This window comes from Rhizobium sp. Root1220 (assembly GCF_001426265.1).
In the GTDB taxonomy this organism is placed as follows: Bacteria; Pseudomonadota; Alphaproteobacteria; order Rhizobiales; family Rhizobiaceae; genus Rhizobium.
Map to the genome: position 1 here is coordinate 224,271 of NZ_LMDG01000037.1, position 41,935 is coordinate 266,205.

42 protein-coding genes and 3 tRNA genes (1 of these 45 running past the window's edge) are annotated in these 41,935 nt (G+C 58.5%); 18 read left to right on the forward strand and 27 right to left on the reverse strand.

The annotated features are described in order from the left end of the window. The 3 genes from rpsF to ASC90_RS27355 form a co-directional block, all read right to left on the reverse strand. Positions 1-327, reverse strand: partial view of a 30S ribosomal protein S6 gene (rpsF, locus tag ASC90_RS27345; protein ID WP_056547856.1) — the 5' portion only. The gene continues 144 nt to the left of window position 1, outside the view; only the first 327 of its 471 coding nucleotides appear in the window; the start codon lies at positions 325-327; its stop codon lies off the left edge, out of view. Positions 328-595: 268 nt separating this feature from the next. After that, on the reverse strand, positions 596-2,353 hold the full coding sequence (locus ASC90_RS27350) for an adenylate/guanylate cyclase domain-containing protein (RefSeq protein ID WP_056547859.1): 1,758 nt from the start codon (positions 2,351-2,353) through the stop codon (positions 596-598). Positions 2,354-2,532: 179 nt separating this feature from the next. Beyond that, positions 2,533-3,576, reverse strand: a complete 1,044-nt coding sequence (locus ASC90_RS27355) for an aldo/keto reductase (protein ID WP_056547861.1) — start codon at positions 3,574-3,576, stop codon at positions 2,533-2,535. Between the two features lie 205 nt (positions 3,577-3,781). Between ASC90_RS27355 and fabD the strand changes: the two genes are divergently transcribed. From fabD to gmk, 7 genes are all read left to right on the forward strand, one after another. Continuing rightward, positions 3,782-4,726, forward strand: a complete 945-nt coding sequence (gene fabD / locus ASC90_RS27360; protein ID WP_056547864.1) for an ACP S-malonyltransferase — start codon at positions 3,782-3,784, stop codon at positions 4,724-4,726. 28 nt (positions 4,727-4,754) lie between these two features. Beyond that, positions 4,755-5,492, forward strand: coding sequence for a 3-oxoacyl-[acyl-carrier-protein] reductase (gene fabG / locus ASC90_RS27365; protein WP_056547867.1), 738 nt, complete (start codon positions 4,755-4,757; stop codon positions 5,490-5,492). A 286-nt stretch (positions 5,493-5,778) separates the two neighbouring features. Continuing rightward, entirely contained in the window at positions 5,779-6,015 is a 237-nt protein-coding gene (locus ASC90_RS27370; protein WP_047464729.1) for an acyl carrier protein, read from the forward strand. Positions 6,016-6,110: 95 nt separating this feature from the next. Then, the gene (gene fabF / locus ASC90_RS27375) at positions 6,111-7,373 is read left to right on the forward strand and encodes a beta-ketoacyl-ACP synthase II (protein WP_056547869.1); all 1,263 of its coding nucleotides are present in this window, start codon (positions 6,111-6,113) and stop codon (positions 7,371-7,373) included. Between the two features lie 115 nt (positions 7,374-7,488). Beyond that, positions 7,489-8,724, forward strand: a complete 1,236-nt coding sequence (gene mltG / locus ASC90_RS27380; RefSeq protein WP_056548031.1) for an endolytic transglycosylase MltG — start codon at positions 7,489-7,491, stop codon at positions 8,722-8,724. A gap of 14 nt (positions 8,725-8,738) precedes the next feature. Beyond that, positions 8,739-9,626: a YicC/YloC family endoribonuclease gene (locus ASC90_RS27385; protein WP_056547872.1), complete on the forward strand. Its 888-nt coding sequence runs from the start codon at positions 8,739-8,741 to the stop codon at positions 9,624-9,626. Between the two features lie 4 nt (positions 9,627-9,630). Next, positions 9,631-10,293 carry a guanylate kinase gene (gene gmk, locus ASC90_RS27390; protein WP_056547876.1) on the forward strand — a complete coding sequence of 221 codons (663 nt, stop codon included), beginning with the start codon at positions 9,631-9,633 and terminating at the stop codon, positions 10,291-10,293. Here gmk and rsmA read toward each other — a convergent pair. From rsmA to lptF, 6 genes are all read right to left on the reverse strand, one after another. Next, complete coding sequence (rsmA, locus tag ASC90_RS27395; RefSeq protein WP_056547879.1) at positions 10,290-11,117, reverse strand: 16S rRNA (adenine(1518)-N(6)/adenine(1519)-N(6))-dimethyltransferase RsmA; 828 nt, start codon at positions 11,115-11,117, stop codon at positions 10,290-10,292. The genes gmk and rsmA overlap by 4 nt on opposite strands. After that, positions 11,117-12,142: a 4-hydroxythreonine-4-phosphate dehydrogenase PdxA gene (pdxA, locus tag ASC90_RS27400; protein WP_056547881.1), complete on the reverse strand. Its 1,026-nt coding sequence runs from the start codon at positions 12,140-12,142 to the stop codon at positions 11,117-11,119. Before pdxA ends, rsmA begins: the two co-directional genes overlap by 1 nt. A gap of 5 nt (positions 12,143-12,147) precedes the next feature. Further along, the gene (locus tag ASC90_RS27405) at positions 12,148-13,101 is read right to left on the reverse strand and encodes a peptidylprolyl isomerase (RefSeq protein ID WP_056547884.1); all 954 of its coding nucleotides are present in this window, start codon (positions 13,099-13,101) and stop codon (positions 12,148-12,150) included. Between the two features lie 184 nt (positions 13,102-13,285). Continuing rightward, entirely contained in the window at positions 13,286-15,649 is a 2,364-nt protein-coding gene (locus ASC90_RS27410; protein ID WP_056547887.1) for an LPS-assembly protein LptD, read from the reverse strand. Then, the gene (lptG, locus tag ASC90_RS27415; protein WP_056547891.1) at positions 15,649-16,737 is read right to left on the reverse strand and encodes an LPS export ABC transporter permease LptG; all 1,089 of its coding nucleotides are present in this window, start codon (positions 16,735-16,737) and stop codon (positions 15,649-15,651) included. Before lptG ends, ASC90_RS27410 begins: the two co-directional genes overlap by 1 nt. Next, positions 16,734-17,912: an LPS export ABC transporter permease LptF gene (gene lptF / locus ASC90_RS27420; RefSeq protein WP_056547894.1), complete on the reverse strand. Its 1,179-nt coding sequence runs from the start codon at positions 17,910-17,912 to the stop codon at positions 16,734-16,736. The genes lptG and lptF overlap by 4 nt, the downstream gene beginning before the upstream one ends. Before the next feature lie 444 nt (positions 17,913-18,356). Here lptF and ASC90_RS27425 point away from each other — a divergent pair, with 444 nt between their 5' ends. Both ASC90_RS27425 and ASC90_RS27430 read left to right on the forward strand, forming a co-directional pair. Further along, positions 18,357-19,850 carry a leucyl aminopeptidase gene (locus tag ASC90_RS27425; protein WP_056548033.1) on the forward strand — a complete coding sequence of 498 codons (1,494 nt, stop codon included), beginning with the start codon at positions 18,357-18,359 and terminating at the stop codon, positions 19,848-19,850. Then, positions 19,847-20,296 (forward strand): DNA polymerase III subunit chi, encoded by a 450-nt coding sequence (locus tag ASC90_RS27430; RefSeq protein WP_056547895.1) that lies wholly within the window; start codon positions 19,847-19,849, stop codon positions 20,294-20,296. Before ASC90_RS27425 ends, ASC90_RS27430 begins: the two co-directional genes overlap by 4 nt. A 6-nt stretch (positions 20,297-20,302) precedes the next feature. Here the strand turns inward: ASC90_RS27430 and ASC90_RS27435 are convergent, their stop codons facing one another. The 6 genes from ASC90_RS27435 to ASC90_RS27460 form a co-directional block, all read right to left on the reverse strand. Beyond that, positions 20,303-20,848, reverse strand: coding sequence for a GrpB family protein (locus ASC90_RS27435; RefSeq protein WP_056547899.1), 546 nt, complete (start codon positions 20,846-20,848; stop codon positions 20,303-20,305). A gap of 61 nt (positions 20,849-20,909) precedes the next feature. Beyond that, positions 20,910-21,836, reverse strand: a complete 927-nt coding sequence (locus ASC90_RS27440) for a Gfo/Idh/MocA family oxidoreductase (protein ID WP_056547901.1) — start codon at positions 21,834-21,836, stop codon at positions 20,910-20,912. 93 nt (positions 21,837-21,929) lie between these two features. Next, positions 21,930-22,760, reverse strand: coding sequence for a polysaccharide deacetylase family protein (locus tag ASC90_RS27445; RefSeq protein WP_056547904.1), 831 nt, complete (start codon positions 22,758-22,760; stop codon positions 21,930-21,932). Positions 22,761-22,888: 128 nt separating this feature from the next. Beyond that, positions 22,889-24,772 (reverse strand): ABC-F family ATP-binding cassette domain-containing protein, encoded by a 1,884-nt coding sequence (locus ASC90_RS27450; protein WP_056547906.1) that lies wholly within the window; start codon positions 24,770-24,772, stop codon positions 22,889-22,891. A 47-nt stretch (positions 24,773-24,819) separates the two neighbouring features. Further along, the gene (locus ASC90_RS27455) at positions 24,820-25,875 is read right to left on the reverse strand and encodes a GGDEF domain-containing protein (RefSeq protein ID WP_056547909.1); all 1,056 of its coding nucleotides are present in this window, start codon (positions 25,873-25,875) and stop codon (positions 24,820-24,822) included. Positions 25,876-26,000: 125 nt separating this feature from the next. After that, positions 26,001-26,525: a DinB family protein gene (locus ASC90_RS27460; protein WP_056547912.1), complete on the reverse strand. Its 525-nt coding sequence runs from the start codon at positions 26,523-26,525 to the stop codon at positions 26,001-26,003. 247 nt (positions 26,526-26,772) lie between these two features. Here ASC90_RS27460 and ndk point away from each other — a divergent pair, with 247 nt between their 5' ends. Next, on the forward strand, positions 26,773-27,195 hold the full coding sequence (ndk, locus tag ASC90_RS27465; protein ID WP_056547914.1) for a nucleoside-diphosphate kinase: 423 nt from the start codon (positions 26,773-26,775) through the stop codon (positions 27,193-27,195). 62 nt (positions 27,196-27,257) lie between these two features. Here ndk and ASC90_RS27470 read toward each other — a convergent pair whose 3' ends face one another. Both ASC90_RS27470 and ASC90_RS27475 read right to left on the reverse strand, forming a co-directional pair. After that, positions 27,258-27,761, reverse strand: a complete 504-nt coding sequence (locus ASC90_RS27470; RefSeq protein WP_056547917.1) for a hypothetical protein — start codon at positions 27,759-27,761, stop codon at positions 27,258-27,260. Then, positions 27,758-28,309, reverse strand: a complete 552-nt coding sequence (locus ASC90_RS27475) for a CGNR zinc finger domain-containing protein (protein WP_056547920.1) — start codon at positions 28,307-28,309, stop codon at positions 27,758-27,760. The genes ASC90_RS27470 and ASC90_RS27475 overlap by 4 nt, the downstream gene beginning before the upstream one ends. Positions 28,310-28,370: 61 nt before the next feature. Here ASC90_RS27475 and ASC90_RS27480 point away from each other — a divergent pair, with 61 nt between their 5' ends. Beyond that, positions 28,371-29,267 (forward strand): branched-chain amino acid ABC transporter permease, encoded by an 897-nt coding sequence (locus tag ASC90_RS27480; protein WP_056547923.1) that lies wholly within the window; start codon positions 28,371-28,373, stop codon positions 29,265-29,267. Here the strand turns inward: ASC90_RS27480 and ASC90_RS27485 are convergent, their stop codons facing one another. The 5 genes from ASC90_RS27485 to ASC90_RS27505 all read right to left on the reverse strand — a co-directional run bounded on the left by ASC90_RS27485 (position 29,268) and on the right by ASC90_RS27505 (position 33,491). Beyond that, positions 29,268-29,735 carry a molybdenum cofactor biosynthesis protein MoaE gene (locus ASC90_RS27485; RefSeq protein WP_056547926.1) on the reverse strand — a complete coding sequence of 156 codons (468 nt, stop codon included), beginning with the start codon at positions 29,733-29,735 and terminating at the stop codon, positions 29,268-29,270. It abuts the gene before it with no gap. 1 nt (position 29,736) lies between these two features. Further along, entirely contained in the window at positions 29,737-29,991 is a 255-nt protein-coding gene (moaD, locus tag ASC90_RS27490; RefSeq protein WP_056547929.1) for a molybdopterin converting factor subunit 1, read from the reverse strand. After that, the gene (gene pgsA / locus ASC90_RS27495) at positions 29,988-30,578 is read right to left on the reverse strand and encodes a CDP-diacylglycerol--glycerol-3-phosphate 3-phosphatidyltransferase (protein ID WP_056547932.1); all 591 of its coding nucleotides are present in this window, start codon (positions 30,576-30,578) and stop codon (positions 29,988-29,990) included. The genes moaD and pgsA overlap by 4 nt, the downstream gene beginning before the upstream one ends. A gap of 109 nt (positions 30,579-30,687) precedes the next feature. Next, entirely contained in the window at positions 30,688-32,727 is a 2,040-nt protein-coding gene (uvrC, locus tag ASC90_RS27500; protein ID WP_056547934.1) for an excinuclease ABC subunit UvrC, read from the reverse strand. Beyond that, the gene (locus ASC90_RS27505) at positions 32,724-33,491 is read right to left on the reverse strand and encodes an SDR family oxidoreductase (RefSeq protein ID WP_056547937.1); all 768 of its coding nucleotides are present in this window, start codon (positions 33,489-33,491) and stop codon (positions 32,724-32,726) included. Before ASC90_RS27505 ends, uvrC begins: the two co-directional genes overlap by 4 nt. Positions 33,492-33,854: 363 nt before the next feature. Between ASC90_RS27505 and ASC90_RS27510 the strand changes: the two genes are divergently transcribed. Then, entirely contained in the window at positions 33,855-34,487 is a 633-nt protein-coding gene (locus ASC90_RS27510; RefSeq protein WP_056547938.1) for an outer membrane protein, read from the forward strand. A gap of 55 nt (positions 34,488-34,542) precedes the next feature. Here the strand turns inward: ASC90_RS27510 and ASC90_RS27515 are convergent, their stop codons facing one another. Beyond that, positions 34,543-35,064 (reverse strand): hypothetical protein, encoded by a 522-nt coding sequence (locus tag ASC90_RS27515; protein WP_056547940.1) that lies wholly within the window; start codon positions 35,062-35,064, stop codon positions 34,543-34,545. A 4-nt stretch (positions 35,065-35,068) separates the two neighbouring features. Next, positions 35,069-35,842, reverse strand: coding sequence for an NAD kinase (locus ASC90_RS27520; protein ID WP_056547942.1), 774 nt, complete (start codon positions 35,840-35,842; stop codon positions 35,069-35,071). A 319-nt stretch (positions 35,843-36,161) separates the two neighbouring features. Between ASC90_RS27520 and ASC90_RS27525 the strand changes: the two genes are divergently transcribed. Then, positions 36,162-36,413, forward strand: coding sequence for a hypothetical protein (locus tag ASC90_RS27525; protein WP_056547944.1), 252 nt, complete (start codon positions 36,162-36,164; stop codon positions 36,411-36,413). A gap of 676 nt (positions 36,414-37,089) precedes the next feature. Then, positions 37,090-37,386: a DUF982 domain-containing protein gene (locus ASC90_RS27535; protein WP_056547951.1), complete on the forward strand. Its 297-nt coding sequence runs from the start codon at positions 37,090-37,092 to the stop codon at positions 37,384-37,386. 862 nt (positions 37,387-38,248) lie between these two features. Here the strand turns inward: ASC90_RS27535 and ASC90_RS27540 are convergent. Both ASC90_RS27540 and rlmB read right to left on the reverse strand, forming a co-directional pair. Continuing rightward, positions 38,249-38,324 (reverse strand) — tRNA-Thr (locus ASC90_RS27540). A gap of 171 nt (positions 38,325-38,495) precedes the next feature. Next, positions 38,496-39,386, reverse strand: coding sequence for a 23S rRNA (guanosine(2251)-2'-O)-methyltransferase RlmB (gene rlmB / locus ASC90_RS27545; protein WP_056547955.1), 891 nt, complete (start codon positions 39,384-39,386; stop codon positions 38,496-38,498). A 205-nt stretch (positions 39,387-39,591) separates the two neighbouring features. On the opposite strand from rlmB, the gene ASC90_RS27550 reads away from it, so the two are divergent. Together ASC90_RS27550 and ASC90_RS27555 are read left to right on the forward strand one after the other, a co-directional pair. Continuing rightward, positions 39,592-39,676: transfer RNA gene (locus ASC90_RS27550), tRNA-Tyr, on the forward strand. A gap of 26 nt (positions 39,677-39,702) precedes the next feature. Then, a tRNA-Gly gene (locus ASC90_RS27555) sits at positions 39,703-39,776 on the forward strand. Between the two features lie 71 nt (positions 39,777-39,847). On the opposite strand, the gene ASC90_RS27560 is transcribed toward ASC90_RS27555, so the two are convergent. Then, positions 39,848-40,357, reverse strand: coding sequence for a hypothetical protein (locus ASC90_RS27560; protein WP_056547958.1), 510 nt, complete (start codon positions 40,355-40,357; stop codon positions 39,848-39,850). A gap of 263 nt (positions 40,358-40,620) precedes the next feature. On the opposite strand from ASC90_RS27560, the gene ASC90_RS28590 reads away from it, so the two are divergent. Beyond that, the gene (locus tag ASC90_RS28590; RefSeq protein ID WP_082520064.1) at positions 40,621-40,725 is read left to right on the forward strand and encodes a GTP-binding protein; all 105 of its coding nucleotides are present in this window, start codon (positions 40,621-40,623) and stop codon (positions 40,723-40,725) included. 32 nt (positions 40,726-40,757) lie between these two features. Further along, a complete protein-coding gene (tuf, locus tag ASC90_RS27565; protein ID WP_056547961.1) occupies positions 40,758-41,933 on the forward strand; it encodes an elongation factor Tu in 1,176 nt (391 codons plus the stop codon). The last annotated feature ends 2 nt before the right edge of the window (positions 41,934-41,935 follow it).

The window sequence follows — 41,935 nt, forward strand, 5'->3', positions numbered from 1 at the left end:
GCGGTCGCGCTTCTGCATCATTGCAGACGGACCTTCTTCGTGTGCTTCAACAGCGATCGTCATGTAACGCAGGACGTCTTCGCTGATGCGCATCTGACGTTCCATTTCGTGGATCGCAGCTGCCGGTGCGTCGATGTCCATCAAGGCGTAGTGAGCCTTGCGGTTCTTCTTGACGCGGTATGTCAGGGACTTGAGGCCCCAGTTTTCAATGCGCCCGACCTTACCGCCGTGAGCTTCGATAACACCCTTGTACTGTTCTACGAGGGCATCAACCTGCTGAGCGGAAATATCCTGCCGGGCGAGGAATACATGTTCATAAAGTGCCATGACAGCTTTGCCTTTCTTGCGTTTATTCACCCGATATTCGGCGGCTAAGCCTCAACGACTGCTCCTGATGGGCGAACCCAGGCAAGAAAAGCGTTTCCGAGACGGTCGAGAGCGGAGACACGGGAGGCTGGAACCCTTCGGTTCCGACGGTTCTCTTGCGAAAACCGGCCCTCCGTTCAGCCACCAGCCAGAAGACCGGGTTTGCGAACAGGGCGGCTTATACGGATTTCTGACGGAAACGCAAGGGGCGGCCCTGGAATGACTTCGTTCATGCCACGACGGGGAAGCCAGCTTTACTCAGACCGTCAAGAAAATGAGCGTAGTGCCCGTCATTCGCGTAAGGCGTCAGGATGTTCCAGTAGTGCTCTATGTCCGCGGGAACATTGGCCAATATCTCCGGCATCAGCCTTCGAGCATCGTCCTGGCGGTTCAACTGACCTAGGCTCGCGAGAAAGACAACGCGATTGAAGTAGGCTCGACGCAGCGATAGTCCGCGCTCCGAATAGTGGGCGGCCTCTTCGTAATTGCCGAGATGGTAGTGGGACAGGGCAATCCGATCGAGAATGAGATAGGTGAGAGGGTCATGTGGACTGAGCCGAAGTGCCATGTGCAGCGGATCGAGGGCTTGGGCAAAATGGCCGGTGAATATCCTCGTCCAGCCGAGCGCCATATGTGCTATGGCAAGATTCGGGGTCAGGTCAATCGCCTGCTGGGCTTCTGCCACCGCGTCGGATGCTTTTTGAGCAACGAAATTGGCGAGGCACATTGCATAGCGTGCGTAGGGATCGCGACCGTCGAGAGCCACGGCGCGCTCGGCGGCCAAGCGCAGTTCGGTGCTGTCCTTATCGACATCGGTGCTGAAACCATGGAAGCATCGGGCATAAAGTGAACGGGCCAGCATCATGTGGGCGCGGCCGAAATCCTGGTCCAGCGCAATGGCCCGACGATGCCAGGCAATCGCCTCCGAAAAGTGTTCGGCGGTGTCCTGCGCGTTGTGCAGCCACATTCCGCGCATGTGGCATTCGTAGGCGTCCAGATTGTCCGTCGTCCGCAACAGCGCGCGGCTGCTCTCGCCAATGATGATTTCGGGCTCGATCGCGCCGACGACCTGCTGAGTAAGTTCATCCTGGATCGCAAAGATGTCGGCGATCTCACGGTCGTAGCGCTGTGCCCAGAGGTGGACACCTGTCTCCGCTTCAATCAACTGACCGGTGACGCGAAGCCGGGTACCGGACCGTCGCACGCTTCCCTCAACGATATAGCGCACGCCAAGATCCCGGCCGATCTGCTTCGCGTCAACCGCTCTGCCCTTGTAAGCGAACGATGAATTCCTGGCGATGACGAAGAACCAGCGGTAGAGCGAAAGTGCGGTGATGATGTCCTCGGTCAGGCCGTCCGCAAAGAACTCCTGTTCCGGATCGTCCGACATGTTGACGAAAGGCAAAACGGCGATCGAGGGTTTGTCGGGAAGCGTCAACGGCCCCCCGAGCGCGCCCGCTTCGACTGGGTCTTTAAGGCTCCAATCGACCCGATGCACGAGTATGGGGCGGGGGATGTTTTTGAGCTTCCGGTCACCCAACCGGACGATCGGGAAGTCGAGCTTGCCTTCGATCTGGTCCCTGACCGTTCCGGAAATGCATATTCCGGCGGGCAGTGCGACCTCTTGCAGGCGCGCTGCGACATTTACACCGTCACCCAGAAGGTCGCTTCCTGACACGACAACGTCGCCGAGATTCATGCCCAGGCGAAAATCCATTCTTCTGTCCGGAGGCAAGTCGGCGTTGCGGCGATGAAGGGCTCGCTGGATCGCGACGGCGGCGCGCACGCCTTGTACCGCGCTTTGGAATTCGGCCACCATGCTGTCGCCGGCGGTGCCGAAAATACGCCCGCCATGCTCCGTGACCAGATCGCCAATCGTCGCAGTAAAGACGGCAAGAGTCGCAAGCGTGTCTTCCTCGTTGAAAGCAACAAGGCGACTGAAACCGGCGACATCGCCAGCTAGGATCACTGCAAGCTTGCGTTCCACAGGGTAGGCGCTCCTGCAGTTTTGCGAGTGCCCTAAAACTAGCTCAAATCAGCAAGTTGGAGAAGCGGCAAATTACGATGGCCAGCTCGGCTTGAAAACCTATCGTTGTGTGAAATCCGCTTTCCCACAGCAGATGCCGTTGCTGCCCTGCCTCCCAGGAAGGGGGCAGGGCAGTGCCGCTAGATCGGCATCGGATACTTCCGATGCACCGTCTCGATTTCGGTCAGGACGTCGTGCGATAGCTTGAGATCCGCAGAGCCTATGTCTGTCTCAAGCTGTTTCATGGTTGTGGCACCGATGATCACGGATGCCATGAAGCGGCGTGTGAGGCAGTAGGCGAGCGCCATTGCCGACGGGTCAAGCCCATGCTTTGCGGCGATCGCGAGATAAGCCTTGGTGGGCGCTTCTTGCAGGGGTTGCAATCGGCCGCCGATGTCGCTGTTGATCGAACCCCGCGATCCTGCGGGCCTGACGCCGTCCAGATATTTGCCGCTCAGGATGCCGCCGGCGAGCGGCGAGTAGGCCAGCAGGCCGACATCCTCGTGGTGGGACAGTTCGGCCATATCCAGATCGTAGTGTCGATAGAGCAGGTTGTATTCGTTCTGGACACTTGCAACGCGCGGCAGGCCGAGCTGTTCTGCGAGCGTCAGGTATTTCTGCGTGCCCCATGTCGTCTCGTTGGAAAGACCGATCGCGCGGACCTTTCCTTCCTTCACCAGTGCACCCATCGTTTCCAATATCTCGGTGATGTTGGCGACGGCCTTGGCGTGATCCTGCTTGAAGGGATCGTAGTGCCATGCCTGCCGGAAATGAAAGTGTCCGCGGCTCGGCCAATGAATCTGGTAAAGGTCGACGTAGTCGGTCCCCAACCGCTTGAGGCTTGCGTCGATTGCCAAACGAATGTTCTTGCCATCGGCACCATCGCCGTCCCGGAGGTAAGAGCGGCCTGGCCCTGCAACCTTCGTGGCGAGCACAATGTCCTTGCGCCTGCGTGTCTTTTGCAGCCAGCTGCCGATATATTCTTCCGTCAGTCCCTGCGTTTCCGGCGAGACGGGGGTGGTTGGATAGAGTTCAGCCGTATCAATGAAATTCACGCCCCTTTCGAATGAACGATCCATCTGATCGTGGGCGTCTGCTTCCGTGTTCTGCGTGCCCCATGTCATCGTGCCCAGGCAAATCTCGGACACGGAGATGTCGGTCCGGCCTAATGTCTTGTATCTCATCTATGAACCTTGACGGTGATTGAAAAAAGCGAATGGTCTGGAAGGACGCGCAAATCTAGTCTCGAATTGAGCGGGCGCAAGAGGAAAAACCGTGCCCGCCGTTGGCTGTAAAAGCCTTGGAACGCAGGCACCCGCCACTTGACTCTCCCGGAAAGAATGTCAATTGGAGGCGAAATATCAGAGGTCCGTATAAAAAGGACAAGGGATGACCATCGCTTTCACATTTCCCGGCCAAGGTAGCCAGGCCATCGGCATGGGCAAGGATCTTGCCGATAACTTCGTCGAAGCCCGTGCTGTTTTCCAAGAAGTTGACGAAGCGCTGGGCGAAAGTCTCTCCCAGACAATGTTCAACGGTCCGGAAGAAACGCTGACGCTGACTGCCAACGCGCAGCCGGCGCTGATGGCCGTATCGATGGCCGTTGTTCGCGTTCTGCAGGCCAGGGGCGTCGACCTCAAGGCAAAGGTTTCCTATGTCGCCGGCCACTCGCTCGGCGAATATTCGGCGCTTTGTGCCGCCGGTACCTTCTCGCTTGCCGACACCGCTCGGCTTTTGCGTATCCGCGGCAATGCCATGCAGGCAGCCGTTCCGGTCGGCGTCGGCGCCATGGCGGCGATCATCGGCCTCGAACATGCCGACTTGATTGCCGTTTGCGAGGAGGCTGCGGCCCATGGTTCGTGCCAGATCGCAAACGACAATGGGGGTGGCCAGATCGTCATTTCCGGGGAAAAGGCGGCTGTCGAGAGGGCCGCGGCAATCGCAACGGAAAAGGGTGCCAAGCGCGCCATCCTCCTGCCGGTTTCTGCACCGTTCCATTCGACGCTGATGGCCCCGGCTGCTGCCGCAATGCGCGAAGCGCTCGCTGCTGTCGCAAAGTCCGACCCTATCGTGCCGTTGGTCGCCAACGTCCGCGCAGCGCCGGTCACGGACGCCGGCGAAATTGCCAAGCTCCTTGTCGAGCAGGTGACCGGTCAGGTACGTTGGCGCGAAACGGTTGAGTGGTTTGCCGCCAACGGCGTCACGACGCTGTACGAACTCGGCTCCGGCAAGGTCTTGACGGGTCTGGCACGTCGTATCGACAAGACCGTCAACGGTATCTCGGTCAACTCGGCGGCCGATATCGACACGGCCGTTGACGCCCTCCTGGCCTGATTTATTAACGAATACAAGGAATGCTCCCATGCTTGACCTTTCCGGCCGCAAGGCTCTTGTTACCGGTGCCTCCGGCGGCATAGGCGAAGAAATCGCTCGCCTGCTTCACAAGCAAGGTGCCATCGTCGGCCTTCACGGCACCCGCGTCGAGAAGCTCGAGGCGCTGGCCAACGAACTGGGCGACCGCGTCAAGATCTTCCCGGCAAACCTTGCTGACCGGGATGAAGTCAAGGCGCTGGGCGTCAAGGCCGAAGCAGAACTCGAAGGCGTCGATATTCTCGTCAACAACGCCGGCATCACCAAGGATGGTCTGTTTGTGCGGATGAGCGACGAGGACTGGGACAGCGTCATCGAGGTCAATCTGACGTCGACGTTTCGTCTGACGCGCGAACTGACCCATCCGATGATGCGTCGTCGTTATGGCCGCATAATCAACATCACCTCTATCGTCGGTGTCACCGGCAATCCCGGCCAGGCCAACTACTGCGCCTCCAAGGCGGGCATGATCGGGTTCACCAAGTCGCTGGCCCAGGAGATCGCCACCCGAAACGTGACGGTCAACTGTGTCGCTCCCGGCTTCATCGAATCGGCCATGACCGGCAAGCTCAACGACAAACAGAAAGAAACGATCATGGGAGCGATCCCGATGAAGCGCATGGGCACCGGAGCCGAAGTCGCATCGGCCGTTGCTTATCTGGCATCGTCGGAAGCTGCTTACATGACAGGCCAGACTCTGCACGTAAATGGCGGCATGGCCATGATCTGAAACGGGAAACTGCCCGCCGGGCAGATTTTCCCCGCAATAGCGTGTTGACCAACCCGACGGGGTTGATTTTCTGGCTTTGCGGCAGACTTAAACCGTGTTAAGCGGGCCATGACTGTGAACAGTCTCCCGAGAAAGAAGACGGACCGGCGGCTTTCGTGCAAGCCTGGGACATCTCTGGTAGCCGGGTTCAACGAGTTTGCCGAAGCGCCTGGGGGCGCCGCAGGCTGAAACAGGGTAGGGATGTCACAAGGCATTCTGATCAGGAAATAAGGTCGAGGAAACCGACATGAGCGATACAGCAGAACGCGTAAAGAAAATTGTTATTGATCATCTTGGCGTCGACGCCGACAAGGTTGTCGAAGGCGCAAGCTTCATCGACGATCTGGGCGCGGACTCGCTCGACACCGTCGAACTTGTCATGGCTTTCGAAGAAGAATTCGGCGTGGAAATTCCGGACGACGCTGCAGACTCGATCCTGACGGTCGGCGACGCTGTAAAGTTCATCGAAAAGGCTCAGGCTTAATCCTGGGCAATTGAAAAAAGGGCGGACCCGGAGTCCGCCCTTTTTATTTCTGGCATGGTTCTCCAAAGAACATAAAAGGCGGGGGAATACAGTCGATGAGACGGGTCGTTATTACCGGTACCGGGATGGTATCGCCCTTGGGATGCGGAACGGAAGTGACGTGGTCCCGATTGCTTGCAGGCCAGAATGGCGCCCGACTGGTTACTGAATTCGAAGTCGACGACCTAGCCGCCAAGATCGCTTGCCGCATTCCCGTCGGCGATGGCACCGACGGCACCTTCAACCCCGATGACTGGATGGAGCCAAAGGAGCAGCGCAAGGTTGACCCTTTCATCATTTACGGCATGGCCGCTGCCAACATGGCGCTGGATGATGCCAACTGGCATCCGGTGACGGATGAAGAGCAGATATCGACGGGCGTTCTGATCGGCTCAGGCATTGGCGGCATCGAAGGCATTGTCGAAGCCGGCTATACGCTGCGCGACAAGGGCCCACGCCGCATCTCTCCGTTTTTCATTCCAGGACGTCTGATCAATCTCATTTCCGGCCAGGTTTCGATCCGCCACAAGCTGCGAGGCCCCAACCATTCGGTCGTGACTGCCTGCTCCACGGGTGCGCACGCGATTGGCGATGCTGCACGGCTGATTGCATTCGGCGACGCGGATGTGATGGTCGCGGGCGGCGCCGAATCTCCCGTCAGCCGCATCTCCTTGGCAGGCTTTGCTGCCTGCAAGGCGCTTTCCACTCAGCACAACGACGATCCGACCAAGGCATCGCGTCCTTATGACCGCGATCGCGACGGCTTCGTCATGGGCGAGGGTGCTGGCATTGTCGTTCTCGAAGAGCTGGAACACGCAATAGCACGCGGCGCGAAGATCTACGCCGAGGTCGTCGGTTATGGGCTGTCGGGCGACGCCTACCACATCACGGCCCCGTCGGAGGACGGTGAAGGTGCTGGCCGCTGCATGGCGGCTGCACTGAAGCGCGCTGGTCTTACGCCGGCAGACGTCGACTATATCAATGCGCATGGCACATCGACGATGGCGGATACGATCGAGCTTGGCGCGGTCGAACGTCTCGTCGGCAATGCCGCATCGAAGATTTCGATGTCGTCGACAAAGTCTGCTACCGGGCATCTCCTGGGCGCAGCAGGTGCGATCGAAGCAATCTTCGCCACCCTTGCTATCCGTGATAACGTCGCGCCGCCCACGCTCAATCTCGATAATCCCGAGCGTGATACGGCGATTGACCTCGTTCCGCATAAGGCACGCGAGCGAGAAATTAACGTGGCCCTGTCGAATTCCTTCGGATTCGGCGGTACCAATGCATCGCTGGTGCTTCGCCGCTACGCCGCTTGATCGGGCTTTTGACGGACTGGCGGGAAGGGCGGCACCCTACGAGTGGTCTTACCCGCATTTCGCCGTATTGCTCCGCAAGAAAGCGGGGCATGAGGCCAAGTTTAGAGGATTGCCCGTGAGCGACACGAACCAGAGCAACGACACCGCTGGCCGACAATGCCAGCAGTCGCAGGGTGGTCCGATTCTACCCAAGTCGCCCACTGAGGCGTTGCGTCCGGAGCGTGTTCCAGAGCCGCCAAGGCGCTCGAAAAAGGCACGAAGCCAGGTCGTCATCTTCCTGAATTTCCTGATGACGCTGATCGTGCTTGGCTGTGCTGCCGCGGTACTGCTCTTCTATTATGCGATTTCGAGCTACCGTAATCCGGGTCCCCTCGAAACGAATACGAACTTCATTGTCCGCAACGGGGCGGGAATCGCTGAGATCGCCGCAAGCCTTGAGCGCAATAACATCATCTCCGACGGGCGAATCTTCCGCTATCTCACGGCAACGCACCTGAGCGATGGTGACAGCCTCAAGGCCGGCGAATACGAGATCAAGGCGCGCGCTTCCATGAACGACATCATGGAACTCCTCAAATCCGGCAAATCGATCCTTTATTCGGTCTCGTTTCCTGAGGGGCTCACTGTCCGCCAGATGTTCAACCGCATGAACGATGATGATGTCCTGGAAGGCGACCTGCCCGCCGCGCTTCCAGCCGAAGGCAGTCTTCGTCCGGATACCTACAAGTTCTCACGTGGCACGAAGCGCTCCGAGATCATCGAACAGATGGCGGCGGCACAGCAGAAACTTGTCGATCAGGTATGGGAAAAGCGTGATACATCGCTGCCGCTTAAGTCGAAGGAGGAGCTTGTTACGCTTGCCTCGATTGTCGAGAAGGAAACCGGCGTCCCCGACGAACGGGCGCACGTGGCTTCCGTCTTCCTGAACAGGCTCGGCAAAGGCATGCGTCTTCAGTCCGATCCGACGATCATTTACGGTATCTTCGGCGGGGACGGAAAGCCGTCCGACCGACCGATCTACCAATCGGACCTCAAGAAGGAAACGCCCTTCAACACTTACGTAATCAGAGGGTTGCCGCCAACGCCGATCGCCAATCCCGGCAGGGATGCGTTGGAAGCTGTTGCCAATCCCTGGAAGACGCAAGATCTCTATTTTGTCGCCGACGGGTCTGGCGGGCACGTTTTCGCGGCAACGCTCGAAGAACACAACGCCAATGTCAAGCGTTGGCGCAAACTCGAGGCAGACAAGGGCGCCGACCCGAATATCGCGGTGGACGGGCAGCCAGAGAGCCAGGCGCAGCCGGATCCATCCGCCGCGCCGGCCACGCAGAAGAAAAAGAAGACGAACTGATTTCGGAGGCACGCATGGCTTTGCAGTCCATGACCGGTTTTGCGCGGCGTGAGGGTACGAGCGGCCGCTGGCGTTGGGCGTGGGAACTGCGTTCGGTGAATGGCAAGGGGTTGGATTTGCGTCTCCGCCTGCCGCCAGGCCTGGAGCGCATGGAAAACGAAACTCGCCGCCTCGCCGCAGAGCAGTTCAGCCGCGGCAACATGCAGGTATCGCTTTCCGTTTCCGCTGGTGAAAACCGGTTTGAAACCGTGCTGAACCAAGAAGCACTCGCTGCTGTTCTTGCTCTGCGCGATCAACTCGGTGGCATTATCGATCCGACGCCGTTGCAGCTTGATACTCTGCTTTCGATCCGGGGGATCATTGAGTTTCGCGAGACTGAAGACAGCGAGGAGGTGATCGCCTCGCGGGACACCGACATTACCGCTGGCTTGCTGGTCGCGCTTTCCGATCTGCGGCAGATGCGCGAGCATGAAGGCGCTGCCCTGTCGAGCGTGCTTCTTGATCACGTTGCGACGATCGAGGGGTTGACGCAGGTGATCGAACGCGATCCCTCGCGGTCACCGCAGGAAATCGCCGCGAGACTGTCGGCCCAGGTTGACATGCTGATGGATGGTTCGGGAAGACTGGACCGTGAACGGCTGCACGCCGAGGCCGCGCTGCTGGCGACAAGGGCGGATCTGCGCGAGGAGGTCGATCGCCTGAAGACCCATGTGACCGCGGCTCGTGAACTGCTTGCCAAGGGTGGTCCGGTCGGAAGGAAACTCGATTTCCTTGCACAGGAATTTAACCGGGAATCGAATACCATCTGCGCGAAGTCGAATGCCTCGGCGGTCACTACCGCCGGCATCGAGCTGAAAGTCGTTATCGACCAGTTCCGCGAGCAGGTCCAGAATCTGGAGTAGACACATGAAACCGGCGAAAACCGCGCCCGTTCCGATTTCCCGCCGCGGCCTGATGCTTGTCATCTCGTCGCCATCGGGCGCTGGAAAATCGACGATCGCCCGTACATTGCTTGAGACGGACAAGCAGATTGGTCTGTCCGTCAGCGTAACGACTCGAACACGCCGACCGAGCGAGATCGACGGGGTGCACTATCATTTCAACTCGGTGCGCGAGTTCGAGCGGCTTCGCGATTCCGACGCTTTGCTGGAGTGGGCGGAGGTTCATGGCAATTTCTACGGCACGCCGCGCGAACCCGTCGAGCAGGCCATGTCCGAGGGTCGGGACATGCTTTTCGATATTGATTGGCAGGGCGCGCAGCAACTCCAGGAGAAGATGTCGGCGGATGTCGTTTCCATTTTCGTTCTGCCACCGACGATGACGGAGCTTCAATCCCGCCTGCATCGCCGGGCGGAAGATTCCGAAGAGGTCATCGCGACGCGACTGGCGAACTCGCGCTCGGAGATCGGCCATTGGCGTGAGTACGACTACGTGATCGTCAATGATGACCTCAATACTGCCTTTGAAGCGGTTCAGTCGATCGTCCGGGCCGAGCGGCTTCGCCGCGATCGCCGCCACGGCATGTTCGATTTCGTCAGCAAACTGCTCGAAGAAAAGCCAGTACTCTAGAGGTTGTTGGCCAGCAGGCAGAACTCGGCGACCGAGAGCGTTTCAGCACGCCGCTGAGGGTCAATCCCGGCCTTGTTCAGCAGCGTCTCGCCCCCGACAGGCTTCAGGCTCTGCCGAAGCATCTTGCGGCGCTGGCCGAAAGCTGCATGCGTGACCTTTTCCAGATTGGCAACCGAGCAAGGGATAGGTGTTTCGTTTGGGATCAGGTGCACGACCGTCGACGTAACTTTCGGCGGAGGGGTAAACGCCTGCGGCGATACGTCGAACGCCATGTGCGCATTCGTTCGCCATCCGCAGAGCACGCCAAGCCGTCCGTAGTGATCGTCGTCCTCGGTCGCGACGATGCGCTGCCCCACTTCCTTCTGGAACATCAGCGTAAGCGACTCCCAGAACGGCGGCCACTGCTTCGGCAAAATCCAGTTGACCAGCAATTGTGTTCCGACGTTATAGGGCAAATTGGCAATGATCTTGACCGGTCCGCCGAGCGCCATTGCCTCGAAGTCCGTTTTCAGCGCATCACCTTCGATGACATCAAGCCGGCCAGGGTAATGCGCCGCTACCTCGGCCAGCGCCGGCAGGCAACGCGGATCGCGCTCGACGGCAATGACCTTCTTGGCACCAAGCGCCAGGATGGCGCGCGTCAGGCCACCCGGACCCGGTCCGACTTCGAATACGGTGATGTCCTCCAGGGAACCGGCGGTCCTTGCGACCTTTTGCGTGAGATTGAGGTCAAGCAGAAAGTTTTGCCCCAGCGCCTTGCGGGCATCGAGGCCGTGACGCTGAATGACATCGCGCAGAGGCGGCAACCCATCCAATGCAGCCATCAACGGCGGCCTTCCGCGGCACGTCCGAGATGGCCGGCGAGCTTCAGCGCTGCAACGAGGCTGCTCTCCCTTGCAAGCCCCTTGCCGGCGATGCCGAAGGCAGTACCATGATCGGGCGACGTGCGTACGAACGGCAGCCCGAGCGTGACGTTGACTGAATCGTCGAATCCAAGTGCCTTGGCCGGTATCAGTGCCTGGTCGTGATACATGCATATAGCAACGTCATAACGCGCACGGGCCTCATCATGAAACATGGTATCGGCCGGCAACGGCCCGATCGCGTCGATGCCCTCCGCCCGTAGGGCCTGAATGGCCGGATGAATGATCGTCTCATCCTCGTCACCGATTGTGCCGCTTTCTCCCGCATGCGGGTTGAGCCCGGCAACGGCAAGCCGCGGCTGCCCGATTCCGAAACGCCGTCTGAGATCGGCGTCGGCAATCCGACAAGTCTCGATAATGAGCTCGGCTGTCAGCGCCTGCGGCACGTCCTTGATGGGAATATGGATGGTTACCGGGATTGTGCGAAGCTTCGGCCCCGCAAGCATCATCACCGGCATGACCGGCTTTCCCGTCGACCGCGCCGCGAGATCGGCCAGAAACTCGGTATGGCCGGGGAAGGGGAACCCCGCCTCGTAGAGTACCGATTTGGCGATCGGGTTGGTGACAACGCCAAGCGCTTCGCCGCTCATCGTCAGTGAGACCGACCGCTCAATTGCGGCGATGGTTCCTCTAGCGGTGGCGATATGGGCTTCGCCGGCGACGACCTCAATTCCAGCAGGTACGCTGATAACCGGAAGCGCGTCGGCGAAGATGTCACAGGCATTGGCGCAGTCCGTCCCGCGAATGGGAACAGTCAAGCCGAGCAACCGCGCCCGTATTGCCAAAACGTCCGGGTCCCCGACGAACACAAACGGTGGCAGGCCAAGCTCTTTGCGCCGCAGCCAGGCCAGCAGAGTAATGTCGGGACCGACGCCGGCGGGGTCGCCCTGGCTGAGTGCAAGCGGGCGAGAGAAAGGGATTGCCATGATACTCAGGGGCGCATGATCTGCGCCTTCTTGCGCAGTTCTTCGAGGTATTTCTTGGCGTTCTCGTTTTCCGGAGGCGCGTTCTTGCCCGCCTTTGCCTTGTCCAGGTCCTCCTGACGGAAGACCATCTCGGCGGCCTGGTCATCGGATACCTTACGCTGGCTGCAGATGCCGATATATTCGACGCCTCGTTCGGTCACGCGCGTTGCGGTCGTGTTGCCCTTTGCCTGTTCGATCAGAGGCTTCCAGTCAGCTGGTAGCTCGGGGGCAAGCATCCGGCCGAGGTCGCGGACAGATACGTCGCGCATTGTCGCGGCAAACACTTTTGATTGCTCGCAACCGGGATATTTAGAACGGGAGGCTTCGGCTTCGCTCTTCCGTTTTCCGACGATCCCCTTCTTGTTGGCGGGGACGACAAAGATCATCTGCTGAAGGATATACTCGGTGGTCTCCGGCTTCTGCTTGTTGTTCTGCATCATACGCGAAACAAGATCCGCGTTCGACATGCGGCCGCTCGCGCCATAGCGAGCGTTTACCAATCGCGGCCAGCTCATCTGCACAGCAATGAACGCCTTGAAATGATCGACGCCAACGCCAGCGCGATCAAGAATTTGACCCATCTGTGCGGTGGTCATCTTGTTTCCGCTTGCAAACCGCGCGAACGAGGCTTCGACGTCGTCCTTTGAAACCGACATACGCACGCGGGATATTTCCTGCTGCTTCAGAGCCTGCTCAACCAGTTGCTCTTCCGCGGTCGCGGCGTCTGCTTTCTGATGCTGCAGTCCCAGGAATGCCTGACGCTTGGCAACATCTCCGCTGGTAATTGCCGTACCGTTGACGACCACCCTGACTTCGCTTGCAGCAACTGCCGCTCCGGTCCGCGGGGCGACCACCGCGGCGAACATCGCGAAGGCCATGGCGGCAATCATCGTTGCTGTGGTTTTCCTGGCGCCAATCATCTATCGACCCTTCCCATTGACGCCGCGCATTCCTGTCGCGGCGTGCATACCTTATCGAGACAAACGGGCATTGCCGCTCTGAAATGAAAATCCAGCATATGCCCTACCTATCAGCTGGCGACAATGTCCTGCACAGTCATACGGCGAAAGAAAGGCTCTTTCTCCCGCCGTAACCCGTATCCGATCAGTTGTTGTAGATGGTGGTGTTGGGATCGGTATACGTGCCGACATTGATGTCGCCAAGGGTACGGAAGGTTAACTTGGCGCCGATCGTCCAGTCGCTTGCCGATTCACCGCTGATGTCGCGCTTGTCAACATAGGCAATGGTGAAGATCGTGCATTCGTCCTCATACGACAATCCAACGCTTCTTCTGCTGACGACATTGTTGTTCAGGTCCCAGGCGATTCCGCCGAAAACGGACCAGTATTCCTTGAACTTTACCGTCGCCTTGCTTTGAATTTCGTCGTTGTCGTCAGCAAAACCATACGCCGGTTGTGCTGCGATGTGCGTATAGAGAAGCTGGCTCTGGAACTTGTCGGTCTGGAAGCCAGCCGTCAGGTCGCCACGGCGGAAGTCCAGGTCCTTTTCATCGAGCCTGTACGACGCCGCGAAGGCAAAGCCCTGAGGCGTTTCGATGCCACCGAGGCCGACGTAGTCGGAGCGGGTGTGTTCAAGGCCGGAGTCCGCACCGACATTAACGAGGTCGGGAGAGTCGAAGGAGTTCTTTCCAGCAAGCTGGAAGGATTGGCCGAAAATACCGTGCAGCTTGTAGCCGTTGTCAAACGTACCGGTGTACTGGAAGCCGATATTGGCGCGTGTACCGCCTTCGATACGGTCGTACCCGGAGAATTTGTCGCGGTCGAACAGATTGGTTGCATCGAAAACGAAGCTCTGTGCATCTTCGTTTGGAAGAGCGCCCGCAAGCGGTTCGTTTGGTCTTGCGTAGATCTGCATGATTGGTTCGAACAGATGCGTGCTGTTCGCTGTCGTTCCAAGGATCGGGTAACGCATTTCGATACCCGCCGTCAGCATCGCACGAGTTGCGGAGTTCCCGTCTTCGTAGTTGCCATCGTAGACGAACGCCGGGTAGTCGAGCGAATTGGGGCTGTCCATATTCAGCGCGAGAGCATCGCCACGCGCCGCAAGCAACGGCGTTAACAGAACGCCGCTAGGCATCACGTAGGTCCGTTTCCACTCAAGTTCGCCGGTGAGACGGGCCGTTTCACCGGGAAGACCGCGGAAGCGATCAAAGCCTGAGGAACTGTATATATCGTCATGTGACCGCGACAGGTTCGTGAGGTTCACGTCCGCGGAGAACTCTCCGCCCGCCAGGGGCTGCGGCGCGACGAAATGATAGTCCATCACCGGGTAGACGATCGCCTGCTGCTTCTCCGCCAGATTGGTCGGATCGCCGTTCTGAACGTCAAAGTAGAACGAGCGCAGATCGAAATAATTCCGCTTGCCGAGTCCGGTCAGATAAACTTGGTTGCTATGGGTCGTCTGGTTCAGGCCATCCAGTTCATAGGTACGAGCGAAGTTGTTGTCGCTCTGCACCATGACGTCCCAGCCAAAGGTCCAGCGGGGGTTGATCCTGAAATCCCCCTTGGATGCGATGACACCGCGAGCATCCTCTTCGGCATCGGTCGTGCCGGGCGTGAACGTATCGGGACTAAGCTGGTCGATACCGGCAACGCGCAGTGTATGCGTGCCGTTTTCAAAACGCTGCCTGTATTCGGCATCCGCAAGAAAGCCCTGCGTCGTATAGCCAGTACCTGTGACCGTCAAATCGCTGCTTGGCGAAATGACGTAGTAATAAGGCACCGAAAGGCCAAAGCCGAGATTCTGGGCTGTGACAAAACTTGGAAAGAGGAAGCCTGATTTCCGTTTGACGGTATTATCGGGCACTTCAATCCACGGCACATAGGCGAGCGGATGCCCCAGCAGCTCAAAGCGTGCTTTCTCGAGGCGAATCGTATGTTTTTCGCCGTTTTGAATGACGCGCTCCGCCTTCACCTGCCAGAACGGCGGCTTCTTCGGATTTTCGGCGCAAGGCAGGCAAGCCGTGTATACGCCCTTGTTCAGGATCATCTGGGTGCCATCGACGCGCTCGCCGCTTTCGGCGACGAGGCGCGTATTGTCGGTCGTCTCGATCCGGAGCGCGTTTATGAAGCCATTTGCGAAGTCGTCGGTAACATCCAGCTTGTCGGCATACATCCGGCTGCCGTCAGGGCTCACCAGTTCGACGTTGCCGAGGGCCATCAGCCTGCCGGTCTTCTGGTTATACTCAACCCGCTGCGACACCATCTTGTAGCCGGCGTAGTTGATCTGCACGCCGCCGACGGCTGAAACGACTTCAGCGTCCTTGTTGTAGACGAGCTCGTTGGCGGAAAGAATCAGCTTTGCTTCTTCCGCTATGTTGGGTTTGAAATTTTGCAGAGCATCTTGTGCAAAAGCAGCGGGCGTGCCGGTGGAATAGCCGCACAGAGCCGCGCCTAGAGCCAGGGCAACCAACTGCTTACCAAATGTCTTGCGGTTGCCTGCCGCCACTAGCCGTCCTCCTGATGAAGCAGAATTGTCGCACCCAAAGCCAGGGCGACGATGACCGGAATCCACGTCGCCGCGAAAGGCGGGAGAACCCCACTGCTTCCGAATGCTTTTACAAGCACGGTGACCACATAAAGCACGAAGCCCGAAAGGATTCCACCCAGAATCACCGACCTCGATTGGTTGAACCGGCTAAATTTTAGGGACACTGTTGCAGCAATGAGAGTCATCGCGATGAGCAATAGTGGTTGAGCCAACAAAGAGTGAAACTGGGTCTCCAGGGCCTTCGTCGGGATTCCGAAAGATCTGGCCGCTTCGATTCGGCTCGGAAGATCAAAAAATGCAATGGTTTCAGGGGCTGTAAGCCGCTGCTGGACGAAATCCTGTTTCAAATTGGTGCGAACGCGGACCTCGCTCTGTCGGCTTGCGACCTCTCCGGGGCGACGCTCGACGACGTTCTTAAGAAGCCAGTAACCATCTTCCAATTTTGCCGAGTCGGCGTCCTGCCTCAGGATGATGTGGCCCGTCGAATCAAAATGAACAAGCACGGCGTTTACCAGCAAGGTGCCGTTCTCGAGAATCGTCTGCGCGCCGATGATGACATCATCCTGTCCGCTGATCTGGCGGATCCATGGTGCCTGTGGAACGCTTTGCGAGGAGCTGCTCTCGCCGCGCCAGTTGCTCTCCACTTGCGCCGCCTGTCGTTGGCCCCAAGCTGCCAGAGGGTTCAGAACCGTCATGACCAGAATGCCGAGCAAGAAGGCGCCGGCAGTGAAAGGTGCCATGAACTGCCACACCGAAATGCCGGCAGCACGAGTGACGACGAGTTCGTACTTTCTGTTGAGACCGATCAGCACGGTCATGCCGACGAAGAGCGCGATGAATGGCACCGTCTGCTGCAGAATCAACGGCAGGCGTACGGCGGTCATGAGCAGACCGCCCGCGACGGTATAACCCGGCAGGCCGGACATGCGACCCGCGGTCTCGCTGAAATCCACCAGGAAGACAATGGCGATCACGCCGAGAAAAAACCACATCGTGGTTAGCGCGTAACGGCGGAAAAAGTAGCGGCCGAGCGTTCCGAAAATCATGCTCCGCCCCCAGGAGACGGACCGGCGGAGCGACTAAATCGCCGTTGCAAACGCCGCCAAACCGCAGCGAATTGGTCGCTCCCTGCAGCCAACAGCGACAGCCGCTTGTGGGAGGCGAGCGACACGATAGCCAGCAGGCTCGCGATGATGGGTATCGCGTAGAGAATGCTGATGAAGATCGGATTGGTATCGATCTGGTTGGCTGCATAAAACGCGCCCCAGCGAATAGCGAAAGCGAAGACCAGCGCCGCGACCATAGGGTGCAGTCGGGACTCTCGGTGAGAGCGCGCATCGCCTGCAATCGCAAGCGAGATCAGTGCGAACACCATCGGCAGGACCCAATCGGTCAGCCGGCGATGCAATTCCGCGCGGTAACTGCCTGGCTTGGCTATATAATCCTTGTCGGTCGTGTCTGGATTGAACAGGAACGGAAGCTCACGGTCGGCGGCGCGAAGTGTCGCCTGGCCGCGGTTCTGCGTCAGGTCGGAAAGGTCGAAGGCATAGGAATCGAACCTGATAACGGAAACGTCGCCGTTTGGCGTTTTTCGATGAACCTCGCCATCATGCATAATGAGCGAGGTGCCTTTTTCGTCCACGGCGCCCTCGCGCGCATAATAGATGAGCTGAAAAGCCGGGTCACGTTCGTCGACGACGAACAAGCCCTTCAACACACGCCCGGCGAGCCTCTCGGATATCTGCACATAGAGACCGGTATCGATGCGGCGGAAGTTCTTCTCTTCAATGACGGTCGATAGCAGGTCCGCATAGGCAGCGGCCACCATTTGACGCACGGCGGACTTCGCTTTCGGTTCCACCACGTTGTCGACGAAGAAGGAGAAAGCGCTGATGACGGCGGCGAGAATGAGGATGGGCCGAAGGATAACCCCACGCTTGGCTCCGGCGGCATCGATGACCGTCAGTTCCGAATCGTTGTTCATCGTCGTGAGCGTCTGCGTCACGCCGATAACAATCGCGAACGGCAGCACCACTGGAATGATGGACGGCAGGATCAGCGTCGCGAGCTTGGCAAACGAACCGATCGATTGACCGCTGTCGGTAACCAGGTTGATGCGCTGCAGAACTTGGGTCGTCCAGATGATCGCGAGCACCGGCAAAAGGGCGACGAGAAACATCTGGCCAACGCGCCGCATTATGTATGTTTCAAGCAGTTTCATTCACGCCCTTGAACGCTATTGCGAACTCATGCCGCTTCGCAGCGAAATTCATCTACGCTCTTTGGTTCGCTTTAGCGACAAGGCACTGTCGAAATCTCATTCAAATTTCCGATTTTTTTTCACCCTGTGGCGAATCTGTGAGAGCAGGTAGCCCGACGAAAACAACCAGAGAGAATAGCAATCCGCGGCCGTACGTCCGATAGATAGTGTGCGCCGAATGCAGGTCGCATGGCAGACGCTAAACCCGTAGGTCACAACACGGTCGATGCCGAAATCAATGTGCGACGCTATGGACTTGATCGGAGAACGGGAAATATCCGCCGAAGATAACGTAGAAACCGACGGTCGGACGATTGCGACGGAGCAACTGCGGAAGGCTTGTCTTCGGAGGTGAAAACCGAAATGATCAGCAACAAGGATTTAGAAGAATCCACTGGAGAAATCATGTCAGCCAAGTTCGCCATTTCATTTGAAAAATCCGCCGATATTACGGACGGTTACGCCATCCTGCTGAAGTCCGGTGACGCCGATCTTGCCGCTGGGGCAGAAGGCGTTGATCCCGCCGGCGTGATTGCCAAGGCCGCAAGAATCGCGGGCTTTTCCAACAAGCCTCTGACGACTCTGGATATCGTTGCGCCGGAAGGCTCGACTGCAGAGCGCATTTTCGTCGTCGGGCTTGGCAAGGCCGACGAGTTGATGCCGCACGACTGGTTGAAGGCGGGCGGTGTGGCCGCCTCGAAGATCAAGAATACGTCCAAGGTCACCATTTTCGTCGATGCACCGGGTGTAAGAGTCGGCGGAAAGGAAGTGGCCGACTTTGCGCTTGGCATGCTTCTGCGGGAATATGCTTTCGATACCTACAAGACGAAGAAGAAAGACGATGATGGCAACGGACGGAAGGGCCCGGTAAAGGTCAACATCGTTTCGGCCAAGGCATCGGAAGCCGTCAAGGCTTTCAGGGTCTCCCAGGCCGTGGCCGAGGGCGTTAGCCTGGCGCGCGATCTCGTGAACGAGCCGCCGAACGTCCTGGGTCCCGTTGAGTTCGCGGCAAAGGCGAGCGAACTGACGAAACTGGGCGTCGACGTCGAAATTCTGACCGAGAAGGAAATGCAAAAGCTGGGCATGGGTGCGCTTCTCGGCGTTGCGCAAGGCTCGGTGCGTCCGCCGCGGATGGCTATCATGCAGTGGAATGGCGGTAAGAGCGGCGAAAGCCCGGTTGCCTTCATCGGCAAAGGCGTCGTCTTCGACACCGGCGGCATCTCGATCAAGCCGGCCGCCGGAATGGAGGATATGAAAGGCGACATGGGTGGCGCGGCGGCAGTCACCGGGCTCATGCATGTCCTTGCAGCGCGCAAGGCTGCGGTGAACGCAGTCGGCATCATCGGGCTTGTCGAGAACATGCCCGACGGCAATGCTCAGCGCCCCGGCGATATCGTCACGTCGATGTCGGGTCAGACCATTGAAATCATCAATACCGACGCGGAAGGACGGCTCGTTCTCTGCGATGCGCTCTGGTATTGCAATGATCGATTCAAGCCTAAATTCATGGTCAATCTTGCTACTTTGACGGGCGCTATTCTCGTCGCGCTCGGCAATGTTCAGGCTGGCCTTTTTTCCAACGACGACCAGCTTTCCGAGCAGCTGACGACCGCCGGGCTTGCCACCCGGGAGAAACTCTGGCGCATGCCGCTCGGCAAGGAATACGACAAGATGATCGACAGCAAGTTCGCGGACATGAAAAATACCGGCGGACGTCACGCCGGTTCGATTACCGCCGCGCATTTCCTCAAGCGATTCGTACAGGAAACGCCATGGGCTCATCTCGATATAGCGGGCACCGCGATGGGCTCGCCGCTGGATGAAATCAACCAGTCGTGGGGATCGGGCTTCGGCGTGCGTCTGCTCGACGAACTCGTGCGCGCCAACTACGAATCATGACGGAAGTCCTTTTCTATCATCTCACGGAATCGAAGCTGCAGGACGCGCTGCCGCCGCTGCTCGACAAGAGCGTCGAGCGCGGCTGGCGCGTCGCCGTGCAGCTGAAGGAGAAAGCGCGCCGCGATGAGATTGACGCGCACCTGTGGACTTTTCGGGAGGACAGCTTTTTGCCGCACGGAACGGATGAAGGCGGCAACGCCGACAATCAACCCGTTCTACTGACGCTATCGGGCGAAAACGCCAATGCTGCGACGGTTCGTTTCATAGTCGACGGCGCGGAGCCGCCGGCCGTCGATGCCTATCAGCGGATCGTTTTCATGTTCGACGGTTACGATCAGGAGCAGCTCGAGGGAGCGCGCGTCCAGTGGAAGAAGCTGAAAGGCGAGGGCCACAGCCTCACCTATTGGCAGCAAACGCCCGAAGGGCGGTGGGAGAAGAAAGCCTGAGCCTGCTCAGCTCAGGCCGACATCCATCAGGACTTTTCCGATGAAGTCCTTTTTCGCACCGGTATACGTCGCGCGGCTTTCCGCATGCTCGCCGGCCAATTCGACCTTCAATTGCTCATAGGCACCGGCAAGCTCGGCGTCGCCGCGAAGGACATCCCGAAAAGCGATCATCCTGTTCCAGTTATGGCCGAGATGTTCCACGATATGGACCAAGTGTGTGCGGCTCTCGCCCTCGATGCCTCTGCCGAAAATATGGTCGTCCGGGACGATGTCGCTGCCGGCATAGTCGTAGCCGATTTCTTCCATCACGCTGATGCACTCCGGGCCGTCGTCAAAGCGTTCGATCCCGACAAGTATGTCGATGATGGGCTTTGCCTTGATACCGGGTATGGCAGTGCTGCCGACGTGCTGTATGTCGATCGCTTTATCGCCCAACGCTTGCCGTATTGCCTTCGCCTCTCGAGTGTAGGCCTCCTGCCACAGGGGATTGGGCTCCGCGAGCGAAACTGCGTTGTTCTTCAAGCCCAACCCGAAAGAGGCGTCATCCCGCATGCCGAACCTCCGCGAAAAACCGTGAGTGCTTCACAGTATCATGAGGTTCGGCGTTTTCGTATCAGTCGTGAAACGCTTCCACGAATTTGCGCTTGCCGAGCATGAAGGCATCCGCGACATGCCGGAGAGGTGCAACATCGACGTCCGATTTGCCCTCCTTGATGATTTCCGCGAAACGCCGGTAGAGGGAAGGATATTCCTCTTCCGGAGCGGAGAACTTGAGTTCGCCGTTCACCGAGAGCTTCGAGCCGCCTTCGGCAAGGACCATCTGGCCGGCTGCTGTTTCTGCGATAATGTCCCAGCTCTGCTTGCCCGTTTGCCGCCAGTCGAACTCGGCGCGCGCCGGTACGTTATCCGCGTTCTTAAAATGCAGGTCGGCTGCGATCGGGGCGTCGCGGTTCTCCGGAAACTCCAGGGTGGCGCTGGTGAGGAAGATCGCCTTCGGCAGGATATGCGTGACGATGGACAGCGCGTTGATGCCCGGATCGAAGACGCCAAGACCGCCCGCCTGCCAGATCCAGTCCTGATTCGGATGCCAATGGCGAACGTCTTCCTTCCAGATGACATGCACGCTATTGATGGTCGTCGACGCGAGGAAAGACCTGGCGGCCTCGACAGCGGCAGCGTAGCGCGAATGCCAGCTGGCAAAAAGCGAGACACCTTTGCTTGCGGCGAGGCCTTCGAGATCGGCCACTTCGCTCAGTGTCGCGCCCGGAGGCTTTTCGAGAAAGACATGCTTGCCGGCCGACAGCGCCTTGTAAGCAGCGTCATAGCGATACTGCGGCGGCATGCAGAGTGAGACAGCATTGATCTCAGGCACGGTATCGAGCATCGCCTCGATTGTGGTGAAGCTCTGGATTCCCTCGACGGTGCCGTGACGGCTTGCCGTTGCGATCAAGTTGAAATCCGGGTTCTTCGCGATGGAGGGGAGGTGTTGGTCGCGGACGATCTTGCCGACGCCGACGATGGCGAGGTTGATGGGGGACATGCTGGTTGCTCGCGTTCGGTGTTTCGCTCAAAAGTATGACTTATTGTGCGGCTGTTTTATCAGAAAGAACCTGCTGGGCAAGTCGGGCATGGATTACAGTGAAGCCATTTCAGCCGACGCAGCAGCTTTCCTGAATTTCAGCGTGACGACCTTATAACCCTCGGCCTCCAGCCTTGAAAGGAGCGTCGGCAACATCGTCGCGGTCCGGTTATGGATGTCATGCATGAGGATGATGCCGCGGCCGCGCTTGTGAAGAAGGTCCATAGTCCGCTTGGTCACGGCTGCGGGGGTGGTGTTGGAGTAGTCCTTGCTGTCGACGTCGACGTCCATGATGACCATGTCGCGCATGGCTACGGCGGCGCGCAGCCTGTGGCTGTCGGCGAGATACGGGAAGCGAAAGAAATTGACGTCGACACCGGTTGCCTTCGTGACTGCTGCCGCGCCGCGTGTCACCTCTGCCATGGCAGCGTCGAATGTCAGAGTTGCCAGATCGTCGTGCTTGTAGGTGTGACTGCCGATGGCGTTGCCGTCCAAAGCCACCTTGCGGGCAAGTGCCGGATGCAGCGCGGCCATCTCGCCGACCATCATGAAGGCGCCCTTGACACCAAACTGATCGAGTGTCGCCAGCACGCGATCGGTGCGGCCGGGGATCGGGCCGTCGTCGAAGCTCAGGATGACCTCCTTGTCCGCCAACCGCAATTCATGAAGCGAGGAAACGGTCAGCGTTCGACCGACCAGGTGACGCTTGACGTCAGCCCGGGGAAGCGCCGCTGTACCGTCGCCGTCTGTCGTGACCTGATTGCCTTCTGGGGAGATAATCGACGAGGTCTTGATCGTCTTGTCGGGAGCGGGTTGCCTTGTCGTCTGGCAGCCGGCGACGGCGGCGCAGAGGATCAGACCGGAGTAAATCGCGAAACGATGCATGAAAGGTGCTCAACAAATCAGTAATGAGTGTTGAGACAACCTTTCGGATTATGGTTAACGATCGGTTTCTGAGGTCGGAGAATGCTGAATGAGAATCCCTCGCGACGGCGCTTCGCGCAACACTGTGGCTATCCTGCCATGGCCTCTTCGTATTGCGAGGAGAGCTCCAGCCATTGCTCCTCTGCTGCTGAGAGCTTTGCTGCCGCCTCGCCACGCTGCTTGGCTTTTTCGGAAGCTTTCGCCGGTGCCTTCTCGTAGAGCACGGGATCCGCAAGTTCTGCGTCAAGCGTCTGAATCAGTTTCTCCAGCTTGCCGGTCAAGGATTCGATTTCATTGATCTTTTTCTTCAACGGAGCCAGCGACGCGCGCCTGTCGGCGTTCATCTTGCGTTGGTCGGCCTTCGACGCACCGTCTTCATTCAGCTGCGGCTTTTCTTCTTTTTTTTTACCGGATGCGACGACGATATCGCGGTACTCGTCCATGTCGCCTTCGAAGGTCGTCACAGTGCCTTTGTTGACGAGCCAGAGCCGATCGACCGTTGCTTCGATCAGATGTCGGTCGTGCGAGATCAGGATGACGGCGCCTTCGTAGTCGTTGAGCGCTTCGATCAGCGCACGCCGGCTGTCGATGTCCAGGTGGTTGGTCGGCTCGTCGAGGATCAGGAGGTTGGGCGCATGAAAGGCCGCAAGCCCCATCAGCAGCCGGGCCTTCTCTCCGCCCGAAAGATCCTTCGCGGCCGTCGCCATCTTCTCGGTTGCGAGGCCCATCTGGGCGACACGGGCGCGTACTTTCGCTTCCGGTGCTTCCGGCATGAGGCGTCGCACGTGCTCGACTGCCGATTGGTCGGGGATAAGGTCGTCGAGCTGGTGCTGCGCGAAGAAGCCGATCTTCAGGCTGGGTGCGATCTTGACCTCGCCTGCGTCGGCCTTGAGGCGGCCGGAGATGAATTTCGCAAAGGTTGATTTGCCGTTGCCGTTCGAGCCCAGCAGCGCGATGCGATCGTCATTGTCGATGCGCAGATTGAGGTTTCGCAGGATCGGGTTGCCGGATTCGTAACCTACGGCGCCGCCGTTGATAGCGACGATCGGCGAGGCGGGTTGCTTCTCGGGCTCGGGAAAATTGATCGGCTGAACGTGATCTTCGATGACCGCCGAGACAGTGCCCATGCGCTCCAGTGCCTTCACTCGGCTCTGGGCCTGGCGGGCCTTGGAGGCTTTGGCCTTGAACCGGTCGATGAAGCCCTGCAGATGCTTGCGTGCGGCGTCGCTCTTCGCCTTCGCTTTGGTTTGCAGTTCGTCGGCCTCTGCCTTCTGGCGCTCGAACTGGTCGTAGCCGCCGCGATAGAACGTCAGCTTCTTCTGGTCGAGATGAATGATCGAGTTGACCGCGTTGTTGAGCAGATCACGGTCGTGGCTGATGATGATGACCGTGTGCGGGTAACGGCGGATGTAATCCTCGAGCCACAGGGTGCCTTCGAGATCGAGGTAGTTCGTCGGCTCGTCGAGCAGCAACAGGTCCGGCTCGGAAAAGAGTACCGCTGCCAGCGCCACGCGCATCCGCCAGCCGCCCGAAAAAGAAGAGGCGGGACGCGACTGTGCATCCTGGTCGAAGCCCAACCCGGCAAGAATGCTTGCTGCGCGTGCTTCGGCGGAATGCGCATCGATATCGACGAGGCGCATCTGGATGTCCGCGATCCGATGTGCATCGATGGCGGTTTCCGCTTCTGCAACGAGCGCAGCGCGTTCCTTGTCGGCCGCAAGCACGATCTCGATCAGAGCATCCTCCGTCCCGGGCGCTTCCTGCGCCACCTGGCCGATCCGCGTATTCTTCGGAATCGATATCGAGCCCGTTTCAGACCCGAGGTCGCCGGTTATGATGCGAAAGAGCGTGGATTTGCCAGCACCGTTGCGGCCGACCAGGCCGGCCTTCGTGCCCGCAGGCAGCGAAACACTGGCGTGGTCGAGAAGCAGGCGGCCGGCAATGCGTGCGGATACGTCGGTAATCGTGATCATGCGCGGCGTTTTGGCCGAAAGCCGCGATCAGCGCAAGGGCCTGTCGTTCAACGTCCGAAGGCCTGCACCGGTTGGCGACGGTTCGATTGGGCGGTATGCAGCGCGATACGCGCGTTCGCCTGCAGTTGCGATGCAGTTACCGCTTCCGCGCTCAAGGCAATCCCGACGGAGATCGTGAGCCTTGCCGCCGACGTCGTATCGGTCGCCGGGAAGACGATGCTCTCCTCGACGGACGCGCGCAGCCGGTCGGCGATCGCCATTGCCTCTTGCTTGCCGACGTTGGCAAACAGGAACGCGAACTCGTCGCCGTCCGTACGAGCCACGAAGTCGTGTTTCTTGATCGACTTGCGAAACAGGTCGGCAAGCTTCTTCAACAGCCTGCTTCCGGTTTGCACCCCGTACCGGGCGTTGAGCGCCTTGAAGTCATCTATGTCGACCATGATAAGTGCGCTTCCCGACGCGCCGTCCTCACGCTCATAGAGGTCGAGCATTGCCTTGTTGAGGGCAACGCGGTTGGCAAGACCCGTCAGCTTGTCGGTCGAGGAGGCTGATTGCGCCGCAGTAACGCCCCGTTCAAGTGCTTCCAGCTTTTCGATGTCGCCGCGAAGCTTCGCCTCGAGTTCCATCTCGGTGGTCAACACACCGCCCAGTGATGTCGACAGGAAATCCATCTCGTTCATGAATGATGCGAGGCTTTGCTCCGGATTCGCGGCGATCGACTGCAGCACAGCTTCCGCGGCGCGCACAAACGACTGTTTCCGACGAAGGCTGTCGGAAAGATGACTCGCCATGTCGTGCAACATCCGCCCCATCTCGGCCTGTGACGACTCGCCGACCAGACCGCAATGACCGAGGAGGCGATATTTAAGGCCGAGCTCATCGAGCGCCGGTTGTTTCGGGCTTGGTCCAAGGGCAGCAATGTCTTGGGCCAGTGCCGCATTCTGCCCAATGATTGCGTCATGCAGCAGTTCGTAGTTGCGCGGCAGGCCGGCGATGGCGAGCCGCGTCATATGCTGGCCGACGCGCTGAAGATCAGTCGCCGTCGCCACTGCTGGCTTCGGGGCTTCGCGTTGCACCTGTGCACTCGATGCTGCATTTCGCATGACGGCTCCCTCGCTAACTGGCCCTGTCCGGCCTTGCGTCTTATCCGCTATGCACCCGAGGGTTTAAGATAGCTTGAATTCGCACATGATTTGACGGCGGGAGCCACGTCGATCCGAGAACGCGGTTAATGCGAGCTTGATTGGAGCCACCTCTTGCCATCCTGGCGCAAGAAGTAGCCCAGATCCAGGCCGAGGCTCGGTTTTCCGAGTGCGGTCAAGGTCATGTGGCATTGGCCGCGATGGTGCGTCTGGTGGTTGAAGAAGTGGGAGAGGGCCGTCCAAAGCGGCTGGGTGATCTCGACCGGTCGGGTGATTGGGGTATAGGTGAAATCCGCGGCAAGCGAACGGTCGTCAAGCTCTGTCACCCAGTCGATTATGCGTTGATCCTCCCTATGCCTCGCGGCAGAAAGTGAGGCAAAATCGTCGTACAGCAAGCTGTCGAGCGCGGCGGGGGCTTCACCGGTGCCAGTGAAGCGTTTCATCCATATGCGATCGGCTGTGATCAGGTGGTTCAACGTGCGGTGCAGGGAGCCGAAGAAGGCGCCCTTGTCATCGCGGAACTCGGCATCCGTCAGCTCCGATGCGGCGCTGTAAACGAGGTCGTTTGCCCAGCGGTTGTAGTTCGAGAACATCTCATATTGCTGCAGCATGCGGCCCCCCATGTTCATGTTTGTCAACGATATTAGCGGCTTTTAACAATTTGGTGCTGATGAAGCCATGAAAATTCATGATGGGGCAGTGACCGTGTCATCCTGTGCAGCGGCCGTCCTTTCAAAGTGCGCAGCGACCCCACTCGTCTCGTGACAGCCACGTGAAATTACCGCTGCCCCCTTGTTTTCAGGCCATCGGGCGGGTAAAGACCGCCCACTTTTCCCCGATAACAGAGGATTTTTCACAATGGCGATTGAACGCACCTTCTCGATGATCAAGCCCGATGCAACGAACCGCAACCTGACGGGCGCCATCACCATGATGCTCGAAAACGCCGGCCTGCGCGTCGTCGCCTCCAAGCGCGTCTGGATGAGCAAGCGCGAAGCAGAAGGCTTCTACGCTGTTCACAAGGAACGCCCTTTCTTCGGCGAACTCGTTGAGGGCATGACGTCGGGCCCGACCATCGTTCAGGTTCTCGAAGGCGAAGGCGCCATCTTGAAGAACCGCGAAATCATGGGTGCGACCAACCCGGCAAACGCTGATGAAGGCACGATCCGCAAGGTTCATGCCCTGTCGATCGGCGAGAACTCGGTTCATGGCTCGGATGCTCCTGAGACCGCTGCCCAGGAAATCAAGTACTGGTTCTCCGACACCGAGATCGTTGGCTGATTCAGCGATTGCGCTGAAGGCATCGAAGCGACTGTAAAGCCGGGGCATCGCTCTGGCTTTTTTCATGTCGAGGGGCAGGTGCCGGCGGAGTCATAATCCACCGTGCCATCCGGTTTGAACACCTCCGGGTTTTTCGTATAGAGCGGCCCAACCACCAGCGGTTTGCCCGGCATTACTGATTGGTCGAGGCTGGAAATAACCTCCGTCTTCAGACTCTGCAGCGTCTTCCCGCTCGCATCGACCAACCGGACATTGACCGCATAGGGCTTGTCCTTCTTGACGCAATGCACGGCGGGGCTCTGGAGTGTGATCCTGTCCCAAAACGGAAAGATCCTCTCGTTGATCACCAGCGGCTCGCCGCCTGCCGGGTCCTCGAATTCGGCGATGGCCACCGTTCCCTCCGGAATTGTCGTCTTCCTGTTCAGCGTCACCATATAGGTCGCGACGGCCACGCGGTAGTTGAAGACGAAGACGCGTCCGCTGAGTTCGACGAACTTGTCACTCTCCCGCTGGCACCCTGCCAGCAAGGTGGCGATCATGAGCGTGACGATCAATAACGCCTTCATGGCGTTTCCTCCTCTTTCCTGCGGCGATAGTGCCGGTTCGCCTTGGCGCGGTTGCCGCAGACGGCCATGTCGCACCATGTGCGGCTCTTGTTCTTGCTGCGGTCAAGGAACAGCCAGCCGCAGTTTCCGCATATCTTCATCCGCTCGGGCTCGGGCATCGCGACCAGTCGCAACGCAGAATGTGCGGTCGCCTTGCCCAGAGAGTCGGGATTTGATCCACTGCGCAGCACCCGCGCTATCGCCTCGAGAAGTTCGGCGAGGAGCAGGTTGTCGCTACCGGTCAATACCCGACTTCGGAAGTAACGATCGGTCGCCTCGCGCAGGCGGATGAATTCATCCTTGTCCGTCGGCGCTAGCGGCGCAACTTCCCCGAAGATCGCCCGCTCGGCGCAGAATTGCACTGCTGCATCAGGAAAAGCCGCCAATTGCGTCTCGACATCAAAGCGGTCGACACGGCGAGCGTGATCATGCCGGAGGATAACGCTGTTGGCGACATCCAGCGCCAGTGCGCCGCCTGAAAAACGATGGGGAGTCCAGGAAAAGCTCATGGCAAAATATAACTGGTAAAAATGATTTTGCCAGTTATGATTTTGCAGATGGGAGTTGTTGATGGCCTATCTGCTCCAGCAATTGGCGAATGCTATACCGCTGGCCACGCTTTATGCCGCGCTCGCCTTTGGCTATTCGGTCGCCTTTGGCGTCACCAAGCGGGCCGATATAACTTATGGTGCAATCTTCGCCTTTTCAGGCCAGATGCTGCTGCTCTTCACGGACTTCGCATACAGCAGGCTTTGGCTGGTCCTGCCGGCCGCTCTGGCGCTTGGGGTGGTGGCCTCTCTGGCCTATTCGATGACGGCAGGTATGTGGATCGGTCGTTCGATCATGCTGCCGCTCGTCCGCCAGTCGTCCCACACCGTCATCGTCGCCGCCCTGGGCATTACGATCGTGCTGATGGAGGCCGCGCGGCTGGCGTCGAACACCAGAAGCCTCTGGCTGTCTCCATTTCTGAACGGTGGCGTGACGTTCTGGCGCAGCGGCACTTTCGATGTGGTGCTGACCCAGATTCAGCTCGTCAACAGTGCCTTGATGTGCTCGTTCATTGCGATTGGTGTGTTCATCATGAAGCGCACGTCGTGGGGTCGCATCTGGCGCGCCGTCACCGACGATCCACTTGCGGCGGAACTCTGCGGCACCAGCGCCAACCGCGTCTTTCTAGTCGCCTATGCCGCTGCCGTGCTGATGGCGACGCTTTGCGGCATCCTGTCGACCGCCTATTACGGCACGATGGATTTTGGTGCGGGCCTGATGTTCGGGCTCAAGGTGGTGTTGGTGGCAGCCGTGGGCGGCTATTCGGACCCGCTGAAATCAGCCGGTGGTGCAGCCGGTCTTGGTTTGATCGAAACCCTGTGGACGGCCTACGGTCCATTTCTCTGGCGCGATCTGGTCGTGTTTTCGCTGCTCGTTCTGCTCCTTGTGCTCAGCCGACGAGAGCGCGTCATTCCGTGATCACTTCCATTTGTCCCGAGCCGTATCGTCGGCATCCTTGGCCGTGATCCACTCGCTGGCGGGACCGTCTTTGCGGTGTTCTTTTTTCCAGAACGGCGCGGAGGTCTTCAGGAAGTCCATCACGAAGTTGGCGCCGTCAAAGGCAGCCTGGCGATGCGGTGCGGCAGCGACGACGAGGACGATATTTTCGCCCGCGGCGATTTTTCCAAAGCGATGAATCGCCGTCAGCCCCAACAGGTCAAAGCGCTTGATCGCGAGCTTCGTGATCCGCGTCATCTCCGCTTCGGCCATGCCTGGATAGTGCTCGAGTTCGAGTGCTGCCAGAGTGCCACCTTCGTCGCGGCAGAGGCCCGAAAACGTGACGATCGCACCGACACCCCGTGTCTCACTGCTCAGCCGCCTGACTTCGCCCTGAAGGTCGAAATCCTCGCGCTGTACGCGCGCAAGAGGGATGACCTCGCCGGTCACGTCAGCCTCCGGTCATCGGCGGAAAAATGCCGATCTCCCGCGCGCCGCCGATCGGTTCGTCGTGCTCGACATGTTCCTGATCGAGCGCAACGCGGATCACGTCGGGAAACTGAAGCGCTGTCTCATATTCTTCGCCTAGCGTCTTCAAATGACTCAGAAGATCGGAAACAGTGACGACGGATGAGGGCAGGGCGATTTCTTCCTCGCCCTTGCCGATCCTTTCGCGTACCCAGGCAAAATAGACAAGCTTGGTCATTCTTCGTTATCCACGATGTGCTTGATGCCGGCTCGGAAATAGTCGTAGCCGGTATAGATCGTCAAAATGGCGGCGATCCACAGAAGGCCGATGCCGGTCATTGTCGTATAAGGGAATACTTCGTCACCAGCGGGGCCGGCGAGAAGAAACGCGATGGCGACAAGCTGCACCGTCGTCTTCCACTTGGCGATCCGGGTTACCGGTACACTGACCTTCAACGCCGCCAGATATTCGCGAAGGCCGGACACCAGGATTTCGCGGCACAAGATGGTAATTGCTGCCCAGATTGACCAGCCCGCAATCGTCTGGTCGGCGGCGACCAGCAACAGGATCGAGGCGACAAGCAGCTTGTCGGCGATCGGGTCGAGCATGCGGCCGATGTTGGACGTCTGGTTCCAGATGCGCGCGAGGTAGCCGTCGAGAAAGTCCGTGAGCGACGCGATGATGAAGATCCACAACGCAACCCATCGGGCGGTGTTGCTGATCGCGAGCTTTCCTTCGAGGAAAAAGCAAAGCACGATGAGCGGCACTGCGAGAATGCGGCCATAGGTCAACAGATTTGGGATGTTATATGCGCGCGATGCCATGAACTGTTCTCTGAATTGATGCGCCCGTAGATGACGGCTTTGACTGCGAAGCGTCAACATTCTTTCTGTTTTTTCGCTGCCTTTGCGTGGAATTTGCGACCACCACCACTTATTTCGCGGCGTCGTCGTGAAAATGATTGTAAACCTGCTTGGCCACCGTTTCCGAAATCCCCTCGACGGCCATCAGATCCGAAAGCGCGGCGCGGGACACGGCCTTTGCCGTCCCGAAGTGCTGCAGCAATGCCCGTTTGCGGGAAGGTCCGATTCCACCGATCTCGTCGAGCGGGTTCTTGATCATTTCTTTCTTGCGCCGCGCGCGATGCGAGCCGATGGCAAACCGGTGCGCTTCGTCGCGCATGCGCTGGGTGAAATAGAGCACCGGATCGCGGGGCGGCAGGGTGAAGCTCTCACCCCCTGGCAGAAAGAAACGCTCGCGCCCGGCATCGCGATCGACGCCCTTCGCAACGCCGATTGCAATGACACTGTCGGTAATGCCGAGGTCGTCCAGAATCCCCCGAACTGCCGTCATCTGTCCCTGGCCGCCATCGATCAAAATGACGTCAGGCCAGGCAGGGAAGGGCATATCGGCAGCGTCAGCCGGCGACACCGTCTGGCTGCGATCCGGAATGCCCTCCTCCTTCATCAGCCGTGAGAACCTGCGGGTCATGACTTCGCGCATCATACCGAAGTCGTCGCCGGGGGTGATGTCGGTCGATTTGATGTTGAACTTGCGGTACTGGTTCTTCACGAAGCCCTCTGGCCCCGCGACAACCATACCGCCGACCGCATTCGTGCCCATGATATGAGAGTTGTCATAGATCTCGACCCGCTGCGGCAGATATGAAAGCTTGAACGTCTCCTTGAAGCCTTCAAGCAGGCGGGACTGGGACGCCGTCTCCGCGAGCTTGCGTCCATGGGCTTCGCGCGCGTTGCCTACGACATGGTCCACGAGATCGCGCTTTTCACCGCGTTGCGGCACGAGAATGGAGACCTTGTGCCCGGCCTTCTCTGCCAGTGCGGCGGAAAGCAGTTCCATCTCGTCCAACGTTTCTGAAAGCAGGATCTGCTTTGGCACCGGCTTGTCGTCGTAGAATTGCGCCAGGAAGGCGCTAAGCACCTCGGCGCCGGTCAGTTGCGGATCGGCCTTCGGGAAATAGGCGCGGTTGCCCCAGTTCTGCCCTGTGCGGAAGAAGAACACCTGAATGCAGGAGATGCCACCCTCGTGATGGATCGCAAACACGTCGGCCTCATCGACGCCGGCGGGGTTAATGCCCTGATGGCTGGAGACGTGCGACAGCGAGGCGAGGCGGTCGCGATAGACGGCGGCCTGCTCGAAATCGAGATCCTCTGCCGCCTGGTTCATCGCTTCGGCCATGTGTGCCTTCACCTTCTGGCTCTTGCCGGAGAGGAAGTCCTTGGCCTCCTGCACCAGTTCGCCATAACCAGCATCGCTGATTTCATGCGTGCACGGCGCCGAACAGCGCTTGATCTGGTAGAGCAGACACGGACGTGTGCGCGTTTCGAAGACGCTGTCCGTGCATGTCCGGATGAGAAACGCTCGTTGCAACGAGTTGATAGTGCGACCGACCGCGCCCGCCGAAGCGAAGGGACCGAAATAGTCCCCCTTGCGCGCACGCGCGCCGCGATGCTTCAATATGGCGGACGCCCGGTGATCGCCGCTGATCAGGATATAGGGAAAGGACTTGTCGTCGCGCAGCAGAACATTAAAGCGCGGCCGCAACCGCTTGATGAGGTTGGCTTCCAACAACAGCGCTTCGATCTCGGTCCGCGTCGTGACGAACTCCATATGCGCCGTCTGGCGCACCATCTGGGCGATACGATTGGAGTGGACACGGCCCATCGCATAGTTGCCGACGCGCTTCTTCAAGCTGCGCGCCTTGCCGACATAAAGTACGTCACCCGCCTCGTTGAACATGCGATAGACACCAGGGCTGTTCGGCAGCCGCTTGACGAATTCGGCAATCAGTTCGGCGCCGATCAACCCGGTCTCGTTGACGCCGCCTTCGTTCCAGTCGATTGCAGCCGAAAGCGGCGCAGCGGAGGCTTCGCTGTCCACTTCGATGTCGTCGTCGGTATCTTCGGTCTCGTCGTAAAGAACGCCGCCGTCCGGCAGCTTCCTTGAATTCATTCTGTAATCTCCGCCACGTCGGGCGTCTGCCAGGCAAGGTGCTGGCCGCCGTCGAGGGCAATCATTTGGCCGGTAATCGAGGGCGTTTCGTACAGGAAGCGAATCGTTTTGCCGAATTCCTCGAGTTTCGGCCCCCGCTTGAGAATAAGCGCTGAAACCTGCGCTTGGAAGTCTTCCTGCGACTGCCGTTCGCTTGGCATCGAGGGGCCGGGACCGATGGCGTTGACGCGGACGCGGGGCGCAAGCGCCTGCGCCATGGTCTGCGTCGCCGTCCACAAGGCCGATTTCGACAAGGTATAGGAATAGAAGCTAGGCCGCAGCGCCCAGACGCGCTGGTCGATGACGTTGACTACCAGTCCATCCATCTCCTGCGGCAGTTGCTCGGCAAAGTCCGCCGACAGAATCGAGGGCGCGCGGACATGGATTGCAAAATGCTCGTCCCACGCCTTGGCATCGATCTGATGAATGGAATCCTCGTGGAAAACCGAGGCATTGTTGACGAGAAGATCGATCGGGCCGATCGCCTCGGAAGCCTTTCGCATCAGTTCGCCGGTCTCGTCAAATTTCTCAAGGTCAGCTTGAACGGCGACAGCTCGGAACCCGTTCCGCCGCAATTCCGCCGCGAAATTTTCCGCCGCCTCGATAGAGCGGCTGGCGTGGATCGCGACCGAAAACCCATTGACGGCAAGATCTTCGACTATCGCCCTGCCTATTCTTTTAGCCGCGCCGGTGACCAATGCCGTTCGAAGTCTTGTGCCGTTCAAAATGGTGCCTCTTCATCGCGGGAATCTATGCGCTGCATATATAGGCGTGTGCGCCGACCTTATAAATAGGCGCAGCGATTGAGGAGAGGGATGGGATGTTGTGCGTATTATTTAAGAAGATGTTTCCATAAATTAAGTATTGCTGATTTAACCATTCGTTATGGTTAACAAATAGTTTGTTGCTGCAAAGCAACATCGAATTTCAGCCACCCGTAAGCCATAATCAAATCACAATTTGGCTCTTTCAAATCCTCAATTGGGCATCAGTTTCCGCCTCGATCCGAAGGGACATACGTAATTGCTCGCGAATGCTTCGCTGCGAAACAGTTTGGCGAAGGGCGCGGGTTTGATAAGGAGACGAGTATGCGTACTTTTATTGCTAGCCTGTTGGTTTCGACCGTTGCACTTGGTGGCTTTTCCGCTGCGCTCGCAGCAGACGCCGTTGACCAGATTCCGGAAGCTCCGATTGCTCAGAACGAGCCGGCTCCGGCAGCCAACTGGCAGGGCTTCTACCTCGGCGGTGCCGGCACCTACAACCTGGGCGGTTTCGGCAACAAGTACAACGCTCGTGCGCTCGGTGGTCAGATCTACAGCGGCTACAACTGGCAGCAGGGCCAGATCGTGTACGGCGTTGAAGCCGATATCGGCTATTCAGGTGCTGACGGCGCTGCTGGCAACGGCCAGGGCAAGAACGAAGTCAATGGCTCGGTTCGCGGCCGCGTCGGTTACGACCTGAACCCGTTCCTGCTCTACGGCACTGCTGGTCTTGCAGCAACCAAGAACAAGTTCAGCAATGCTGCTGGCTCTGACACCGATACCGCGCTTGGTTACACGGTTGGCGCTGGTGCGGAAACCTTCATCACGAACAACATCACTGCTCGTGTTGAATACCGCTACACCAACTATGCCAACAACGATTTCAACATCGGTGGCGCAAACATCTCGCGCGGCTATGACGAAAACAGCGTCAAGGTTGGCATCGGCATGAAGTTCTAAGCCGTTTCTCGAACCAAGAAGAAGCTGGGCCAAGCGCCCGGCTTTTTTGTTCGTACTAGTTGCTGGCCTTGCCGACGGTCACTTCGCCGAACTCGTCGATAATGACCGTCCAGCTTTCGGCCTCCGCATCGGGATCTGTCTTCAGGTGGACCATTGCGAACAGGCCGGGCTCCTTCAGCAGGCCGCTCGACTTCTCCGGACGGATGTCGGTCACGTAGGGTCTGAGGTCGTTCAGTTCCTGCAGTTCCACCGTCGATACGATGCTTGGCCCGTCTTCGCTCTGCGCAATCTGCTGGAGGTAGATCTTCGCGGTCCGATCGGCTTGGCGGACGGCGAAAAGCTTATAATAACCGTGGCGCGATTTCTTGTCCGTGTCAGTCGCTATCGCTGCTGGTGTGGAGGTGTCAGCGTGGGTGTAAGCTACAACCGGAGCGCTGCCATCGTCCTCCCAATAGCCTGTACTCGTGGCAAAGGTGATGGAGGCGGGCAGGATGGGGTCCCTGGCGTCCGCCGCAAACGGACTGATCGGCCAACCTGCCAACACAAGCGCGCAGATTGTCAGTCTTTGCACACCCATGGCCTCAATCCTCGAACTGTTCGGCAAGGATGCGGTCTGACCACGATCGATCGGGGTCTGAGAGTATCCGCGCCGTCATATCCTCGGATTGGGCGATGCGGATGTGCAGCACCGACTTGATCTCGGTGTTGTCGGCAACCGCGTTGACCGGCCGTTTCTCGTCCTCGAGGATATGGATATCGACAGTCACCTTGTTCGGCAGCAGCGCCCCGCGCCAGCGGCGCGGCCTGAATGCGCTAACCGGGGTCATCGCAAGCAGCGGGGCGTCAAGCGGCAGGATAGGGCCGTGCGCCGAAAGATTATAGGCGGTCGAACCGGCGGGCGTCGCGACCATCAGGCCATCGCAGATAAGCTCTTCGAGCCGCACCACCCCGTCGACCTCGACCCGCAGCTTTGCGGCCTGATAGGACTGGCGAAACAGTGAAACCTCGTTGATTGCAAGCGCGGTCGAATTCGTTCCGTCGGCGTTCGCCGTTGTCATCAGCAGCGGCCGAAACGTATTCTCCACCGCGGCATTGATCCGCTCCCGCAGGCCATCCGTTCGATAGTCATTCATCAGGAAACCGATGGATCCACGGTTCATGCCGTAGACCAGTTTTCCCGAATTCATCCGGCCGTGCAAGGTCTGCAGCATGAAACCATCGCCACCGAGCGCCACGATCACATCCGCCTCTTCGGTCGGAACATTGCCGTATATGCGAATCAGCTCGTCTCGTGCTGCGAGCGCCTCTGTGGCCGGGGAGGCAAGGAAACAAAACGTCTGAAAGGTGAGGCTCATGCAATGCCCTTTATGATGCCCGTCTAGCTAAATGATAACAGGTTCGCACGACAAGGCATTTTAAGGCATCAGCCGTTCGCCGGTGGCGTTTGGCCTACGCAACGTTGGTTTGATGGTGGCCGGGCTGCGTGCGAATAAACCTGTGCTTCCGATGCGACGCGGGTTTTTCGGGAACAGGTAGCAACGCGGCGAGGAAGCAGCGCCAAGCACAATAGTCCGGGGGCTGGGGTCTCGCCGAACTTGAAGTGTTTCCGCAACGATTGCATGAAACCATCTTGCCGTTCGGGTGTTTATGTCTCTGAAATCAATGGAGAATGCAATGAAGAGACTCATCGTCGCTGCAGCAATTGCCGTATCATCAATCGTCGCAACCACCGCGCCGTCCTATGCTGACAGCCTCACCATTCGTATCGGCGAACAGGGTCGAAGCAATTATCCCAACTACCATCGAGCCGACAATTATCGCAACGACCATCACCACCGGGTTCGTTATGATCGGTGCTGGAAGGAACCTTATCAGGTCCGCAGCCATAACCACGAGATTACGAAATATCGGACCGTTTGCCGATAGGCGCTAGAACCAAAGCGCAAGCAAGCCACCTCTGCTTTATTGAAGAGGTGGCTTATTTGTATCTGAGAGTAGGATGTCCACAATGCTGCGGTAGTTTTATTCAGGGCGGAACTGTTCGGCAGTCCTTCGTGCACGGCAATTATTGGAGCCGATCAGGACTGCCAGATCCGTACCCAAGGTGTCCCCTCTCTGGCCATCGTCGATTTAAGCACGCTGACGGCGCATTGACGGCGCTGCTTAGCGGATTGTCGTATGCGCGCCGCAATTACTGCTTCTCATTTTTTTTGGGAACGCGCCTCTTTGTAGTAGGGACGCTCTTTGCCTCTTCGGCCTCCCTGGCGAGTCTTAACTCGCGAAGTCGAGTTGTTTTGGCGTCTCTCGCCTTGTGATGTGCTTTGATCAGATCATGCGCTGCCTGAGTGGTACGATCCAACTTTTCGGTGCCTTTTAGGCCTATTTTCTGTTCTCTCATGAGGTTGATATAGTGCGCGATCCCTATGGGGCAACAAAGCGTCTGCTGATGCGCTGGTCGGCAAGGTCTAAACCAGAGAAGCACGGTGCAGGCCATCCTTCGTCGGGACGGGCTGCTTGGGGCGGATAATCAACTCATTGATATAACGTGGAACGAATCACTCAGTCGTTGGTTCATCTGTATTCTGTGTGGAGACGTAATTCCATGGAAAACGCTCGTACGCCAGTTCCGATCCTGCCGCTTCATGTTGAATTTGTTGGTGCAAGAAGGTGTCGTGAGGCTCACTCAGTCGACGATCTGGCGGCGCTTCTCTTGGGCGAGGACTGGCCGCAAGCGGGCAAGTCATCGGCAGCGTTTCATCGAGCCTTGGTCACGGCACTGGAAGCCATGGAATCGTATGTCGACGCGAGCACGGCTCGGGCTGCCTTCGTGGAGGCGGCTCACGCGGCCGGCATACCTATTTTCCCCGACGATACGGCAGGTATCAGGAAGGCCAGCTAGACAAAACTGCTGAAACGAAGGGAGTGCCGGGTCGAGGTGAAAAGAAGCCGCGTCCGGCCCTTTGTTTGCGACGGTAACCAGTTCATACGCTGCGTCGCAAGTGCGCAAAGGAAAAAGGCCGACACCTCCCTCGGCGCCGACCTTCCTCGATCTGTCTCGATAACAACTGCCAGTACATCCGTGGTCAGCCGTCAGAAACATGATGGGTTGAATGTAGCTCTTTGAAGGAATCGGTCAAGCGTGATGTCAGCACAGGTCGATCACCGCCGCGCTTGGCGACTTGCTGGCTTAAACGGCGTTACCGAGTACCTCAGATGTCCTCTGGGATGTATGCCTGGCTCTACAGGCAGCGGACATCCTGGTTGGTCTTCGGGAAAAGCACCCGTTCGCAGGGCTTCTCCCCGACACTGGGCTAGTAGAAGTTGTCACCGTCGCCGCGGACCGGGCCGATTCCGGCAGGGGTTGCGTAGGTTGTATTGCCTGCTCCGCCAGTGGTAGAGCATCCTGAAAGAGCGAAAACTGCCATTGCGATGGCGGCCAAAACATATTTGCGAGGCATCGCTTTGTCCTATCGTGGGAGACTGCACAGGCCCCAATGGCCAGAGTGAGGATTGTCCCTCAAACTATCGGCAATCGCAAGTGGGCGATGTGGGAGAAAAGCCGAGCCAGTGTGCTTCGCCGCTGCCGAGATTTCATCGCGGGCGCGTTTGTCCCGGCTTCGAGCCGTGCATGTTGCATGGATTCGCGGATTGCCGAAGGGGACGCCTGCAAATCAAGGAACTAGCTAAAACGAGCCGCAAAATGAAAAAACCGCCAACTAGGGCGGGTTGATCAATAAGCGCTTGATTTCGCTATGGAAAAATGGTGCCCCCGACAAGGTTCGAACTCGTGACCCCCTGATTACAAATCAGGTGCTCTACCAACTGAGCTACAAGGGCAATGCGTGCCAAGTAGCAGATTTTGTCGCGCTGTAAAGAAAAAATCCGCGCGGCGTTGAATTCGACACCAGAATTGATCGCGTCGGTCCAGTGTGAGCGACAAACAAGCACCATGCGCGCTCGTCGCATACTGGCCGCAGATGAGCGCCACGCGCCTTTCCTGCGACAGCCTTAACCTTTCAGATGCTGTCGCGCCGCATACATGGCGATTGCGGCTGCATTCGACACATTGAGGGACTTGATCTCGCCCGGCATGTCCAGCCTTGCGAGCGCGTTAACCGTCTCGCGCGTCTTCTGGCGCAGACCCTTGCCCTCGGAACCGAGTACCAGCGCTACCTTATGCCCCGAGAAGGTGCTCTCGAGAGGTGCCGGGCCTTCCGAATCCAGGCCGATGGTGAAGAAGCCGAGCTTTTGCAGTTCGCCGAGTGCATCTGCTAGGTTGGTGATCTGTATATAGGGAATAAGTTCCAGCGCGCCTGAGGCCGACTTGGCCAGCACGCCTGATTCCGTCGGGCTGTGGCGCTGCGTAGTGATGACGGCGCCTGCGCCGAACGCGACGGCCGAGCGCATGATGGCGCCGACGTTGTGCGGGTCGGTAACCTGATCCAGGACAAGCATCAGCGGACTGTTCTTCAGTGCCTCCAGGCGGCGCACCGGCAGGGGGCGCGTTTCCAGCATCACGCCTTGATGGATTGCCTCGGGACCGAGCACCTTGTCTATATCCTGCGGCGTCACGATCTCGACAGGAATGCCGAGGGCTTCGGCATCGACTTCCAGGCGTGCCAGCGCATTCTGCGTCACCGACAGTTTGATGCTCTTCCGCTCTTTGTTGTCGATCGCTGCCCGAACCGTGTGCAGTCCGTAGAGATAGACCTGATCGGGGGCGAGGTTGGGCGGTTTCCAATCATCGGCGGCGCGGCGGCGCTTTTGCGGTGCTGGGGTTGGTATTTCGCCACGTTCACGCTTGTTGTCGCGATGCGCCCGGCGCAGCGTTGCGTAATGCGTGTCCTTGGCGGACTTGTCTTCTGCGGGCTTGCCGCCGGTTTTATTGTCTTTGCTCATGCGGCTTTATAGCCGGGGCGCTTCTTTCCGTATAGGATTTCTTTAAGCAGCGGACCTTTCCGCCAGCCGTGAAGTTTTTCACATTTTTTCCGACGTCATCGTGTTGACATGAGGAAATCGTCCGGTCATATACGCGGCGCAGACCGAGGGGCGGCGACGCTTCGAAAGTCTGACGAGCTTGGTCTCGCGATCCGGACGAAAAACTGGAGAGATGCCCGAGTGGTTAAAGGGGACGGACTGTAAATCCGTTGGCTCAGCCTACGTTGGTTCAAATCCAACTCTCTCCACCATTCGTCATTGGATCGGATACCACCCCGCGGGTATAGCTCAATGGTAGAGCAGCAGCCTTCCAAGCTGAATACGCGGGTTCGATTCCCGCTACCCGCTCCAAGTTCCTCTCCCATTGAAATCTGCGAACTGATGGCTAATCAGTGCCACCGGCTTTTGTTGAACGTTCCGTATCAGCCCCACAGCAAGACGAAAGGCGAGGCAAGCGCGATGATGCCGGCAACTGTCCATCTTGTTCGCCCATAGGTGTTGAGCTCTTCCTTAGAAAGCCACTTTCGCACCGCCAGGAAGCCGATCGCGATGATGGCACTGTAGATCGCGGCGCGCAGCAGGATCGACCAGCCCCCTCCGAAAAGACCGATGGCGATCCCGAAGCCGGTGAGGGCGCCGAGAATACCGTACCCGACATCGAACATCAGTGTCGTGGTGGTCGAGAGGGGCGTGAGCATCTTCGGAAATGCGATCGCAACCGCGGCGGTCAAAAGCCAGATGGCGACGATAGCCTGCAATGTTGATGAACTGACGATCGAGGTAGCAAGAGCGGGAAGGCGTTCTGGCGTCGACAGGCGCACGACCTGGGCAATCCAGTCGATGGTCGCGGCCAGTATCCACAATACGAATGCGCAGGCGGCGAAAATCAGGAAGTTTGCTGCGGAGCGTTTTGCCATTTCCTTCGTTTCCATTGTCTTGTCCCCCAATAGTCTCTCAGCAGAGCGTCTCATGCAAAGTATTATCATATACTCAAGCGGTTGTGCTCGTTGTTCGGGAACATGCCTATCTTGCCATCCGGGGTGGATATTGCCAATCGGAGGTCTCGTCCCATATGCCTTCACGAGCCAGGAATACCGCCCGCAATTAGGTCTTGCGCAATTCCGCCGAAAGCCTTAAACGGCGGCACTAAACCGGTTCGCCGGGGTCATCCATTTCGTTCACAGGAAGCATTCAAATGGCAAAGAGTAAGTTTGAGCGCAACAAGCCGCACGTTAACATCGGCACGATCGGCCACGTTGACCACGGCAAGACGTCTCTGACGGCAGCGATCACGAAGTAGGTCGATCTCGTTCCATTGCTCGGTCACGTNAAATGGCAAAGAGTAAGTTTGAGCGCAACAAGCCGCACGTTAACATCGGCACGATCGGCCACGTTGACCACGGCAAGACGTCTCTGACGGCAGCGATCACGAAGTACTTCGGCGAGTACAAGGCGTACGACCAGATCGACGCTGCGCCGGAAGAAAAGGCTCGCGGCATCACCATTTCGACGGCGCACGTCGAATACGAGACGCCGGCTCGTCACTATGCTCACGTTGACTGCCCCGGCCACGCCGACTACGTCAAGAACATGATCACCGGTGCGGCGCAGATGGACGGCGCGATCCTGGTTTGCTCGGCTGCCGACGGCCCGATGCCGCAGACCCGCGAGCACATCCTGCTTGCCCGTCAGGTTGGCGTTCCGGCTCTGGTCGTGTTCCTCAACAAGGTCGACCAGGTTGACGACGCCGAGCTCCTCGAGCTCGTCGAGCTGGAAGTTCGCGAACTTCTGTCGTCCTACGACTTCCCGGGCGACGAAGTTCCTGTGATCAAGGGCTCGGCTCTGGCTGCTCTGGAAGACTCGAACAAGACCATCGGCGAAGATGCTGTTCGCGAACTGATGGCAGCTGTCGACGCTTACATCCCGACGCCTGAGCGTCCGATCGACCAGCCGTTCCTGATGCCGATCGAAGACGTGTTCTCGATCTCTGGCCGTGGTACGGTTGTGACCGGCCGCGTCGAGCGTGGCATCGTCAAGGTTGGCGAAGAAGTCGAAATCGTCGGCATCCGCGCCACCTCGAAGACGACGGTTACCGGCGTTGAAATGTTCCGCAAGCTGCTCGATCAGGGCCAGGCCGGCGACAACATCGGCGCTCTGGTTCGCGGTGTGAACCGTGACGGCGTCGAGCGTGGTCAGATCCTGTGCAAGCCGGGYTCKGTCAAGCCGCACAAGAAGTTCATGGCTGAAGCCTACATCCTGACGAAGGAAGAAGGCGGCCGTCATACGCCGTTCTTCACGAACTACCGTCCGCAGTTCTACTTCCGTACGACTGACGTGACCGGTATCGTTTCGCTTCCGGAAGGCACGGAAATGGTTATGCCAGGCGACAACGTCACCGTTGCCGTTGAACTGATCGTTCCGATCGCGATGGAAGAAAAGCTGCGCTTCGCTATCCGCGAAGGCGGCCGTACCGTCGGCGCAGGCATCGTCGCCTCCATCGTCGAGTAATC

What these genes read in the sequence shown, in the direction of transcription:
- pdxA (WP_056547881.1), bottom strand. Translation starts at nt 12,142, where the DNA reads ATGGCAATCCCTTTCTCTCGCCCGCTTGCACTCAGCCAGGGCGACCCC.
- moaD (WP_056547929.1), bottom strand. Translation starts at nt 29,991, where the DNA reads ATGACCAAGCTTGTCTATTTTGCCTGGGTACGCGAAAGGATCGGCAAG.
- ASC90_RS27470 (WP_056547917.1), bottom strand. Translation starts at nt 27,761, where the DNA reads ATGAAGGCGTTATTGATCGTCACGCTCATGATCGCCACCTTGCTGGCA.
- ASC90_RS27515 (WP_056547940.1), bottom strand. Translation starts at nt 35,064, where the DNA reads ATGGGTGTGCAAAGACTGACAATCTGCGCGCTTGTGTTGGCAGGTTGG.
- ASC90_RS27475 (WP_056547920.1), bottom strand. Translation starts at nt 28,309, where the DNA reads ATGAGCTTTTCCTGGACTCCCCATCGTTTTTCAGGCGGCGCACTGGCG.
- fabF (WP_056547869.1), top strand. Translation starts at nt 6,111, where the DNA reads ATGAGACGGGTCGTTATTACCGGTACCGGGATGGTATCGCCCTTGGGA.
- ASC90_RS27535 (WP_056547951.1), top strand. Translation starts at nt 37,090, where the DNA reads ATGGAAAACGCTCGTACGCCAGTTCCGATCCTGCCGCTTCATGTTGAA.
- ASC90_RS27455 (WP_056547909.1), bottom strand. Translation starts at nt 25,875, where the DNA reads ATGCGAAATGCAGCATCGAGTGCACAGGTGCAACGCGAAGCCCCGAAG.
- ASC90_RS27435 (WP_056547899.1), bottom strand. Translation starts at nt 20,848, where the DNA reads ATGCGGGATGACGCCTCTTTCGGGTTGGGCTTGAAGAACAACGCAGTT.
- ASC90_RS27425 (WP_056548033.1), top strand. Translation starts at nt 18,357, where the DNA reads ATGTCAGCCAAGTTCGCCATTTCATTTGAAAAATCCGCCGATATTACG.
- fabD (WP_056547864.1), top strand. Translation starts at nt 3,782, where the DNA reads ATGACCATCGCTTTCACATTTCCCGGCCAAGGTAGCCAGGCCATCGGC.
- ASC90_RS27560 (WP_056547958.1), bottom strand. Translation starts at nt 40,357, where the DNA reads ATGGAAACGAAGGAAATGGCAAAACGCTCCGCAGCAAACTTCCTGATT.
- ASC90_RS27370 (WP_047464729.1), top strand. Translation starts at nt 5,779, where the DNA reads ATGAGCGATACAGCAGAACGCGTAAAGAAAATTGTTATTGATCATCTT.
- ASC90_RS28590 (WP_082520064.1), top strand. Translation starts at nt 40,621, where the DNA reads ATGGCAAAGAGTAAGTTTGAGCGCAACAAGCCGCACGTTAACATCGGC.
- rsmA (WP_056547879.1), bottom strand. Translation starts at nt 11,117, where the DNA reads ATGGCTGCATTGGATGGGTTGCCGCCTCTGCGCGATGTCATTCAGCGT.
- lptF (WP_056547894.1), bottom strand. Translation starts at nt 17,912, where the DNA reads ATGAAACTGCTTGAAACATACATAATGCGGCGCGTTGGCCAGATGTTT.
- ASC90_RS27520 (WP_056547942.1), bottom strand. Translation starts at nt 35,842, where the DNA reads ATGAGCCTCACCTTTCAGACGTTTTGTTTCCTTGCCTCCCCGGCCACA.
- ASC90_RS27460 (WP_056547912.1), bottom strand. Translation starts at nt 26,525, where the DNA reads ATGCTGCAGCAATATGAGATGTTCTCGAACTACAACCGCTGGGCAAAC.
- ASC90_RS27510 (WP_056547938.1), top strand. Translation starts at nt 33,855, where the DNA reads ATGCGTACTTTTATTGCTAGCCTGTTGGTTTCGACCGTTGCACTTGGT.
- fabG (WP_056547867.1), top strand. Translation starts at nt 4,755, where the DNA reads ATGCTTGACCTTTCCGGCCGCAAGGCTCTTGTTACCGGTGCCTCCGGC.
- pgsA (WP_056547932.1), bottom strand. Translation starts at nt 30,578, where the DNA reads ATGGCATCGCGCGCATATAACATCCCAAATCTGTTGACCTATGGCCGC.
- ASC90_RS27450 (WP_056547906.1), bottom strand. Translation starts at nt 24,772, where the DNA reads ATGATCACGATTACCGACGTATCCGCACGCATTGCCGGCCGCCTGCTT.
- ASC90_RS27445 (WP_056547904.1), bottom strand. Translation starts at nt 22,760, where the DNA reads ATGCATCGTTTCGCGATTTACTCCGGTCTGATCCTCTGCGCCGCCGTC.
- lptG (WP_056547891.1), bottom strand. Translation starts at nt 16,737, where the DNA reads ATGATTTTCGGAACGCTCGGCCGCTACTTTTTCCGCCGTTACGCGCTA.
- uvrC (WP_056547934.1), bottom strand. Translation starts at nt 32,727, where the DNA reads ATGAATTCAAGGAAGCTGCCGGACGGCGGCGTTCTTTACGACGAGACC.
- ASC90_RS27355 (WP_056547861.1), bottom strand. Translation starts at nt 3,576, where the DNA reads ATGAGATACAAGACATTAGGCCGGACCGACATCTCCGTGTCCGAGATT.
- ASC90_RS27385 (WP_056547872.1), top strand. Translation starts at nt 8,739, where the DNA reads ATGGCTTTGCAGTCCATGACCGGTTTTGCGCGGCGTGAGGGTACGAGC.
- rlmB (WP_056547955.1), bottom strand. Translation starts at nt 39,386, where the DNA reads ATGAGCAAAGACAATAAAACCGGCGGCAAGCCCGCAGAAGACAAGTCC.
- ASC90_RS27440 (WP_056547901.1), bottom strand. Translation starts at nt 21,836, where the DNA reads ATGTCCCCCATCAACCTCGCCATCGTCGGCGTCGGCAAGATCGTCCGC.
- ASC90_RS27430 (WP_056547895.1), top strand. Translation starts at nt 19,847, where the DNA reads ATGACGGAAGTCCTTTTCTATCATCTCACGGAATCGAAGCTGCAGGAC.
- gmk (WP_056547876.1), top strand. Translation starts at nt 9,631, where the DNA reads ATGAAACCGGCGAAAACCGCGCCCGTTCCGATTTCCCGCCGCGGCCTG.
- ASC90_RS27525 (WP_056547944.1), top strand. Translation starts at nt 36,162, where the DNA reads ATGAAGAGACTCATCGTCGCTGCAGCAATTGCCGTATCATCAATCGTC.
- ndk (WP_056547914.1), top strand. Translation starts at nt 26,773, where the DNA reads ATGGCGATTGAACGCACCTTCTCGATGATCAAGCCCGATGCAACGAAC.
- ASC90_RS27405 (WP_056547884.1), bottom strand. Translation starts at nt 13,101, where the DNA reads ATGATTGGCGCCAGGAAAACCACAGCAACGATGATTGCCGCCATGGCC.
- ASC90_RS27480 (WP_056547923.1), top strand. Translation starts at nt 28,371, where the DNA reads ATGGCCTATCTGCTCCAGCAATTGGCGAATGCTATACCGCTGGCCACG.